At 45.7% G+C, this 57,671-nt stretch carries 56 protein-coding genes and 1 tRNA gene (1 of these 57 running past the window's edge); 45 read left to right on the forward strand and 12 right to left on the reverse strand.

Annotated features, from left to right (window positions below):
• Positions 1 to 330: 330 nt before the first annotated feature.
• From EKO24_RS11945 to EKO24_RS11960, 4 genes are all read left to right on the forward strand, one after another.
• Positions 331 to 714, forward strand: coding sequence for a hypothetical protein (locus EKO24_RS11945; protein ID WP_127029208.1), 384 nt, complete (start codon positions 331 to 333; stop codon positions 712 to 714).
• A gap of 19 nt (positions 715 to 733) precedes the next feature.
• Positions 734 to 1,381, forward strand: a complete 648-nt coding sequence (locus tag EKO24_RS11950) for a DUF2760 domain-containing protein (protein ID WP_127029209.1) — start codon at positions 734 to 736, stop codon at positions 1,379 to 1,381.
• Entirely contained in the window at positions 1,378 to 3,315 is a 1,938-nt protein-coding gene (locus tag EKO24_RS11955; protein WP_127029210.1) for an Hsp70 family protein, read from the forward strand. The genes EKO24_RS11950 and EKO24_RS11955 overlap by 4 nt, the downstream gene beginning before the upstream one ends.
• Before the next feature lie 228 nt (positions 3,316 to 3,543).
• Positions 3,544 to 4,119, forward strand: a complete 576-nt coding sequence (locus EKO24_RS11960) for a UbiX family flavin prenyltransferase (protein ID WP_127029211.1) — start codon at positions 3,544 to 3,546, stop codon at positions 4,117 to 4,119.
• Positions 4,120 to 4,187: 68 nt separating this feature from the next.
• Here EKO24_RS11960 and pqqE read toward each other — a convergent pair whose 3' ends face one another.
• The 6 genes from pqqE to pqqA form a co-directional block, all read right to left on the reverse strand.
• A complete protein-coding gene (gene pqqE / locus EKO24_RS11965) occupies positions 4,188 to 5,315 on the reverse strand; it encodes a pyrroloquinoline quinone biosynthesis protein PqqE (RefSeq protein WP_127029212.1) in 1,128 nt (375 codons plus the stop codon).
• Entirely contained in the window at positions 5,293 to 5,565 is a 273-nt protein-coding gene (gene pqqD, locus EKO24_RS11970) for a pyrroloquinoline quinone biosynthesis peptide chaperone PqqD (protein ID WP_127029213.1), read from the reverse strand. The genes pqqE and pqqD overlap by 23 nt, the downstream gene beginning before the upstream one ends.
• An 82-nt stretch (positions 5,566 to 5,647) precedes the next feature.
• Positions 5,648 to 6,121 carry a Uma2 family endonuclease gene (locus EKO24_RS11975; protein WP_127029214.1) on the reverse strand — a complete coding sequence of 158 codons (474 nt, stop codon included), beginning with the start codon at positions 6,119 to 6,121 and terminating at the stop codon, positions 5,648 to 5,650.
• 20 nt (positions 6,122 to 6,141) lie between these two features.
• Complete coding sequence (gene pqqC, locus EKO24_RS11980) at positions 6,142 to 6,870, reverse strand: pyrroloquinoline-quinone synthase PqqC (protein ID WP_127029215.1); 729 nt, start codon at positions 6,868 to 6,870, stop codon at positions 6,142 to 6,144.
• Between the two features lie 12 nt (positions 6,871 to 6,882).
• Complete coding sequence (pqqB, locus tag EKO24_RS11985) at positions 6,883 to 7,794, reverse strand: pyrroloquinoline quinone biosynthesis protein PqqB (RefSeq protein WP_127029216.1); 912 nt, start codon at positions 7,792 to 7,794, stop codon at positions 6,883 to 6,885.
• Between the two features lie 107 nt (positions 7,795 to 7,901).
• Positions 7,902 to 7,976 (reverse strand): pyrroloquinoline quinone precursor peptide PqqA, encoded by a 75-nt coding sequence (gene pqqA / locus EKO24_RS11990; protein WP_006892363.1) that lies wholly within the window; start codon positions 7,974 to 7,976, stop codon positions 7,902 to 7,904.
• A gap of 293 nt (positions 7,977 to 8,269) precedes the next feature.
• On the opposite strand from pqqA, the gene EKO24_RS11995 reads away from it, so the two are divergent.
• Positions 8,270 to 8,476, forward strand: coding sequence for a hypothetical protein (locus EKO24_RS11995; protein ID WP_127029217.1), 207 nt, complete (start codon positions 8,270 to 8,272; stop codon positions 8,474 to 8,476).
• Positions 8,477 to 8,525: 49 nt separating this feature from the next.
• On the opposite strand, the gene EKO24_RS12000 is transcribed toward EKO24_RS11995, so the two are convergent.
• Complete coding sequence (locus EKO24_RS12000) at positions 8,526 to 9,269, reverse strand: HesA/MoeB/ThiF family protein (protein ID WP_127029218.1); 744 nt, start codon at positions 9,267 to 9,269, stop codon at positions 8,526 to 8,528.
• A gap of 139 nt (positions 9,270 to 9,408) precedes the next feature.
• On the opposite strand from EKO24_RS12000, the gene EKO24_RS12005 reads away from it, so the two are divergent.
• The 16 genes from EKO24_RS12005 (at position 9,409) to greA (ending at position 27,900) form a co-directional block, all read left to right on the forward strand.
• The gene (locus tag EKO24_RS12005; RefSeq protein WP_127029219.1) at positions 9,409 to 9,696 is read left to right on the forward strand and encodes a co-chaperone GroES; all 288 of its coding nucleotides are present in this window, start codon (positions 9,409 to 9,411) and stop codon (positions 9,694 to 9,696) included.
• A 50-nt stretch (positions 9,697 to 9,746) separates the two neighbouring features.
• Entirely contained in the window at positions 9,747 to 11,399 is a 1,653-nt protein-coding gene (gene groL, locus EKO24_RS12010) for a chaperonin GroEL (protein WP_127029220.1), read from the forward strand.
• 247 nt (positions 11,400 to 11,646) lie between these two features.
• Positions 11,647 to 13,353 (forward strand): GspE/PulE family protein, encoded by a 1,707-nt coding sequence (locus tag EKO24_RS12015; RefSeq protein WP_127029221.1) that lies wholly within the window; start codon positions 11,647 to 11,649, stop codon positions 13,351 to 13,353.
• A 33-nt stretch (positions 13,354 to 13,386) separates the two neighbouring features.
• Entirely contained in the window at positions 13,387 to 14,613 is a 1,227-nt protein-coding gene (locus EKO24_RS12020) for a type II secretion system F family protein (RefSeq protein ID WP_127029222.1), read from the forward strand.
• Positions 14,614 to 14,616: 3 nt separating this feature from the next.
• Positions 14,617 to 15,108: a hypothetical protein gene (locus tag EKO24_RS12025; RefSeq protein WP_127029223.1), complete on the forward strand. Its 492-nt coding sequence runs from the start codon at positions 14,617 to 14,619 to the stop codon at positions 15,106 to 15,108.
• 156 nt (positions 15,109 to 15,264) lie between these two features.
• Complete coding sequence (locus EKO24_RS12030) at positions 15,265 to 15,807, forward strand: prepilin-type N-terminal cleavage/methylation domain-containing protein (RefSeq protein WP_127029224.1); 543 nt, start codon at positions 15,265 to 15,267, stop codon at positions 15,805 to 15,807.
• Between the two features lie 204 nt (positions 15,808 to 16,011).
• A complete protein-coding gene (locus EKO24_RS23405; protein ID WP_127029225.1) occupies positions 16,012 to 16,467 on the forward strand; it encodes a type II secretion system protein in 456 nt (151 codons plus the stop codon).
• Positions 16,468 to 16,497: 30 nt separating this feature from the next.
• On the forward strand, positions 16,498 to 17,007 hold the full coding sequence (locus tag EKO24_RS12040; protein ID WP_143733218.1) for a prepilin-type N-terminal cleavage/methylation domain-containing protein: 510 nt from the start codon (positions 16,498 to 16,500) through the stop codon (positions 17,005 to 17,007).
• Entirely contained in the window at positions 16,997 to 17,446 is a 450-nt protein-coding gene (locus EKO24_RS12045; RefSeq protein WP_127029227.1) for a type IV pilus modification PilV family protein, read from the forward strand. The genes EKO24_RS12040 and EKO24_RS12045 overlap by 11 nt, the downstream gene beginning before the upstream one ends.
• 11 nt (positions 17,447 to 17,457) lie before the next feature.
• Positions 17,458 to 18,282 (forward strand): prepilin-type N-terminal cleavage/methylation domain-containing protein, encoded by an 825-nt coding sequence (locus tag EKO24_RS12050; RefSeq protein ID WP_127029228.1) that lies wholly within the window; start codon positions 17,458 to 17,460, stop codon positions 18,280 to 18,282.
• Entirely contained in the window at positions 18,279 to 18,719 is a 441-nt protein-coding gene (locus EKO24_RS12055) for a hypothetical protein (RefSeq protein ID WP_127029229.1), read from the forward strand. The genes EKO24_RS12050 and EKO24_RS12055 overlap by 4 nt, the downstream gene beginning before the upstream one ends.
• Before the next feature lie 89 nt (positions 18,720 to 18,808).
• Entirely contained in the window at positions 18,809 to 21,952 is a 3,144-nt protein-coding gene (locus EKO24_RS12060; protein WP_127029230.1) for a DUF6701 domain-containing protein, read from the forward strand.
• A gap of 298 nt (positions 21,953 to 22,250) precedes the next feature.
• On the forward strand, positions 22,251 to 22,784 hold the full coding sequence (locus EKO24_RS12065; protein ID WP_127029231.1) for a hypothetical protein: 534 nt from the start codon (positions 22,251 to 22,253) through the stop codon (positions 22,782 to 22,784).
• Positions 22,785 to 22,989: 205 nt separating this feature from the next.
• Positions 22,990 to 24,120, forward strand: a complete 1,131-nt coding sequence (gene carA, locus EKO24_RS12070) for a glutamine-hydrolyzing carbamoyl-phosphate synthase small subunit (protein WP_127029232.1) — start codon at positions 22,990 to 22,992, stop codon at positions 24,118 to 24,120.
• 21 nt (positions 24,121 to 24,141) lie between these two features.
• Positions 24,142 to 27,360: a carbamoyl-phosphate synthase large subunit gene (gene carB / locus EKO24_RS12075; protein WP_127029233.1), complete on the forward strand. Its 3,219-nt coding sequence runs from the start codon at positions 24,142 to 24,144 to the stop codon at positions 27,358 to 27,360.
• 63 nt (positions 27,361 to 27,423) lie between these two features.
• On the forward strand, positions 27,424 to 27,900 hold the full coding sequence (gene greA / locus EKO24_RS12080) for a transcription elongation factor GreA (RefSeq protein ID WP_127029261.1): 477 nt from the start codon (positions 27,424 to 27,426) through the stop codon (positions 27,898 to 27,900).
• A 48-nt stretch (positions 27,901 to 27,948) separates the two neighbouring features.
• Here the strand turns inward: greA and yhbY are convergent, their stop codons facing one another.
• Positions 27,949 to 28,215, reverse strand: a complete 267-nt coding sequence (gene yhbY, locus EKO24_RS12085; protein WP_127029234.1) for a ribosome assembly RNA-binding protein YhbY — start codon at positions 28,213 to 28,215, stop codon at positions 27,949 to 27,951.
• A gap of 45 nt (positions 28,216 to 28,260) precedes the next feature.
• Here yhbY and rlmE point away from each other — a divergent pair, with 45 nt between their 5' ends.
• The 19 genes from rlmE (at position 28,261) to EKO24_RS12180 (ending at position 46,327) form a co-directional block, all read left to right on the forward strand.
• The gene (gene rlmE, locus EKO24_RS12090; RefSeq protein WP_277752507.1) at positions 28,261 to 28,881 is read left to right on the forward strand and encodes a 23S rRNA (uridine(2552)-2'-O)-methyltransferase RlmE; all 621 of its coding nucleotides are present in this window, start codon (positions 28,261 to 28,263) and stop codon (positions 28,879 to 28,881) included.
• A gap of 282 nt (positions 28,882 to 29,163) precedes the next feature.
• A complete protein-coding gene (ftsH, locus tag EKO24_RS12095; RefSeq protein ID WP_196240019.1) occupies positions 29,164 to 31,089 on the forward strand; it encodes an ATP-dependent zinc metalloprotease FtsH in 1,926 nt (641 codons plus the stop codon).
• 123 nt (positions 31,090 to 31,212) lie between these two features.
• Positions 31,213 to 32,553: a phosphoglucosamine mutase gene (gene glmM, locus EKO24_RS12100; protein ID WP_127029237.1), complete on the forward strand. Its 1,341-nt coding sequence runs from the start codon at positions 31,213 to 31,215 to the stop codon at positions 32,551 to 32,553.
• A gap of 55 nt (positions 32,554 to 32,608) precedes the next feature.
• Positions 32,609 to 33,355 carry a triose-phosphate isomerase gene (gene tpiA / locus EKO24_RS12105; RefSeq protein ID WP_127029238.1) on the forward strand — a complete coding sequence of 249 codons (747 nt, stop codon included), beginning with the start codon at positions 32,609 to 32,611 and terminating at the stop codon, positions 33,353 to 33,355.
• Between the two features lie 18 nt (positions 33,356 to 33,373).
• A complete protein-coding gene (gene secG, locus EKO24_RS12110) occupies positions 33,374 to 33,772 on the forward strand; it encodes a preprotein translocase subunit SecG (RefSeq protein ID WP_127029239.1) in 399 nt (132 codons plus the stop codon).
• Between the two features lie 88 nt (positions 33,773 to 33,860).
• Positions 33,861 to 33,945 (forward strand) — tRNA-Leu (locus tag EKO24_RS12115).
• A 192-nt stretch (positions 33,946 to 34,137) separates the two neighbouring features.
• Positions 34,138 to 34,500, forward strand: coding sequence for a response regulator (locus tag EKO24_RS12120; RefSeq protein ID WP_127029240.1), 363 nt, complete (start codon positions 34,138 to 34,140; stop codon positions 34,498 to 34,500).
• A gap of 166 nt (positions 34,501 to 34,666) precedes the next feature.
• Entirely contained in the window at positions 34,667 to 36,778 is a 2,112-nt protein-coding gene (locus EKO24_RS12125; protein ID WP_127029241.1) for a chemotaxis protein CheA, read from the forward strand.
• A gap of 34 nt (positions 36,779 to 36,812) precedes the next feature.
• Positions 36,813 to 37,331: a chemotaxis protein CheW gene (locus tag EKO24_RS12130; RefSeq protein WP_127029242.1), complete on the forward strand. Its 519-nt coding sequence runs from the start codon at positions 36,813 to 36,815 to the stop codon at positions 37,329 to 37,331.
• A 63-nt stretch (positions 37,332 to 37,394) separates the two neighbouring features.
• The gene (locus tag EKO24_RS12135; RefSeq protein WP_127029243.1) at positions 37,395 to 39,719 is read left to right on the forward strand and encodes a methyl-accepting chemotaxis protein; all 2,325 of its coding nucleotides are present in this window, start codon (positions 37,395 to 37,397) and stop codon (positions 39,717 to 39,719) included.
• A gap of 46 nt (positions 39,720 to 39,765) precedes the next feature.
• Positions 39,766 to 40,257, forward strand: coding sequence for a chemotaxis protein CheW (locus tag EKO24_RS12140; protein WP_127029244.1), 492 nt, complete (start codon positions 39,766 to 39,768; stop codon positions 40,255 to 40,257).
• Between the two features lie 2 nt (positions 40,258 to 40,259).
• On the forward strand, positions 40,260 to 41,027 hold the full coding sequence (locus EKO24_RS12145) for a ParA family protein (protein ID WP_127029245.1): 768 nt from the start codon (positions 40,260 to 40,262) through the stop codon (positions 41,025 to 41,027).
• On the forward strand, positions 41,014 to 41,565 hold the full coding sequence (locus EKO24_RS12150; RefSeq protein WP_127029246.1) for an STAS domain-containing protein: 552 nt from the start codon (positions 41,014 to 41,016) through the stop codon (positions 41,563 to 41,565). The genes EKO24_RS12145 and EKO24_RS12150 overlap by 14 nt, the downstream gene beginning before the upstream one ends.
• Before the next feature lie 28 nt (positions 41,566 to 41,593).
• Positions 41,594 to 42,433 (forward strand): CheR family methyltransferase, encoded by an 840-nt coding sequence (locus EKO24_RS12155; RefSeq protein ID WP_127029247.1) that lies wholly within the window; start codon positions 41,594 to 41,596, stop codon positions 42,431 to 42,433.
• Positions 42,434 to 42,439: 6 nt separating this feature from the next.
• Complete coding sequence (gene cheD, locus EKO24_RS12160; RefSeq protein ID WP_127029248.1) at positions 42,440 to 43,078, forward strand: chemoreceptor glutamine deamidase CheD; 639 nt, start codon at positions 42,440 to 42,442, stop codon at positions 43,076 to 43,078.
• Between the two features lie 9 nt (positions 43,079 to 43,087).
• On the forward strand, positions 43,088 to 43,507 hold the full coding sequence (locus EKO24_RS12165; RefSeq protein WP_127029249.1) for a response regulator: 420 nt from the start codon (positions 43,088 to 43,090) through the stop codon (positions 43,505 to 43,507).
• Positions 43,508 to 43,690: 183 nt separating this feature from the next.
• Positions 43,691 to 44,812 (forward strand): protein-glutamate methylesterase/protein-glutamine glutaminase, encoded by a 1,122-nt coding sequence (locus EKO24_RS12170; protein WP_127029250.1) that lies wholly within the window; start codon positions 43,691 to 43,693, stop codon positions 44,810 to 44,812.
• Between the two features lie 145 nt (positions 44,813 to 44,957).
• Complete coding sequence (locus EKO24_RS12175; RefSeq protein ID WP_127029251.1) at positions 44,958 to 45,566, forward strand: chemotaxis protein; 609 nt, start codon at positions 44,958 to 44,960, stop codon at positions 45,564 to 45,566.
• Positions 45,567 to 45,598: 32 nt separating this feature from the next.
• The gene (locus tag EKO24_RS12180) at positions 45,599 to 46,327 is read left to right on the forward strand and encodes an oxygen-binding di-iron domain-containing protein (RefSeq protein WP_127029252.1); all 729 of its coding nucleotides are present in this window, start codon (positions 45,599 to 45,601) and stop codon (positions 46,325 to 46,327) included.
• A gap of 721 nt (positions 46,328 to 47,048) precedes the next feature.
• Here the strand turns inward: EKO24_RS12180 and rnhA are convergent.
• On the reverse strand, positions 47,049 to 47,504 hold the full coding sequence (gene rnhA / locus EKO24_RS12185; protein ID WP_127029253.1) for a ribonuclease HI: 456 nt from the start codon (positions 47,502 to 47,504) through the stop codon (positions 47,049 to 47,051).
• Positions 47,497 to 48,216 (reverse strand): class I SAM-dependent methyltransferase, encoded by a 720-nt coding sequence (locus EKO24_RS12190; protein ID WP_127029254.1) that lies wholly within the window; start codon positions 48,214 to 48,216, stop codon positions 47,497 to 47,499. The genes rnhA and EKO24_RS12190 overlap by 8 nt, the downstream gene beginning before the upstream one ends.
• 99 nt (positions 48,217 to 48,315) lie before the next feature.
• Between EKO24_RS12190 and EKO24_RS12195 the strand changes: the two genes are divergently transcribed.
• On the forward strand, positions 48,316 to 49,932 hold the full coding sequence (locus EKO24_RS12195; protein ID WP_127029262.1) for a lytic transglycosylase: 1,617 nt from the start codon (positions 48,316 to 48,318) through the stop codon (positions 49,930 to 49,932).
• A gap of 222 nt (positions 49,933 to 50,154) precedes the next feature.
• On the opposite strand, the gene EKO24_RS12200 is transcribed toward EKO24_RS12195, so the two are convergent.
• Complete coding sequence (locus EKO24_RS12200) at positions 50,155 to 50,745, reverse strand: DUF2780 domain-containing protein (protein ID WP_127029255.1); 591 nt, start codon at positions 50,743 to 50,745, stop codon at positions 50,155 to 50,157.
• A gap of 407 nt (positions 50,746 to 51,152) precedes the next feature.
• On the opposite strand from EKO24_RS12200, the gene creD reads away from it, so the two are divergent.
• The 4 genes from creD (at position 51,153) to EKO24_RS12220 (ending at position 55,512) form a co-directional block, all read left to right on the forward strand.
• Positions 51,153 to 52,523, forward strand: a complete 1,371-nt coding sequence (gene creD, locus EKO24_RS12205) for a cell envelope integrity protein CreD (RefSeq protein WP_127029256.1) — start codon at positions 51,153 to 51,155, stop codon at positions 52,521 to 52,523.
• Between the two features lie 11 nt (positions 52,524 to 52,534).
• The gene (locus tag EKO24_RS12210; protein WP_241674497.1) at positions 52,535 to 53,035 is read left to right on the forward strand and encodes a M23 family metallopeptidase; all 501 of its coding nucleotides are present in this window, start codon (positions 52,535 to 52,537) and stop codon (positions 53,033 to 53,035) included.
• Between the two features lie 177 nt (positions 53,036 to 53,212).
• A complete protein-coding gene (locus tag EKO24_RS12215; protein ID WP_127029258.1) occupies positions 53,213 to 53,905 on the forward strand; it encodes a response regulator transcription factor in 693 nt (230 codons plus the stop codon).
• On the forward strand, positions 53,896 to 55,512 hold the full coding sequence (locus EKO24_RS12220; RefSeq protein WP_127029259.1) for a sensor histidine kinase: 1,617 nt from the start codon (positions 53,896 to 53,898) through the stop codon (positions 55,510 to 55,512). Before EKO24_RS12215 ends, EKO24_RS12220 begins: the two co-directional genes overlap by 10 nt.
• A 248-nt stretch (positions 55,513 to 55,760) precedes the next feature.
• Here the strand turns inward: EKO24_RS12220 and EKO24_RS12225 are convergent, their stop codons facing one another.
• Positions 55,761 to 57,671, reverse strand: partial view of an LTA synthase family protein gene (locus EKO24_RS12225; RefSeq protein WP_127029260.1) — the 3' portion only. The gene runs 384 nt beyond the window's last position; the window shows 1,911 of its 2,295 coding nt (coding positions 385-2,295); its start codon lies beyond the right edge, outside the window — the gene reads right to left on this strand; its stop codon occupies positions 55,761 to 55,763.

The following is a 57,671-nucleotide window of genomic DNA, read 5'->3' on the forward strand; positions in this document are numbered from 1 at the left end:
ATAGTGTGGCCGTTTGCCATGCGAAAGTAGGGAATTGCCAAGCGCCTAAAACCAAAAACCCAAGCTTAATCGCTTGGGTTTTTTTTTGACTACTGTTTTTACGGTGCTCCCCCTGCTTCCGTGCTTACTTGACGTGTTTAGGGACCCAGTTATAAGACGGTGAAGAGTACGGTAATAGAAGCCCCCGCCCCTTGAAACTCAGAAAATTGGCCATATGTTAATAATAACGAAATTTATCAGCATAATCTCGTTAGAGAAATGTCATTTATTTTTGCTTAGTTCGCGTAAAATCAAGTATTCAGAGTTTTATTAACAATTTCGGAAAATACTATGAAGAAGATTCTTTTCTTAACTATTTTGTTGTCGGTAGTAACGGCTTTCGCTGATGATGCTAAAAATGAATGGCACAATACTACTCTCTCTGATGCGACAATTAAGAAAATTCAGGATGCTCAGTATCAATATAAAAAGTGTGTTGCAGGTGAAATGCAAAAGTCCACTTATCAGGATCAGGAGAGTCGTAAGGCGACTGAAGCCATCATGAAACAGTGTGAGTCAGTCTTATCCCAAATGCGTGAAATTTATCTGGCTGAAAAAGTGCCGGATATTATTGCCGACCGCCATTTAAAACAGATGCGTATGCAGACCACTCGTAATGTACTGCAAGGCATGATGTTTAGTGAAGCTGCGCGCAAATCCGGTCAACAACAATAATAACTAAAAGAGCCAAATAATGAATAATTATGCAATCGATTTAACTTTAAAGCCCACTACATTCGATTTGTGGCATGTTTGTCTGGCAGGTACCGTTGCCGTATTGGCATTAATTTTAATTGTGTTATTGCTGTCGATGGTAATAAGTCTGGCACGTAGCAAAAAGAAATCGGACATTCAGCCCGTTGTTCCCACACCTGAACCGATAGTAAAAGTTGTAGAGAAAATTGTCGAGGTTGAAAAACTTGTACATGCACCTGCTCCGGAGCCTGTTATCTTAAAAGAGGCAACCCCGGATGCCGCTTTACAATTGCTGGGTTTGTTGCAAAAAGAAGCACGCTTTATCGATTTTATTAAAGAGGATATTGCGGCCTACGGCGATGCCGACATAGGTGTTGCCGCCCGTGTCGTTCATGAAGGATGTAATAAAGCCATCAACGAGCACTTCACTTTGGCTGCCGTTCGTAGTGAACAGGAAGGTAGCAAAATTACTTTAACTCAGGGTTTTGATGCTGCGGCTGTACGGTTAACCGGTAATATTGTCGGTAACGCGCCTTTTACCGGAACCTTGGTGCATAAAGGCTGGCAAATTACCAATATCAGGCTGCCTAAACTGACAGCTGGGCATAACGCAGCTATTGTTGCTCCTGCTGAGGTTGAGTTATGAAGGATTTATTCAATCTCCAACCGAAAACCGTCCAAGAAAACAATGCTGCGATAGATCCGGAAGTTCAGTCTGACGAAAACTTTGCTGCTGAGCAAGCGCAAAATGGCACACGATTTTCAGTCGGTATCGATTTGGGTACGACTCACTGTGTTCTGTCTTATGCTGAGCTGGAGAATATCGACGATGATGAATTCTCTCCTCAAGTTATGGACATACCGCAGCTGACTTCTCCTGGTTTGGTTGAAGACAAACAACAGTTGCCGTCATTTCTATATCAGGCTCATGAAGTTGAGATTGCAGAAGGCTCTACTTCATTACCTTGGACATCAGACCCCGATTATCTGGTTGGTGAAATTGCCCGTAACTTAGGCAGTAAAACACCGATACGTTTGGTATCCAGTGCTAAGAGTTGGTTATGTCATGCGGGGGTTGATTGCAAAGCTCCCATTCTACCTGCCGAGGCGCCTGATGAAGTTGAGCGTGTCTCACCATTCCAGGCCACTACGGCTTACTTGCAACATATGCGCGATGCTTGGCAAAGTTTGCACCCAAACACGCCATTGGATCAACAGGATGTTGTTATTACCGTGCCGGCATCATTCGATCCTGCAGCACGGGAATTAACGGTTGAAGCGGCGCGTGCGGTGGGCTTGGGGCAAGCCATTTTGCTGGAAGAGCCGCAGGCGGCGTTATACAGCTGGATAGAGAAAAGCCATGGAGACTGGCGCAAACAAGCGGAAGTCGGCGATATTATCTTGGTAGTGGATATCGGCGGTGGTACTACTGACTTGTCATTAATAGCAGTTACGCAACAAGAAGGTAATCTCGAACTGACTCGTGTGGCGGTTGGCGATCATATTCTATTGGGCGGCGATAATATGGATTTGGCCTTGGCTTATACCGTAAAAGCCAAGCTGGAAAAGGATGGCAAACGATTAGAGGCTTGGCAGATTCAGGCTTTGACTCATAGCTGCCGCGATGCCAAAGAAAAAATCTTTAACGATGCCCAGATTGATAATATTCCGCTAGTGGTCGCAAGCAGAGGCTCATCTTTAATCGGCGGCACACTGCGTACTGAGTTAACCAGGGAAGAAGTCAACCGCGTATTGGTTGAAGGTTTCCTGCCTAGGGTCGCGGTCAGCGACAGGCCGATCAGCCGGCCTCGCACAGGTTTAAGGACGGCGGGTTTACCTTATGCCCAGGATGCAGCCATTACTCGTCATTTGGCAGCCTTTCTGTCTAAACAGCAAGGCGCTACAGACGAGCTTCAAGACATCAATCTACCGGAGCATGCAAGCTTCTTGCATCCCACTGCAGTGTTATTTAACGGCGGCGTGTTAAAAGCCGAGACGTTGGCCGAACGGTTAATGGAGGTGTTGAATTCATGGTTGACTGCAGAACAAGCGCCCGAAGCCAGATTATTGGCAGGAGCCGATCTTGATCTGGCGGTTGCCCGTGGTGCTGCTTACTATGGTTATGTTCGCAAAGGTAAAGGTGTTCGTATTAAAGGCGGTACGGCAGCCTCTTATTATGTCGGCATAGAAAGCGCGATGCCGGCAGTACCGGGCATGGCGCCTGAGATCCAGGCTTTATGTATTGCACCGTTCGGCATGGAAGAAGGTACCCAGCAGGAATTGCCGGATGATGAGTTCGGTTTGGTGATCGGAGAACCGGTACGGTTTCGCTTTTTTGCATCCCATACCCGGCGCGAAGATAGAGTTGGAATGCGCCTGGATTATTGGACTGATGAAGAGCTGGACGAGTTGGATGAAATCGAAATTACCTTACCGGAAGAAGGCCGCAGACCCGGCGAAGTTGTACCGGTGCATTTATGCGCAGCAGTAACCGAAGTCGGTACGCTGGAATTACAAGCTGTTTCCCAAAATGACAACGGTCGTTGGAAGATTGAGTTTGATGTCAGGGCAGGAGAGTAGTTCTGTTCCATCGGAGAAATAGCACACGGGTTTGTACTGATTTCAAAGCTTCAATGGCTTTCTTACTTATTGATGTTACGCAGCCATAACTACAAATCAATGACTTACGCACCCAAAAAAGCTTGTAAGTCACTGATAGTTGGTTAACCGTGCGTAACATCAGTTATTTATTGATTTGCTAATCTAATCCGCACTCGATTACAAAATCAGCCTCTTGTTCCACATAAAATGACTCAAAAAAAACGCTTAATCATAGCCATGACAGGCGCTACCGGCGCGGTTTATGGAGTAAGAATGCTGCAAGTTTTGCAGGCACAGCAGCAATGGGAAACGCATTTGGTTATTTCTTCTGCCGGTGTAGTGAACCTAAAGCATGAAATGGGCATGAAACGAGCCGAATTGGCCGAACTGGCCGACGTGACTCACGGAATCGATGATATTGCCGCAAGTATTTCCAGTGGCGGCTTTAAAACGGAAGGGATGATTATTGCGCCGTGTTCAATGAAAACCCTGTCAGCCGTCGCTCACGGCTTTGGCGACAACTTGATTTCACGTTCCGCCGATGTAGTGCTAAAAGAGCGCCGCCGATTGGTCATTATGCCCCGCGAGACGCCGTTAAACTTGGTGCATATTAGAAACATGGCAAGCGTCACCGAAATGGGCGGTATCATCTTTCCGCCGATGCCGGCTTTTTACAATAAATCAAACTCACTGGCGGCAATGGTTGATGAGACCGTCGGCCGTGTTTTGGATATGTTTGGGGTGAATGTCGAAGGTTTGTATACGCCTTGGGAAGGACTGTAGGGATAGATCATTTTTGTTCACCATGAAGGTATTAACGGTCTTCATGGTGAATTTCGTCAAGCGGTACTTTAAGACAGTAAGCGCGAATTTTTACTGTTGCGGAAAATTAACGGTTTTTCATTACCGGCTAAGGTGCTTGCTTTGGCTGAATCTATCGCTTCCTGAATAACATGATGATTAGGCGATTTGCTGCACACCGGGTCGGCGGCATACATGTCGCCAGCTAATAGATAAGCCTGACAACGGCAGCCGCCAAAATCTTTTTCTTTCTCATCGCAACTGCTGCACGGCTCTTTCATCCATTCGAAGCCGCGGAAAAAATTGAAGGTTTTAGATTCGTTCCAGATTTGTTCAATGCTGTAGTCTTTCACGTTGGGGCAGTCCATCCCCGGTAAGTCGCGTGCCGAATGGCAGGGCAGGGCCACGCCGTCCGGCGCAATGGTCAAGAATGTCGTTCCCCAGCCGTTCATGCAGGCTTTGGGACGGTCTTCATAGAAATCAGGCACCACATAATAGATTTTCATCTTTCCGGCGACTTTTTCTTTAAAAGCTTGGGCGATTTGCTCGGCTTGTTCGAATTGTTCTTTTGTTGGCAGCAATAAGTCGCGATTGGCATGCGCCCAACCGTAATATTGGGTGTTTGCTAGTTCCAGGTAGTCTGCTCCCAATTCTTCGGCCATTTCGAGGATTTGCGGCATTTGATGGATGTTTTCGCGGTGTATGACCACACATAAGACCATCGGGTAGCCGTGCTTTTTGACCAAGCGCGCGACTTCCTTTTTGTGTTTGAATGATTCGGTGCCGGCCAGATGATCGTTCAACTCTTGCGTGCTGGCTTGGATGCTGACCTGGATATGATCAAGCCCAGCCTCTTTAAGTTGGACGATTTTTTTTTCGGTCAGTCCATAGCCTGAAGTGATCAGGTTCGAATAATAGCCCAAGTCTCTGGCGTATTTGACGAGTTCGGGCAGGTCCTTGCGTGTTAACGGTTCGCCGCCGGAAAAGCCTAATTGTACTGCTCCCATAAGGCGGGCTTGGCTGAGCACGCGCTTCCAGTCTTCTGTGTCCAACTCGGATTGATATTTTGCATAATCGATCGGATTGGCGCAGTAAGGACACTGTAACGGGCAGGCGTAAGTCAGTTCCGCCAACAACCAGCGCGGCGGAGTGATTTTAATGTTGTTGGATCCAGCCATTTTTTAAAGCAACCTCTAGGAAAGCGGTAATGTCATTAACGAGACCGGTTGTTGCAAATTTTTGTTCCAGCTCGCTGACGATCTGGTCAAGCTTGCGGGTGCCGTCGCATAATTTCAGGATTTCCGCGGAACTTTGGTTAAGTTCCACCATGCCTTCAGGATAAAGAATAACGTTTTTTTGCTGGGCTTCTTCCCATTGCAGGCGATGCAGCGGGGAAAATTTAATGGTTTGGTCTGGGTTTATGGTCATGTTGAAATAAATATTTAAGTAGCAAAGCGGAGCAGCTGATGTTCACTGAGCTTACGGCGTTACCGTAGTGTGTCGCGGGGCTTTATTTTACTGGAATTGTCACATTAATGCCGTAGTTTGACAGTTCTATTTTTCCAGTCTTATCGTAATAATCTACAATGCCATTTTCCCATAAAATCCAGGTTTCTTCTGCACCCGCTTGCAAATAGAGCTGAGCTTTATTATTCATTTCTTCTTTTGAGTTGCAAGGCGAGACAATTTCAATGCAAATTTCAGGAGCGCGAGAATAAGGCGTTTCGTAACCGTATTGTTTAATAAATGCTTTGGAGCACCAAGCGACATCGGCAACTTTTACGCCTTCAGTGGTTTGAATGGAGCATTCGGTCAGCGCTTCGCCTTTTTTGAGTTTGCGTTCAAGCAAAGCGCTGATGTGTGATTGTAATCGACCATGTTTGTTGGAGGCAGGGGTCATTTCAATTTTGCCATAACGATTCAATTCTATTTTAAAAGGTAAGTTTTTAAAATACGGACTATCGATAATTTCTGCCCATTGCATGGCCTAACCTCCTGCTTGCTTTATGCCTTTATATTAAAATAAGGCGGCATCTCGTGAATATAAGCCATGTACATTGCATCCGCCATTGTCCAGAGCACGTCCAGCTTGAATTGCAGTATTTGAATCATGCGCTCTTGTTGCTCGCGGGTTTTATACCAGTCCAGCGTGATCGCCAGGCCGTGTTCGACATCGCGCCGCGCTTCGGTCAGGCGTTTGCGGAAATAGATATAACCTTCCTGTTCGACCCAGGGATAATGTTCCGGCCAGTTGTCCAGACGTTGCTGGTGAATTTTAGGCGCAAACAGCTCGGTTAACGATGAGCTTGCCGCTTCGTGCCATTCCGCTCTGCGGGCAAAATTAACATAGGCATCGACGGCAAAGCGCACGCCCGGCAGCACGAATTTTAACGAGGTAATGTCTTCGCGCGTCAAGCCAACTGCGATGCCCAATTGTATCCATGCCTCAATGCCGCCCGGATCGCCGGGATGTCCGTCGTGATCCATAATACGTTGTATCCATTTTGCGCGGGTTTCACGATCCGGGCAATTCGCCAGAATGTTGGCGTCTTTAATCGGAATGCAGACCTGATAATAAAAGCGGTTGGCGACCCAGCCCTGCAATTGCGCTTTGGTCAGTTTACCTTCGTTCATCAGGGTATGATAAGGGTGATGAATATGGTAGTGGCTTTCCATGCCGCGTAGTTGGGCTTCAAATTGTTCTCTGGTCCAAGGTTGATTATCGCTGCTCATGTTTGCATCCTTTTATAAGTCGATTTCCAAACCGTCGTAGGAAACTTCAATGCCGGCGGCATCCAGTATCTTACGCTGTTCGGAATCTTCGTCTAAGATCGGGTTGGTGTTGTTGATATGAATCAATATCTTGCGAGCTTTGGCAACGCCGTTCAATACTTCTATCATGCCGCCTTCGCCGGATTGAGGCAAGTGGCCGATTTCGCGGGCTTTTTTATGGCTGATATGTTGCGTGCACATTTCGTCATCGGTCCAGAAGGTACCGTCTACCATTATACAATCGACGGCTTGCATCGCAGCCATCACATGCGGTTCTATCTCGCCGAGGCCCGGAGAATAAAATACTTTTTTACCGGTAGAAATTTGTTCGATGATAACGCCGATATTATCGCCGTCATGCGGATCGTGCCGATGCGGAGAATAGGGCGGCGCTTTGCTTTTTAAGGCTTGAGTATAAAAGCGTAAGTCATCGATGCCGGGAATGGTAAAGCTGCTGCCGTCGTGGGGAATCGGGTGGTGATTAACGGTGCAATAATCCGCCAGCATATTAAATAGCGGGAAGCCGGTAGTCAGGTCTTGCTTGACCATTTCCGTGCAGTAAACGTCCAGCGGTTTTCCTTCCCTGAGCATCAATAATCCGGTGGTGTGATCGATCTGGCTGTCGATCAGCATGATGGCTTTAATGCCGGTATCGCGAACGCCTTCTTTGGGTTGGATTGCCGGAAACGCTTCCAGTTGTGCGCGAATGTCGGGAGAGGTGTTAAACAACAGCCAGTTTCTGTTGTCGGTGCTTACTGCAATAGAGGATTGGGTACGGGCTTTGCCGTTCATTTGATTGTGCCGCAAGCGGTGGCAATTATGGCAGTTGCAGTTCCATTGAGGAAAACCGCCGCCGGCACCGGAACCGAGAACTCTGATCTTCATAATTTATAAGGTAACCTAAAAGAGAATAAGGGCCGAATGATACGGGAATAAAATACATCAGGCAAAAAAAGGGGCTCATTAAGAGCCCCTTTTTGGGTCTAAACCGATTAACGGTTGTAGATGTACATTGTTACTTCGAAACCGAAACGCAGGTCAGTATAGCTTGGTGTTTCCCATTTCATCGTAAACCTCCAGAAGTGTTTAAATTATTATGCTAGCTTGATCAAGTAAGCTCGCTTGAAGTATACGATGAACTATTTCTTTACGCAACTTTTGGTGTCGGTCAAAGCGGACAGTATTCTGTTTTTATACTATTTTCCGGCAGGGTGGGTGTAGGAAAATAATGATAAGTAGTTAAATTAAAATATATTTGTATAGTCTATGAAAGATGTTTTTTGATCGAAAGCAGGAAGAGAGTATTATCTGGATTCACCTTAAAAACACTAAATATATTTAATAATAAAGAGGAGGGGTTATGGGTGGAGTTACAGAGTTGTTTATTGTTATGACGCTTATTGCAGCGTTTGCGTTCGCACCGTTGGGCTATTTCATTTACAGGTTTACCAAGGTTAGCGACAAGCCGCTTGGAGATATTGAACCGCATGGCGACAGTCCGTCAGTAGTGAACGAGTTTGCAGAAAAAGCGATTAAATTCGTTCAAGATAAGTTGGCTAAAAAATAAGAGCCGGCAAGCTTCCAGGCGGTGTAATTTGTCTGGAAGCTTTTCTCAATCAAACGTTGCATGTGGGACAGTTAGGATTTTTCCGCAGTTTCATTGTATTCCATTCCATCGTTAAACCATCCAGTAATAATAACCGTCCGGTTAAAGTTTCTCCGATATTCATTATCAGCTTCATCGCTTCCAATGCTTGGATACTGCCGACGACGCCGGTGACAGGCGCTATAACTCCGTTCGTCGCGCAGTTTTGCAACTCCTCGCCATCGCTGCTGTACAGACAGTTGTAGCACGGACTGTCATTTTGCCCCGGCGTAAATACAGTCACTTGCCCTTCAAAGCGAATCGCGGCTCCCGAAACCAGGGGCGTTTGCTGTTTGACGCAAGCGTTGTTAATCGCAAAGCGTGTTGAGAAATTATCGCTACAGTCCAGGACTACGTCCGCTTGAGATACCTCTAGTTCCAGCTGTTCGCCTTCCAGCCTTTGTTTGACAGCTCTTACTTGGATATCGGGATTTAACTGGTTAAGCGTTTGGCGGGTTGAAATTACCTTATCAGCCCCAATATCGGCAGTGTGATGAGCAATCTGTCTTTGTAAATTGGATAAATCCACGACGTCATTATCATAAATAACGATATTACCGACACCGGCCGCAGCAAGATATATCGCAGCAGGAGAGCCAAGTCCTCCTGCGCCTATAATCAGCACATTAGCGGCAAGAAGCTTTTGTTGGCCCTCAATATCAACCTGAGGGAGCATGATTTGACGGCTATAGCGTAGTAGTTGGTTGTCGTTCATAAGTTATGTTAATGCTGTATTGTGAAGCAAGATAATGCCAAAGAACTTGACACTCTGCAAAAGCTCATTATCATTAGCACTCATTACTAGCGAGTGCTAATAACAATTTTACCCTTTAATTAAATGTTAGGAGATATTGATGAAAATACGTCCGTTACACGACAGAGTTATAGTCAAACGCGTCGAAGAAGAAACAACAACCCCTGGTGGCATCGTATTGCCCGGTTCTGCAACCGAGAAACCAAGCCAAGGCGTTATCTTGGCGGTAGGTAACGGTAAGTTGCTGGACAACGGCACAGTGCGCGCGCTGGACGTTAAGGTTGGTGACAAAGTGCTGTTTGGCAAATACGCCGGTAACGAAGTTAAAGTTGATGGTGAAGAACTCATCGTTATGCGTGAAGAAGACATCATGGGCGTTTTAGGTTAATCCTGAATACGTTAATCAAATTCACATATAAAATATTTTAAGGAATAAAAATGGCAGCAAAAGACGTATTATTTGGTGATGACGCTCGTGTCCGTATGGCGCGTGGCGTAAATGTGTTAGCAAACGCGGTAAAGGTGACTTTAGGTCCTAAAGGCCGTAATGCGATTCTGGACAAAAGTTTCGGCGCTCCAACCATCACTAAAGACGGTGTATCGGTTGCAAAAGAAATCGAATTGAAAGACAAATTCGAAAACATGGGCGCGCAAATGGTTAAAGAAGTGGCTTCGCACACTTCCGATGTCGCCGGTGACGGTACTACAACTGCAACCGTATTGGCGCAATCTATCGTCAATGAAGGCTTGAAAGCCGTCGCAGCGGGCATGAACCCAATGGATTTAAAACGCGGCATCGATTTAGCCGTGTCTAAAGCGGTTGATGCGATCGTAGCTTCCGCTACGCCTTGCATCGACAACAAAGCGATTGCTCAAGTAGGCACCATCTCTGCAAACTCTGACGATTCAGTCGGTAAAATTATTGCCGAAGCAATGGAAAAAGTCGGTAAAGAAGGCGTCATCACCGTTGAAGAAGGTTCAGGCTTGGAAAACCAGTTAGACGTTGTTGAAGGTATGCAATTCGACCGCGGTTACTTGTCGCCTTACTTCATCAACAAACAAGAAAACATGAGCGTCGAATTAGACGACCCAATGATTCTTATCTACGACAAGAAAATCTCCAATATTCGCGACATGCTTCCTGTATTGGAAGGCGTTGCCAAATCCGGCCGTCCGTTGTTGATCATTGCTGAAGATGTAGAAGGCGAAGCGTTGGCAACTCTGGTTGTTAACACTATTCGCGGCATCGTTAAAGTGGCAGCTGTTAAAGCGCCTGGTTTCGGCGACCGTCGTAAAGCTATGTTGGAAGACATCGCGGTACTGACAGGCGGCGTGGTTATTTCTGAAGAAGTTGGTTTGAGCTTGGAAAAAGCAGAATTATCGCAACTGGGTACAGCTAAAAAAGTTCAAATCAGCAAAGAAAACACCACCATTATTGATGGTGCAGGTTCCGAAGAACAAATCAAAGCGCGTGTTGCGCAAATCCGCACACAAGCCGACGAAGCGACTTCCGACTACGATAAAGAAAAACTGCAAGAGCGTTTGGCTAAATTAGCCGGCGGTGTTGCTGTGATTAAAGTCGGTGCAGCAACCGAAATCGAAATGAAAGAAAAGAAAGCCCGCGTTGAAGACGCACTGCACTCAACACGCGCTGCGGTTGAAGAAGGCGTTGTTGCCGGCGGCGGTTCTGCATTGGTTCGCGCTTTGTCAGCTTTGGATAAACTGGAAGGTGCAAATCACGACCAAACAGTCGGTATCAACATCCTGCGCCGTGCAATGGAAGAGCCTTTACGTCAAATCGTTGCCAATGCCGGCGAAGAGCCTTCAGTGGTATTCAACGAAGTGAAAAAAGGCACCGGTAACTTCGGTTACAACGCGGCAACCGGCCAATACGGCGACATGATCGAAATGGGTATTTTGGATCCTGCCAAAGTAACGCGTACAGCACTGCAAAACGCAGCGTCTGTTGCCGGCTTGATGCTGACTACCGAAGTGATGATTGCCGATGCGCCTAGCGAAGACAAAGGCGGTCATGCCGGCCACGATATGGGCGGCATGGGCGGAATGGGTGGTATGGGCGGCATGATGTAATCTTGCCGTCTTAAAGCCCCGTTGCTTTAAGCTGAATAAAAGCCCCGGTTGTTCTTGAAACAACCGGGGCTTTTTATTGCATCAAAAATAATATCTGCTTTTGTGCTTCGACCAGAAAATTATTCTGGCTGTGCTAAATTTGAACGGCTAATGACTGTAAAAAACAGTTGCCTGGGCGGCACTGGAACCGCTGTCGAATGGCACTCATTAGATTCAGCAACAATCTCTATAACTAACCAACTATCCCATGGATATAACTAAAAAAATTCGCATTGGCGAGTTGCTGGTACAAAACCGGATTATCACTCAAGAACAACTCATATCGGCGTTGGCCGAACAAAAGAAAACCGGGTGCCAACTAGGCAGGGCTCTGATTAATTTAAATTTTATCAAGGAAGTAGAGCTGCTAAATTTTCTTTCACGGCAATTAAATATCCCGTTCCTGGATATTGCCCAATATCCTCGTAACCCTGAAATTATTAAATTATTGCCTGAATCGGCGGCCCGGCGTTTTAGTGTTTTGTTGTTGGAAAATAATGAATTCGATGTTCTGCTGGCAATGGCCGATCCAACCGACTTAATAGGCCTGGATGAGTTAAGCCGTATTTTAAAAAAAACGATTCGCCCCGCCGTTGTTCGAGAGGGCGATTTATTAATGGCGATAGACCAATCTTATCGCCGTACCGATGAAATCAATAATCTGGCTGAGCAGTTGCGTAGCGATATGTCGGAAGACGACAATCTCGACCTCAACGCAATGCTGGCCTCGGCTGAAGCAGCCGATGCGCCTGTTGTAAAACTACTGAGATCGGTATTCGAAGATGCCGTGCAGGTGCGCGTTTCCGACATTCATATAGAGCCGCAAGAAAATAAACTGTATATCCGTTTTCGTATCGATGGCGTTTTGCATCAACAAACTGAAGCCGACTTAAAAATTGCGGCCGCGTTGGTGTTGCGGCTTAAATTGATGTCCGGCCTGGACATTGGCGAGAAACGCTTGCCGCAAGACGGCCGTTTTCAAATTAAAGTGCGCCGGCAGTCAATCGATGTGCGTTTATCCACGATGCCAACCATTTACGGCGAATCTGTGGTCATGCGTTTATTAATGCAAAATGCCCAGGGCTTTGCGTTGGAAAAATTGGGTATGGCGCCTGAGATGCTGGTTCGCTTTCGTAAATTGCTGCATCGGCCCGACGGCATCATATTGGTTACCGGCCCAACGGGTAGCGGTAAAACCACCACGCTTTATGCTGCCCTTAGCGAGCTTAACTCTTCCGCCAACAAAATTATCACGGTCGAAGATCCGGTTGAATACCGCTTGCCCGGAATTAACCAAGTACAAGTCAACGAAAAGATCGAACTCGATTTTGCGCGAGTCTTGCGCTCGGCTTTGCGTCAAGACCCGGACATCGTGCTGATAGGCGAAATGCGCGATCACGAAACCGCCCAGATTGGTCTGCGTGCCGCGATGACAGGTCATTTAGTGTTATCGACATTGCATACGAACGACGCGATCAGCTCGCCGATTCGCCTGATGGATATGGGCGTTCCTCCGTATATGATTGCCATGTCCTTGTTGGCCGTCATTGCGCAACGATTGGTGCGGGTTGTCTGCGAGAGTTGCATGCAGCCGTATACGCCGGAACCTTTCGAACAAGCGTGGCTCAAACTTGAATTAAATGATACTTTGCAGCAGCATAGTTTTGTTCAGGGTAAAGGTTGTAGTCATTGTAACGGCACCGGCTATCAAGGCCGGATAGGGGTTTATGAGTTATTGGAAATGAATTCCGAACTGGCCGATGCCGCCAATCAACGCGATACGAGTGTGTTTATCAGACGGGCTCGCCAACAGTTGGCAGGTAAAACCTTGCGCAGCAGTGCGTCGGCAATGGCTGCTGCCGGGCGAACTACGGTCTCGGAAGCCATGCGTATTACCAATCAGTTTGAAGATTAGCCGGCTATCCACCTGATCGATTATTAACAACAAATGCCATTTTTTTCATACAAAGGCCGTAATAGCAAAGGCGAGCTGGTAAAGGGGCTGCTGGAAAGTCGCGACATTAATGCGTTGGCGAAACAGTTGCTCAGTACCGGCATTACCCCGATTGAGATTCTACCCGGCCGGGACCCTTCCGCCCCAAACGATTTTTTCAACGGTCTGTTTGAAGAACGTATACAAGCGACAGACATCATGATGTTTAGCCGGCAGATGTACACGCTGCTTAAAGCAGGCATTCCGATGATGACAGCCTTGAACGGATTGGTGCTATCAGCCAGAAACAAAGCATTTGCGAAAGTCATTGCCGATATTCGATTGAGCCTCGATAGCGGTCGCGAATTATCCGCCGCGCTTAGCCAACATCCGAAAGTGTTCAGCAGCTTCTATGTCAGCATGATACGGGTCGGTGAAACGACCGGTATGCTGGATAAGGTATTTTTGCGCTTATTCGATCATCTTGAATTTGAGAAAGTCATGCGCGACCAGATCAAATCAGCGTTGCGTTATCCTTCTTTTGTGATGATAGCGATGAGCGCGGCGGTTGTTATTATTAACCTATTTGTCATTCCGGTATTTGCTAAAGTGTTTGCACAGCTGGGTGCCGAGTTGCCGTTGATGACGCGTGTTTTATTAGGTTTTTCTCATTTTATGGTGAGTTCGTGGCCTTATTTAGTGGCCGGTTTCGGAGGGGCGGCATCTCTATTTCTTGCGTATATCGCCTCAAGCCATGGCCGGCACCGCTGGGATGCTTTTAAATTAACAGCGCCTATTGCCGGTCCGATTATCTATAAGGCAACCTTGGCGCGTTTTGCCAGGAGTTTTGCCTTGTCCAGTAAAAGCGGGGTGCCGATCATCAATGCGTTAAGCTTGGTCGCGCAAACCGTTGATAACGGGTTTGTCGCCGGGAAGGTCGAGCAAATGCGCGCCGGAGTTGAGCGGGGGGAATCGATTCTGCGCACGGCAACCAATACCGGCGTTTTTAATCCGCTGGTGCTGCAAATGATTGCCGTGGGTGAAGAGTCAGGCGAACTGGATGATTTGATGGAGGAAATTGCCGATATGTATCAACGCGATGTTGAATATGAGATCAAAAACCTGAGTGCCAAAATTGAGCCGATATTGCTGGTATTTATGGGAGGACTCATACTTGTGCTGGCGCTGGGCATTTTTCTGCCGATCTGGGATCTTGGGAAGGTGGCGTTACATAAGGGCTAGTTTATGAAGCAAGCAATCCAAATACCGGAAGCCGGTGCGAGTCGTTTCGATTTTGCAATTACCGTCAGTATTATCGCCGTCCTGACGTATCTATTGCTGCTTAGCCTTCACCGCATACAGAGCCAAGCCGAGCAGGCAGCGCTGGAAGCCGACCTGAACAGCATGCGTTGGGGATTACGTGAGCTATGGGCCCATCGTAACGTCAAAGGGCAAGCGCTAGCCAATAGCGAAATAGCTAATGCTAACCCGTTACAATTGCTGAATGAGCGCCCGGAAAATTATAGCGGCGAATTTCCGGAAACACCGCCGGATGCCCGGTCCGTCTGGTATTTCGATACGAAAGCCAAGCGTTTGGTGTACGTTTTCGGCGATGGCCGTCAAGTGCGCTATCGAGTGGCAGGCACCTCCGGGTTGAAGTGGGCGCCGCAAGGATCGATGGGAGGAATCGATTTAGTGCAAGATGATCAAGCTGAACATGTAATAGATGCGAAATGATCTAAGTTTTTCTCGTTGCAAATAAAATTCTCTTACTTTTCTCGAACTCTTGATACAAGCGCTTAACGGAAGCTCAAGCCGGTGCTAGAATCATCGCCCAAGCTGAGACAATGCTAATTCCGGATCAACCAAACCCTACAAATAAGACTAAAAAGCATGAATAAATCCCTAGGTTTCACCTTGGTTGAATTGGTCGTTGTTATCGTTATCCTGGCTATTTTGGCGGCAGTGGCATTGCCTCGCTTGACCAACTTGCAGATCGATGCCCGTATCGCCAAGCTGAATGCGGCACGAGGCAGCGTTGCGGCTGCTTCGACGATGGTTCATGCTACTCTATTCGCGCGCAACGGCAGGCCCGATACGGCCAATTGCCCGGCCGGCGGCGGTACTGCTAATAACAGCAGCGGCGCTACCGGTACTCTCTGCAGCGAGGCCGGTATTATCAATCTGGTTAACGGTTATCCAGCAGTTACCGCGATAGGTACGCCCGGCATATTGACTGCCGCGGGCCTGACTACGGTATTTAATCCAACCCAGATAGAGCTTCAGGCCGAGGGATATGATTACACCACGGCAGGATCGGTCGCGACTTTTCAGGTTCGCGGCGGCAGCTCTTCGAGCACTTGCTCATTTACGTATAGCGAGCCGGTCGCCAATGCAGCTCCGATTATCGGCGCTGTTACCACGACCGGGTGTTGACTGTGCTTTGTCGTGACCGATGAATCCAATTTGATCGATATAAAGCTGAGTTGAGCAGCTCGTCTGCTCAAACGAAACTTATGCCCTTTGGGTATAAGTTCAATCAATGCTATGGTTAATAAATAGCGCTCCTGAAACTATTCATAACTTGGTTTACCCCTTATTCGATCACGTATTATTTTTTAACATTTCAGAGTATTGAAAATGAAACAACAAACTATTGCAAAACAACAAGGCTTTACTTTAATCGAGCTGGTTATGGTCATCGTCATTTTAGGTATCTTGTCGGCGACGGCTTTACCGAAGTTTGTGAATTTGGGTTCGGATGCCAGAAAAGTCGCCATACAAGCCGTCGAGGGATCGATGCGGGCGACCAACAGTATCATCTACGCCAAAGCGGCTCTTGCCAATGCGTTGGGCGCAAGCGGAACGCCCACTGTCAATGGCGTTAGCATCAGCACCGTTTACGGATTTGCCACAAATGTTACCAATCTGGTTGCCGTGATGGATATATCGACCAGCGATTTCGATACCAGCACTACGACCAACGTGATTTTTCATAAAGGCGCAGCCGATGGCGGTACAGCCTGCCGCGTGACTTATGCTCCCGCGACTGCAACCACGGCGCCGACCTATACGACATTGAACACCGGTTGTTAAGCTCAATAGTTAGCCGTTTTTAAATCTGTATTGAATAAGGCCGTGGAACTTTACCGCGGTTTTATTTTGATCAGTCATGCTGCCGAATCGATGAAACCGTCCCAGGGATTCACTTTACTTGAGTTGATCATAGTGCTGACCATTGCGGCCATTTTAGGCGCGGTTATCACGCCTAAATTCTCCGATACCAAAGATTTTGAGGCGCGCGGTTTCTATGACGAAACTTTTTCGTTGCTACGGTATGCGCAAAAATCGGCCATCGCGCAGCGTCGAACTGTCTGTATCGCTTTTACATCGAACAGCGCGACCCTGACGATTGCTTCCGCGGCGTATTCGTCAGCCTGCGATACCGGCTTGGCCGGGCCTGACGGAACGATTCCTTATACCGCGACGGCCAAGGGCGGAGTTAATTATGCGTCCGTACCGGCGGGGTTCAATTTTAATCCGCTAGGCCGGCCGAGCGTGACTACCCAAACCTGGCAAGTCGCCGGCATGACTCAAACCATTACCGTTGAAGCAGAGACCGGCTATGTGCATTAATGGAGTACGGCAGCGCGGTTTTACGCTAATCGAATTGATATTGTTTATTGTGGTCGTAAGCGGCGGATTAGCCGGCATTATTTCCGTGGTGAATCTAAGCGTGCAACGCAGTGCCGATCCTTTGGTGCGCAAACAAGCTGCGGCATTGGCGGATTCGATTCTGGAAGAGATTTTACTGATGGAATATCAAGATCCGGACGGCTTGCCTAACGTGGTGGAAGGTACTCCTAGCCCGGACAGGACACTGCTGGACGATGTAGACGATTATAACGGCCTAAGCATTACCAACTTGCCGGCAGGCTTATCCGATTACGCGATTAATATCGCGGTTAGCGACGGTTCGGCGACACTGGGCGTTACTGCGAAAAAAATCACGGTAACGGTAACGGCCGGTAATGGCGAAAGCCTCGATATGACTGGTTACCGGGCGCAATATTAGTCAGCCGTTTTATGAAACGCATTCGGAATCGGATAAAAGGCTTTTCGCTGCTTGAACTCGTTATCGTGATTGTGATAACCGCGATTTTGGCAGCGATCATTGCAACGTTTATCAGGCAGCCTATAGATGCTTATATTGACAGCGTTCGCCGTGCGGCGCTGACCGATCAGGCGGATACGGTTATACGGCGCATGGCGCGGGACATTCGCAAGGCGCTGCCGAACAGCGTCCGTATATCGGCCGACCGTCAGTGTATCGAATTTATTCCTACCAAGACCGGCGGAAGGTACCGGGCGCAGAAAAACAATTCGGGGCAGGGCGATCCTTTGGATTTCACTACGGCTGACGGCAGTTTTGACATGTACGGCCTCAACAGCGCGCTTCCTGCCGACCGGCAAATCCAGGCCGGCGATCAGATTGCGGTCTATAACTTGGGTATTGCGGGTGCGAACGCTTATAACGGCGACAATACCTCGACAGTCGCCGGCGTAGGAACGGGCGATTTGCCTAACGAAACTAAGATTATCCTAGCCGCCCCGAAACAGTTCCCGTTGACCTCAGCAAGTAAGCGTTTCCAGGTCATTCCGGGTAATGAAAATATTGTTTCTTTTGTCTGTAACGGCGGCACGCTTTACCGCAACAGTAATTATGGTTATGCAATTTCCTGTCCGGCGGCGGGAGGCGCAATACTGGCACAACATGTCAGTTCCTGTGATTTTGCCTACGATCATTCCAACCCGCGCAATGCCTTGGTGCAGATGGCTATCAATATGACCACCGACGGCGGAGAGACTGTCAGGCTGTACCACGAAGCGCATATCGGCAATTCGCCATGATGCAGACAAAACATTATCAACAAGGCTATCTGTTGGTGGCTGCTATCTTTTTGCTGATCGGATTGGCTGCGTTAGGGGCTTTTATGGTCAAACTTTCCGATACGCAACATTTGACATCGGCCCAGGATATACAAGGGTCGAGAGCCTATTGGGCGGCGCGGTCGGGATTGGAATGGGCTGCTGCGACCATTGACGCATCGGATGCCGCTCGTTCGACGTGTCATTCGGCAACTATCGATATTGATGGTTTTTCCGTGCAGGTAAGCGAAGAGGATTGCTCTGCAAGCCTACCGCCCAGCTACAGTGAGGGGGGTATCAGTTATCTTCATCGCATAGTGTCAACGGCCGGCAGCGGTGGCGCAGTCGGCAGTCTGGGCTATATTGAACGGAGTCTTACCGCAACAATGGAATTTTGTACGCCCAAAGCGACTTGTTAAGGATAATTGAGTTGTTGTGACTGGCTTGAGCGAACGGACTTTGCCTAATGCCGGGAACGCAGGCTGGCTGGGCTTTATCACGGAAATGGATGATGAAATTAATTGTTAGAGCTATTTTTTTGACGACGGTTTTGTTCGGATGGGCAACTGGGGCCAGAGGAACGTGTGTGTCGGTGCCGACCACTATCAATTCCGGCGGCGCAGCCGTGGCCGCGCCTGTGGTTGCAAATATCGACAGTCTTTCCGTCGGTAATAATAGTTATGTTACCAGTTCTTCCGGAACGCTAACGACTAGCGGTAATGGCGCGTCGATGACAACTACCTTGGGCGTGAGTCCGCTTGGTCAGTCGACTTTGCCGGGTTTTTCGCCGGCTGTATTTCCAGCCGTAGGCGGGGCGGATAACACTCTAAGCGACGGGACGCTGGCGGCCGGGTCCTACGGCAAGGTTACGGTTAATGGCAGTAGCACTTTCTCGGGCGGAAGCTACTATATTTCGGAGCTGTTATCGGCCGGAAACGGGGATACGCTGATCATGTCGGCCGGCGATTATTTTGTCGATAAATGGAATGTAGGAAATAATTTTGTTTTGAATGTCAGTTCGGGGCCGGTGCGGATTTTTATCAATACGTCATTCCAAGCCGGAAACCAAAGTTTTTTTAATTCTCCTGGTACCACAGCCAATCTACAGGTTTACGCGTACAGCAATGCTCAACTGACGTTCGGCAACGCCAATAACGGTGATTCCGACGTTGATTTTAACGGGCTTATTTACGCTCCCGGTAGCAACACCAAAATCGAATTCGGTAACAACAATATTATCCAAGGTGCGGTATTAAGCGGCGGCGCCGTACAGTTAGGCAACAATACGGGAATTATTTTTGATGCCGCAACACAGTCGGCTATTGCTTCTATTTCTCTTCCCGGCAGCGGTTCTTGTAATGTGTTCGATCATCTTCAAATCGAGCATGATGGAGAAGGAGCGACCTGCGCTGCCGAGAACCTGACTATCAAAGCCTGTGCCGATATCGCATGCAGTTCGTTGGCGACGGTAGGGGGGATTACGGCGACCTTGCAGCCTTTCGGCATCGCTATCAGCATAGGAGGGACTGGATTACTGAATCAATCGGTAACGTCTTTGGGCGTCGGCACTAATACGCTCAACGCAACGTCGATTTCTCCGGCGCCGGCGAATGCAATCCCGGTCAGCTGTTTGAATACGGTGACCCATTCCGCGAGCTGCGATATGCTGATTTCGGCTTGCCCGGGAGGGGCTAACTTCGATTGCGTCGAAACCGCTATCGCGCCCTATGGCGGCGGAAGCGCGAGACTCTATACCAAGCTGGCAGGAACGCCTTTCAGCTTTGATGTGGTAGCGTTGAATGCTTCGGGCGCAGTTGAAAGCAATTATGTGGTTGCCGGCGGAACGCCTAAGAATGTCACTGTGGAATTGGTGGACGGTTCAGGGGCAACCGCTTGCGCCAGCCGCGCCGCCATTAGTCCGGCCGTTGCCCAGATGCTTACCGTTGGTTCCGCCGATTCGGGACGCAAGCCGGCCGTCGCGATGACAGTCAGTCAGGCTTATCCCGACGTGCGCTGCCGTGTGACAGATGCGAACCAGACGCCTAGTATTGTGGGATGTTCGTCGGATAATTTCGCGGTGCGGCCCGGCGCGGCGATATTGATGACGACCGCCAGTGCAGCCGCGCCTTCGGCAATCTCTGCTCCTGTCATTAAAGCGGGTACGGCTTTTACGATCGGCGCCACGACTACAACCGGCGCTGCCGATGCTTATACAGGCACGCTGGCGCTGGATTCCGGCAAGCTGAGTGCGCAATTACCCACTAATTCCTTAAGTTTGCAAAGCGGTGGAGCTGTGGGAAGTCTTACAGTGAGTCCGGCAGTACAGGCAAATGCATCGCCTTCGCAAAGTAATAACGCTGTTTGGGATGAGGCCGGCTATCTGTATGCCGGTGCCGGAGCATTCCGCGACGATGGTTTTACGTTGGTTGACCGGGGAGCCGGCGATTGTGTTCTTTCTACCGTTAATGATGCCTATCTGGCCGATACGTTCGATGCCAATAACAAAATCGGCTGTTCTATCGCCAATAAAACAGCCGTTTCGTTTGGGCGCTTTATTCCCGATCATTTCGGCATTAGCGGATCGGTTGTGACGCGCAGCGATCTGCAAACCACGGAACTTCAAACCACCCCTTTTACTTACATGGATGAGCCGATGAAGTTTGTGCTGGCGGTTACGGCCTATAATCATGGTAACGGGATTACGCAAAATTATGCAGCAAGTTTCGCGAAACTCGATGTTGTGAATTTAGGTTCGACAAATTTGTCCAATTGGATTTGCACCAGCGGCAATCAATGCATGGGGTTGTCCGCAATAAGCGGCGCGACTTCGCTGACTAGCCGCTTGGCTCTCGATACCACGAGCGCTAACAGCACGGCGCCAAGTAACACAACCACGGCAGGCGGCGGTATTCCGGGATGGAGCGGCGGCAGGAGTTATTTCACGCTATACGCCGCCGTTGGCCGCAACATCAGTCCGGATGGACCCTATGATGCTCCCGGCTTGAAGTTTGGGGCTAAACCGCTGGATTCCGACGGGGTTACATTGCCGCCGAAATCGTCAACCGACACGGCCCATTGCGTCGATCTCAATGTCGCAACTGGCGTTGAGAATGCGGGCTGCGTGTTTGCCGCTGCCGTCCCTGAATCAGACTTACGGCGCAAGATTTTTGAAACCAGCGTGCGCTATGGGCGACTGAGCCTCTCCAATGCGTTTGGTTCCGAATTGTTGGACCTGCCTATGCCGTTGATCGCTGAATATTGGAACAACAATAGTTGGATAAAGAATGTCGATGACCAAAGCACGACCGGTATTTCCTTGGTAGCCACAGATCCGATCGCGGATGATGGCTTAGTGCCTGCCGAGTTATTCGTTTGGGATACCGGTATCGGGAACGGCAATAGCGGCTTGGGTTATTCGGTAGCAGGCACGAGCGCTAATAAGTTTCGCGAGCCGCCGTTGGCAGGGGATTTTAATTTAAACTTTCGCGCGCCCGGTAGCGGCAATAGCGGTACATTGGATATTACGGCGACAGTTCCCAATTATCTTAGGTTTAACTGGAAAGGTGTCGGCGACGTCAATCCGGCCGCCCGGGCTACTTTTGGTATTTATAAGGGGAGCAGTAAGTTTATTTATATTCGTGAGCTTTATTAACTTGAGGCGTGAGTTTAAATAGTTAAAACAGCCTTTTAGTGCGCTCAGGGAGTTTCTTTACACATGAAATAGAGCCTGTAGCAGGTCGAAATTTTGATGTTTGCTGTTACATAAAAGCTCAATTAAACTAGCTCGTACGGAGAATAATAAATAGACAAATGGGCGTGAGCCGGCAATTCCGGCACAAAGAACATGCGACTTCTTGCGGATTGTGTATCTCAATCCAGTGTATCAAGTTCGCGTATTAAATATTTTTCATAAGGTGTGTTTTTAAAGCATCACCATAAGGAGAATAACCATGACACAAGAAAAACATTATCTAAACGATCAGTTCGGTAATGCCGTTTCTACGATTGTGAAGGGCATAGACCGCGATGTGGAACGAGGTGAAGACGCTCTGATGCTGGGATTTTGCATCGTTATGTTGTCTTCCTCTTTCGCTCCTGTATTACCGCCGAGTATTCTGCTGCCTTTGGTGGCCCTTGTTTTTGCAATCTCGGCCGGTTTTGCCCGGATTAATTATCACAATATGGAGAGAAAACTCACTGAATCCCTTGCCCAGTTGGAAGGTCACGAGAAAGCCATCCTGAATCCGATTGCTGCGGTATTTACCAATTGTTCGATGCCTTCTTTGGCGGAATCGTTTAATCCTTTAAAGAATCTGAAACGGACATGGAAAAGTGCGCTAGGCGGAATTTTAATTAATCCGTTATGGATGCCTATCTTCTACGTGATGGGGATGCAAATCGTCGAAGAGAAAAATCTTGGTGTTCTGAATCGGGCTATTATCGGCGTTGAGCAAAAAATCTCATCTTTGTCTTCTATGATTTAGCCAGGGTTTGGTGTTGGCGTTCATCTAATTTACTCGCTGTGGCATAAGCAAAATAGACTTCGATAATAGGCAGGATGTGTTCGGGTTTAAAAAATTGTTAATGACCCAAACAGCATAATCTCGTAAAATTACCTCAGTTTTGTTTTTTTACAACGGGATGAGCCCTTAAGGGCTCATCCCGTTTTGCACATTTGAGGTGACGTGTTTGACTAGGTCTGCTTTATTGGTTCTGGAAGATGGAACGGTTTTTAACGGTGTAGCCATAGGTGCAGATGGATGTTCCGTGGGTGAGGTCGTTTTTAATACGGCTATGACAGGGTATCAGGAAATTCTTAGCGATCCTTCCTATGCCCGGCAAATTGTGACATTAACTTATCCCCATATTGGTAATGTTGGGACGACTAGCGAAGATGAGGAATCTACCGGTGTTTTTGCCAGCGGTTTAGTCATCAGGGATTTACCATTGCTGGCCAGTAACTGGCGTAGCGAAAAAACGCTGCAACAATATTTAATCGATAATAACGTCGTCGCTATTGCCGATGTCGATACCCGTAAATTAACCCGGATTTTGCGCGACAAAGGTGCGCAACGCGGTTGTATTGTTGCAGGTGAATCGGTCGATGTGGACGTAGCGAAAAAAGCGATTGAAGGATTTCCCGGTTTAAAAGGAATGGATCTGGCAAAGGAAGTCACTGTCGATCAGCCTTACGAATGGACTGAGAATATCTGGCATTTGCAAAACGGACATACGCAAGCCGAAAATCTGACTAAACATGTTGTGGCGTACGATTTTGGCGTTAAACGCAACATTCTTCGCTTATTAGCCAACCGCGGTTGCCGCATCACTGTTGTTCCTGCAACGACGCCGGCTGAGAAAGTGTTGGCAATGAATCCTGACGGGGTTTTCCTGTCCAATGGCCCCGGCGACCCTGAGCCTTGCACTTATGCGATAGAGTCGATTAAAACCATACTGGAAAAGAAAATTCCGGTATTCGGGATTTGTTTAGGGCATCAGCTGTTAGCTTTGGCCAGCGGCGCGAAAACCGAGAAAATGAAATTCGGCCATCATGGCGCCAATCATCCGGTTCAGGAAATTGCGACGGGCCGGGTCATGATCAGTAGTCAAAATCACGGTTTTGCAGCTAACGAGGACAGTCTTCCCGACAATCTGGTAGCGACTTACCGTTCATTGTTCGACGGCAGTTTGCAGGGTATCAAGCGGACCGATTGTCCGGCGATGAGTTTTCAAGGTCACCCTGAAGCAAGTCCGGGACCTCATGATGTGGAGTCTTTATTCGATGATTTCATCGCGATGATGAAACAAGTAAACAAGTAATCAGCAGAGCAAATCAACAACATGCCAAAAAGAACCGACATAAAATCGATTTTATTACTGGGGGCGGGCCCCATTGTTATTGGTCAAGCCTGTGAGTTTGATTATTCCGGAACGCAAGCTTGTAAGGCGTTAAAAGAAGAGGGCTATCGCGTTATTCTGGTTAATTCCAATCCGGCCACGATTATGACCGATCCGGAGATGGCCGATGCGACTTACATCGAGCCTATCGATTGGAAGACCGTTGAAAAAATCATCGCTAAAGAACGTCCCGATGCGATATTGCCGACGATGGGCGGGCAGACTGCACTGAATTGCGCGCTGGATCTTGATGCTAACGGTGTTCTGGAAAAATACGGCGTTGAAATGATCGGCGCTACCAAAGAAGCGATTAACAAAGCCGAAGACCGTGAGCTGTTCAATCAGGCGATGCGGAAAATCGGTTATGAAGTGGCAAAATCAAAAACGGCGCATTCTATGGAAGAAGCGCTGGCCGCACAGCAGGAAGTGGGCTATCCGACCGTTATCCGTCCTTCATTCACGATGGGCGGCAGCGGCGGCGGTATTGCTTATAACAAGGAAGAGTTTGTTGAAATTTGCGAACGCGGCCTGTATTTGTCGCCAACCAACGAGTTATTGATCGAAGAATCGGTGCTGGGTTGGAAAGAATACGAAATGGAAGTGGTGCGCGATTCCAAGGATAACTGCATCATTGTTTGCTCGATTGAAAACTTCGATCCTATGGGGGTGCATACCGGCGATTCGATCACGGTAGCTCCTGCGCAAACGTTAACCGACAAGGAATATCAGATTCTGCGTAATGTCGCGTTGGATGTACTGCGCGAGATTGGCGTCGATACCGGCGGTTCCAACGTGCAGGTTGCGATTAATCCGAAAGACGGCCGCTTGATCGTTATCGAGATGAATCCGCGCGTATCGCGCTCGTCTGCGTTGGCTTCCAAGGCGACCGGTTTCCCAATTGCGAAAGTCGCTGCAAAGCTGGCGGTAGGTTACACGCTGGATGAATTGAAAAACGAGATTACCGGCGGCGCAACGCCGGCGTCGTTTGAGCCGACGATCGATTACGTGGTTACTAAAGTGCCGCGCTTTACTTTTGAAAAATTTCCGCAGGCCGACGATCGTTTGACCACACAGATGAAGTCTGTAGGCGAGGTTATGGCTATTGGCCGCACTTTCCAGGAATCGCTGCAAAAAGCTTTGCGCGGCTTGGAAATCGGCATCAGCGGTCTTAATGAAATTATCGACTTAAACCGGGAAGACGCCCGCGAAAAAATACAGCGGGAAATGCGTCATCCGGGGCCGGACCGTTTGCTGTATGTCGGCGATGCATTCCGTAGCGGCATGAGCTTGGAAGAAGTGCATGAGGCCAGCAAAATCGATCCGTGGTTTCTGGCGCAAGTTGAAGATTTAATTCTAACTGAAAAAACCTTATCGACTAAAACGTTGTCGACCTTGAAAGAAGGCGAGTTGTATAAGTTAAAGCGTAAAGGCTTTTCCGATGCTAGATTGGCAAAGCTTCTGGATACGTCCGAGTCCGAAGTCCGTAACGTGCGCCATAAGCAGAATATCCGTCCGGTTTATAAACGCATTGACTCCTGCGCGGCTGAATTTTCATCCGACACGGCTTATTTGTATTCGACTTACGAGCAAGAATGCGAAGCCCGGGTTTCCGATAAAGAGAAGATTATTATTCTCGGCGGCGGGCCAAATCGTATCGGGCAAGGCATTGAATTCGATTACTGTTGTGTTCATGCTGCATTGGCGTTACGCGAAGATGGCTATGAAACCATCATGATCAATTGCAACCCTGAAACGGTTTCTACCGATTTCGATACTTCGGATCGTTTGTATTTTGAGTCGCTAACACTGGAAGACGTGCTGGAAATCGTGCATCTTGAACAGCCTAAAGGCGTGATTGTGCAGTACGGCGGTCAAACGCCTTTAAAGCTGGCGCGTGCATTGGAAGCAGCGGGTGCTCCTATTATCGGTACATCGCCGGATTCGATTGATTTGGCTGAAGATCGCGAACGGTTTCAAAAGCTTTTGGAAAGACTGGATCTAAGACAGCCTCCCAATGCGACTGCCCGCTCTGTCGATCAGGCGATTAATGCGGCAAAAGAGCTGGGTTATCCTTTAGTTGTGCGCCCCTCATATGTGTTGGGCGGCCGGGCTATGGAGATCGTCTTCAATGAAGAAGGTTTGCAGCGTTATATGAAAGAGGCCGTCAGTGTTTCCAATGATTCGCCGGTATTGCTGGATAGATTCCTTGACGATGCTGTTGAAATGGATGTTGATGCGATATATGACGGTCAACAGATATTGATCGGCGGCCTGATGGAGCATATCGAACAGGCCGGCGTGCATTCGGGCGATTCCGCATGCTCGTTGCCTCCGTATGAGTTGGCGCAGGATATTCAAGATAAGTTGCGCGAACAAGTGACTAAGATGGCCGAAGCTCTGGGTGTTGTTGGTTTAATGAATACCCAGTTTGCTATTCAGGGAGAGGATATTTATGTATTGGAAGTGAATCCAAGAGCTTCGCGCACGGCACCTTTTGTATCGAAAGCAACCGGCTATCCATTGGCTAAAATTGCGGCGCGCTGTATGGTCGGGCAAACGCTGGCGGAACAAGGTATTACCGAAGAGCGTATTCCCGGTTATTATTCGGTTAAAGAAGCCGTATTCCCGTTTGTTAAATTTCCAGGCGTTGATCCTCTGTTGGGGCCTGAAATGAAATCAACCGGCGAGGTGATGGGGGTGGGTAAAACCTTCGGCGAGGCTTTTGCTAAATCTCAGCGTGCTGCCGGCGTCAACTTGAATCACAGCGGTAAAGTATTAATCAGTATCCGTGACGCGGATAAGGCCAAGGCGCCTGATATTGCCAGAATGCTGGTAGACAAAAAATATGAAATCGTTGCTACCGGCGGCACCGCAAGGTTCCTTAAAGAAGCAGGTATTCCTTGCGAAGTTGTGTATAAGGTTAATGAAGGGCGTCCTAATACGGTTGATATGATTAAAAACGACCAGATTCAACTGATTATTAATACAACGGAAGGTAAAAAAGCAATTTCTGACTCGTTCACTATGCGGAGGGAAGCTTTGCAGCATCGCGTTACTTATTACACGACAATGGCCGGCGCAAAAGCGGCCTGTTACGCGTTAGGTGAATTAGACGCCGGTGATGTGAATTGCTTACAGGATCTGCATAAGAGTCTAACTTAATAAAAAATGCTGTGAATGCGCATTTATTTGCGCAGCAAACGAAAAAATTGGAGTTTTGAAAAAATGAATAAAGTGCCTCTCACCGTCAAAGGTGCAGAAAAGTTACGTGCGGAATTGGAAGAGTTAAAGTCGGTTGTACGTCCGCGTATTATTGCGTCAATTGCAACCGCTAGAGCGCACGGCGACTTAAAAGAAAATGCCGAATATCATGCTGCAAAAGAGCAGCAAAGTTTTACCGAAGGTCGTATTTCTGAAATTGAAGCAAAACTCTCCAATGCCCAAGTTATTGATGTCACCAAGGTCGATGCTAATGGAAAGGTGGTGTTCGGTGCGACAGTGGAAATAGAGGATATTGAATCCGAGAGAAAAGTGACTTATCAGATTGTTGGCGAGGATGAGGCTAACATTAAAGAAGGTCGTATTTCAGTCGGTTCGCCAATTGCCAGGGCATTAATCGGCAAAGAGGTTGAAGACGTTGTTACAGTTAAAGCGCCGGGCGGCGACGTCGAATACGAAATTATCTCGATTGAATATATTTAATCGAGCTTGAATGGATAGGGGTAGCTTAACGGCATACCCCTGTTTCGATTATTTATCAGGGTTTAATCTGTAAATAACTATAATTTGTCCAATACTCTGAATGAGCTCTGCTCCAGTGTCAGTACAGATTTTCTCGCTGATCAATTTACGATCTTCCCTTTCGGCGCGTATTCGCACTTTAATCAGCTCGTGACTGTCAAGCGCCAATTCAATCTCTGCCAGTACGGCGGCTGTCAGTCCTGATTGGCCAATCATAATGACAGGCTTTAAGCTGTGCGCTTGAGCCCGGAATTTTTTCTTATCTGCAGGGTTCACTCTTTAATTCCTAAATCAAAATCCTAAATTCTACACTAAAATACAATTATGGGACGAAGTAAAAGCAGTAGTCGGTGGATGCAAGAACATTTTGATGACGAATACGTCAAAATGGCACAAGCTTTGGGTTATCGCTCGCGTGCGGTTTTTAAACTGAAAGAAATTCAGGATAAAGACCAGCTTATCAAGCCGGGGATGAATATTATTGATTTGGGAGCCGCTCCGGGAGGATGGTCTCAGTTTGCCCGGCAGCTTATCGGGAAAAAAGACAAAATTATTGCGTTGGATATTTTAGCAATGGAGCCAATCGAAGGTGTTGACTTCATTCAGGGGGATTTTCGTGAGCAAGCCGTTTTAGAACAGCTGTATGCTGTTCTTGCGGGGGCTCCGATTAATCTGGTAATGTCGGATATGGCGCCGAATATGAGCGGCAATAAAGAAATAGACCAGCCTCGTTCGCTTTATTTGGGCGAGCTGGCTCTTGAAACAGCTAAGACCGTGTTGGCAAAAAATGGAGTTTTTCTAGTTAAGCTGTTTCATGGGGCGGGTTTTGAGGATTTTTATAAGGAAGTGCAGCAATCTTTTACAAAGGTGGTTATTAGAAAGCCAAAAGCGTCAAGGCCGCGAAGTAATGAGGTTTATATTTTAGCTAAAGGCTTTAAATAATTTCATATAGTCCTAATATTAGTAAAAACGCATGCGCACCAAGCGGGATAAAGTTGAGTTGAGCGGCTTGTCCGCTCAGACGAAACTTATGCCCTTTGGGTATAAAGCTGAGTTGAGCGGCTGGTCTGCTCAAACGAAACTTATGCCCTTTGGGTATAAGTCGTATTGTCATGGGTGATTGGTGCAGGCAAATAACGACAGTCAGGGAAATTAATTCCTGATATAATCACTGAGTTTCTAAATCAAGAGCCGTTCAGGCCCAGGGTGTGTAAATTGAACGATATGATGAAAAATATAATCCTATGGGTCGTCATTGCAGTTGTATTGATGTCCGTTTTTAATAATTTCGGTCCACAAAGTGATAGGGCCGATTCGTCGTTGTCTTACTCGCAGTTTATTGAGTCTGTAAAAGCAGGCCAAGTTCAGCAGGTAATGATTGAAGACAATATTATTAAAGGCAAGATGCAGGGTGGTCAGATATTTAAGACTTACGCACCTTCGGACCCTCATTTAGTGGATGATTTGCTGGCAAATGGCGTCGAAATCAAGGCTGTCCCACCCGAGCAGCCATCCATGCTGATGCAGTTGCTGGTTTCTTTTGGTCCTATGTTGTTGCTTATTGCAGTATGGGTTTTCTTTATGCGGCAAATGCAAGGAGGTGCCGGCGGCGGACGGGGGGCGATGAACTTTGGTAAAAGCAAAGCCCGAATGCTTGAAGAAGACCAGATTAAAGTGACTTTTGCAGATGTGGCTGGTTGTGATGAAGCTAAAGAAGAAGTTGTTGAAATGGTCGACTTTCTTAAAGATCCGGCTAAATATCAGAAGCTAGGCGGTAAAATTCCCCGTGGTGCATTGATGATCGGTCCGCCGGGAACAGGTAAGACCTTGTTGGCCAGAGCTATTGCCGGCGAGGCCAGAGTGCCGTTTTTTACTATTTCCGGTTCTGATTTTGTTGAAATGTTTGTTGGTGTTGGTGCATCTCGCGTACGTGATATGTTCGAACAAGCCAAGAAACATGCTCCCTGCATTATTTTTATTGATGAAATTGATGCGGTTGGCCGTCAGCGCGGAGCCGGTTTGGGCGGTGGTAACGACGAGCGTGAACAAACACTAAATCAATTATTAGTTGAAATGGATGGTTTTGAGGGTAACGAAGGTATTATCGTTATTGCGGCAACAAACCGTCCCGATGTGTTGGATAAAGCATTATTGCGGCCGGGCCGGTTTGATCGTCAAGTAACTGTGGGGCTGCCCGATGTTCGGGGGCGCGAACAGATTCTTGCTGTACATGTTAAAAAAGTGCCTATTGCCGATGATGTTGAGGTTAAATATATAGCTCAAGGTACTCCAGGCTTCTCTGGAGCGGATCTGGCTAATTTAATCAATGAAGCTGCTTTGTTTGCTGCTCGAATGAATAAGCGGGTGGTCAATATGGCTGATTTGGAAAAAGCTAAGGACAAATTGATTATGGGGGTTGAAAAAACCTCTATGGTCATGAATGAGAAAGAAAAGAAAATGACCGCTTATCATGAAGCGGGACATGCCATTGTCGGTAGATTGGTTCCTGAGCATGATCCTGTATACAAGGTCAGCATTATGCCTAGAGGCCGTGCGCTGGGTATTACCATGTTTTTGCCTGAGAGAGATCAATATAGCGCCAGCAAGCAAAAACTCGATAGTATGATTTCCAGTTTATACGGCGGACGGATTGCGGAGGAAGTGGTTTTTGGTCGGGAGCAAGTCAGCACCGGCGCATCTAATGATATTGAGCGGGCAACTGAGCTGGCTAGGAACATGGTGACTAAATGGGGATTTTCTCAGCGTTTGGGGCCGTTATCATACAGTGAAGAAGAAGGCGAGGTCTTTTTGGGGCGGTCGGTAACTCAGCACAAAACAGTGGCGGAGGAGACCTCGCATACTATTGATGAGGAGATTCGCTCTTTTATTGACCGGAATTATGAGCGTGCCGAAACAATTTTGAATGAAAATATTGATATTCTTCATGCCATGGCTGACGCTTTGATGAAATATGAAACCATCGATAAATATCAAATTGAGGATTTGATGGCTCGTAAGCCGGTAAGAGCTCCTCAAGGCTGGGATGATAAACCGCCTTCATCTCACGGTGATATTATAACAGGCGATATTAAAAGCAAAAATGATATAAAAAATGAGAAATCAATTGGCGGAACAGCAGAGCAAAGCTGAGGATTTTCGGAATTGACACAAAAAAGGAGAGGCATAATACCTCTCCTTTTTTTGTGTGCGGTCTATACAAACTGAAGTGTAGATAGCAAACTGTTTTTTACCCTGTTTTTAGGTTTTGGGATTATGACAAGAAAATATTTTGGGACTGATGGCATTAGAGGAAAGGTGGGGGAATACCCGATAACGGCGGATTTCTTCTTGAAGCTAGGTTGGGCCGCTGGGCGAGTGTTTGCAACTGAAGGGCATGGTTTTGTTCTGGTTGGTAAAGATACTCGTATTTCTGGTTATATGTTTGAATCTGCATTAGAGGCGGGCTTAACTGCTGCCGGAGTCGATACGCGTCTGTTGGGGCCGATGCCAACTCCGGGGGTGGCTTATTTAACGCGCACCTTAAGAGCGCAAGCGGGTATTGTTATCAGTGCTTCGCATAATCCTTATTATGATAATGGAATAAAGTTTTTCTCGGTTCAAGGAACGAAGTTGCCTGATGAGATAGAACAAAGAATAGAAGAATATATGGATTCGCCGATGACAACAGTAGAGTCGTCAAAGTTGGGCAAGGCAAAACGGTTGGTTGATGCTCCTGGTCGCTACATAGAATTTTGCAAGGCCAGCGTGCCTACAAAACTGGATTTTACAGGTATGCGAATCATAATTGATTGCGCGCACGGGGCGACTTACCATATAGCACCGCATGTGTTTAGCGAAGTGGGTGCTGAGGTTGTTACTATTGGAGCTGAACCGGATGGTCTTAATATTAATGATGAATGCGGTGCAACTAAGCCGGAGAAGTTGGCGGCAACAGTGTTGTCTTATCGTGCCGACTTAGGTATTGCTTTGGATGGTGATGGCGATCGATTGGTTATGGTGGATCATAAAGGCGAAATTGTTGATGGTGACGAGCTTATTTATATTATTGCTAAAGCAAGGTTAGATATAGGGTTAATGTCGGGGCCTATAGTAGGTACTTTAATGACAAATCTTGGCATGGAGCACGGTTTGAAGAAATTGGGGCTTGAACTGCTTAGGGCTAATGTCGGTGATAGATATGTCATGGAGATGCTAACAGAGCATAAAGGGATTTTAGGGGGGGAAAATTCTGGGCATATTATCTGCTTGGATAAAACAACAACAGGTGACGGTATTATCGCTGCTTTGCAAATATTGGCGGAAATGCAAACCAGCGGCAAAAGTTTGCATGAATTGAAGTCCGGAATGCAAAAATATCCACAAGTTCTGGTAAACGTAAGAACTGACAAGAAAATAAATCCAGCTGAGAATGAGATTATTCAAAAAGCAGTGAAGGCTGTTGAGAAAAAGTTAGGAGATAGTGGTCGGGTTTTACTGAGGGCTTCGGGAACAGAGCCGCTAATTCGTGTGATGGTAGAAGGTCAACAAGCCGATTTAGTTGGAAATTATGCGCATCAAATAGCTGATGATGTTAAGAAAGCAATGGAGGCTTGAATTGTAGGCTATTAATATATATTATAGACGGTTTGATTCTATGTGAGGAGTGGTAATGCGTCGGTCTCTAGTTGTGGGAAATTGGAAGATGAATGGAACTCTTGCCAGTGCCGAGTTACTTGTGAAAGGTATCATTGCCGGGTTAGGAGATAATAAAGCCGATATTGCGGTATGCGTGCCTTATGTGCATCTGCCCAAGGTGAGTGAATTAGTCGAAAATACTGCATTGGCCGTTGGTGCTCAGAATGTTGCTGATAAGTTATCAGGCGCTTTTACTGGGGAAGTTTCTGCGGCAATGCTAACTGAATTCAATTGTAAGTATGCTCTAGTAGGGCATTCCGAAAGACGCAGTTATTATGGCGATACTGATGAAACAGTGGCCGCTCGTTTTTGCCAAGCGCAAGAACAAAATATTACCCCTGTATTATGTGTGGGGGAAACGCTGGAACAACGCGAGCAAGACGAGACCTTTTCAATAATTGATGCCCAACTTAATGCAGTTATTAATTTAGCTGGTATAGCTGCTTTTGGTGCTGCAGTCATTGCTTATGAGCCGGTTTGGGCTATAGGAACAGGAAAAACAGCAACTGATGAACAGGCTCAAGAAGTTCACCAGTATATTAGAAAATATATTGCTGCTAAAGATCAGGCAATTGCTGACAAGATACAAATCTTATACGGCGGCAGCGCGAAGCCCGACAATGCAAAAGGCTTGTTTGCCATGCCGGATATTGACGGCGGCTTAATTGGTGGGGCTTCGTTGGATGCGGAATCCTTTTTGAAGATTTATCATTCAATTTAGAGTAATTTAAACTTTATTATGTATCAGGTAATTATTGTTATTCATGTGCTATTAGGCTTAGGGGTTGTTGGATTAGTATTAATGCAACAAGGCAAAGGGGCTGATGCAGGTGCTGCTTTTGGAACAGGATCTTCAGGTTCTGTTTTCGGTGCTCAAGGTGCGGCATCATTTTTGTCTAGAGCTACAGCTATCTTGGCGACTTTGTTTTTTATGACCAGCTTGGGTCTTGCAGTAATGAACAGCAAGCAAGGCGCTGCTTATGACTTAATGAATTCTCCTAAGGCTGAGCAGGATACGCTCGGTATTCCTGAAGCGGGTAGTGCAAAAGAAACTGGTAATCCTTCTCCTAAATCTGAAGAAGTGCCGGTTGTTGCTCCGGCAGAGACCGGAATTGAGCAGTCAGTTGAAAAAAAGTAATAAATATTGTTACGATACAGTAAAAAGCACTACGGAAAAAGCGATTAAGATAGTGTTTATTACGTAGTATCTTCGCAATCATGTTTTAGCCGATGTGGTGAAATTGGTAGACACGCCATCTTGAGGGGGTGGTAACGAAAGTTGTGCCGGTTCAAATCCGGCCATCGGCACCAAATATACCTCACTAGGGATTTTCTCTAGTGGGGTGTTTTTTTGTTTGCTACAATGAAAATGCAGAAGTTAAGATTCTGGATTAGAAATATGATGCAACAAAATAATTAGACTATACTTAAATAACCAAACCTAGGTGTTGTATCTTCACATAAGATTTTTGCTTTAGAAATTAAATATTAATGGAGAAAACAATGGCAAGTATTCTTGCAGTTGACGATTCAGCTTCAATGAGGAAAATGGTTTCATTTACTCTAAGAGCTGCTGGATACGATGTCGAAGAGGCAGTGGATGGAGTAGATGCTTTAGAAAAAGCACAAACAAGGAAGTTTGATTGCGTGGTAACTGATGTCAATATGCCAAACAAAGACGGCATTACTTTAATTAGAGATTTGCGAGCGCTCCCCGATTATAAATTTATTCCAATGCTGATGCTGACGACTGAGTCAGGAATCGAAAAAAAGCAAGAAGGCAAAGCTGCCGGTGCAACGGGATGGATGGTTAAGCCCTTCAATCCTGATCAATTATTAAAAACGTTATTGAAAGTTTTAGGTTAACTAAATGCATCGTGCCTAAGAGTGTTAAGCGCATGCTGGAAGTTTTTGCGGCTTTATTCTGAACATTTAGGATAAGTTAAACGTTTATCCCAATAAGGCAATTAAAGAGAATTTTTGAGTTACGTTAATCTTGTTTAAATGAATCTAGGCGCACACAGGTAAGTCTATGTCTATTGATATGTCGCAGTTCCATCAAGTCTTCTTTGAAGAATGTTTTGAAGGCTTGGAAGCAATGGAGTCAGGATTGTTGACTCTCGATATGGGAGATATTGATTCGGAAATAATCAATACCATTTTCAGAGGAGCGCATTCGATAAAGGGTGGCAGTGGAACTTTTGGTTTTACCGTTGTCGCAGATTACACTCACATTATGGAAACGTTGCTTGATGAAATGAGGGATGGACGCAGGAAAGTAACTCAGCCTGCGGTAGACGTTTTGCTCGGTTCGGTTGATTGTCTTAGAGAGATGTTAACTGCTATACAGAATGAACAGGATGTCAACAATTCAAGTGTAGCAAAGCATAAGGCAGCTTTGGAAGCTGTGCTTAATGGCAGCTCCGTGGCGGAGGCACCAGTATTGCCGATTGAACATGAGGCAGTGAATGAAAAAACAATCATCGACAATATTCCCCATGTTGATGAAGAAGAGTCCTTTGAATTAGACGAACAGGGGTGGAAGATAGCTTTTTGCCCATATTTGGATTTGCTGAAAACCGGTAATGATCCTGTAAGATTATTTCGAGAATTAAACGAATTAGGTGAATTAACTACTATTGTTAATGTACAGGATGTTCCAGGTTTTTATGAATTAGATCCAGAGGAATGCAATATTTCTTGGGATTTAAAAGTTGTTGGGAATGATATTTCCGGTGACGATATTAAAGAAATATTTAATTGGGTTGAAGGGGATTGTGAGATGGATATTCAACCCCTTGCTAAAACTTCAAAACCATCTCCCACTGTCAACAATGTAATCCCTGAGCCTGTCGCAATAGCTGTTTCTAACAGTCCCGCCCCAAAACCCGTTGAGGTTAAATCTAAGCCGAATGCAGAAGCTAAAAAGGCTGAGTCTCAAGATTCAGATAACGAAACAGCAAAAAATATGGCGAAAGCCAGCTCTATTCGCGTAGATACTGACAAGATCGATACTTTGATCAATATGGTCGGCGAAGTTGTCATTACCCAGTCTATGTTGGGTCTAGTGGGAGAAAACTTCAGCATGGATAAGGTTGGTCAGCTTAAAAGAGGACTGGCGCAATTAGAACGGCACACTCGGGATTTACAACAAAGCGTCATGAATATCCGGATGTTGCCTATTAGTTTTGTTTTTAGCCGTTTTCCACGCTTAGTGCACGACATCAGCAGTAAATTAGATAAGAAAATCGTACTAAAACTTGTCGGAGAAAACACCGAAGTTGATAAAGCTGTCGTCGAGTTGATTAATGATCCTTTAGTCCACTTGATCAGAAATAGTTTGGACCACGGTATAGAAATGCCAGCAGACCGAGTTGCGGCGGGTAAGTCGGAAACGGGAACTATAGAACTGAAGGCGTATCATCGTGGTGGACACATCGTTATAGAAATTATCGATGACGGTCGTGGATTAGATAAAGATAAACTTCTATCTAAGGCCATAGAAAAAGGGTTAATTGAAGAAAATAACCTTCTTACCGAAAAACAGATATTTGAACTGATTTTTATGCCGGGGTTTTCTACAGCTGAGCAGATTACCGACATTTCCGGGCGTGGCGTGGGAATGGATGTTGTGAGAAGAAATATCCAGTCGTTAGGCGGCAATATTGAGATTGTCTCTGAATTGGGTAAGGGAACAACAATCGCGATCCATTTGCCGCTGACGTTAGCAATTCTTGATGGTCAATCTGTTGCCGTCGGCGATGAGACTTACATTGTGCCGTTAGTTTCTATTATTGAATCAATTAACATTACGGAAAGAATGTTAAATAAAGTTGCGGGCAAAGGAGAAACTTTTCGTTTGCGCAATGAATACCTACCTGTTATTAGAATGCGCAAAATTTTTAATGTTCATTCAGGTAATCCGACGAAGTCGAAAGAAGGGGTCCTGGTGGTCGTTGAGGGGCAAGGAGAGCTTTGTTGTTTGCTTGTAGACGAGTTATTGGGGCAACAACAGGTTGTTATTAAATCATTGGAAGCAAATTACCGACGAGTGGAAGGCGTTTCAGGTGCAACTATTTTGGGTGATGGGTCTGTTGCGCTGATTCTTGATGTTCCTGGTTTGGTGCGTTTTTCAACTCGCTAATACATAGATAAAAGCACAACATATAGAAGCATATATGGAACAAGAAGCCGAAAATAAAGATATAGATCAATATCACTACAGTAGAAACTTGGACAACGCCGTTCAATATCTGAGTTTTGCCTTGGGTAAGGAAGAATATGGGGTTGATATTCTGCGGGTACAAGAAATCCGAAGTTGGGAACCTGTATCCAGAATTCCAAATGTTCCTTGCTACGAGAAAGGTGTTGTTAATTTACGCGGCTCAATTGTGCCGATTCTAGACTTGAGAGAAAGGTTTAATCTGAGTAAAGCCGAATATACGGCATTGACGGTGGTTGTCGTGTTGCAAACCGGAGACAGTAATAAAACACGCATAATGGGGGTTGTTGTTGACTCTGTCTCTGACGTAATCAGCGTGGATAAGACTGAAATTCAAAGCGCTCCGGATTTTGGAACTAAAGTAAGTAACGAATTTATTAACGGACTGGTATCGGTTAATGAGCGCATGGTAATGCTCCTTGATGTGGATAAATTACTGAAACTGGAAGAATTGGTTGATCAGGATGAAAGCTAATGATTTCCAAGTGTCCAGTATGGGTAAATGTATTTCGCATGGTTTGTTGAGAGGTAACATAGCGTGAAGATTAATATGCCGATAACTAATAATGAGATCATTCTGAAAAAGGGCACCATCCTGGTATCAAGAACTGATTTGATGGGTCGTATTACTTACGTTAATGATGCATTTGTTGAAACCAGCGGTTTCACCCGTGATGAGCTAATTGGCGCAGAGCATAATATTGTGCGCCATCCTGATATGCCGGCGGCGGCTTATGAGGATTTATGGATGACTTTAAAACAACTTAGACCTTGGCAAGGCTTGGTTAAAAACAGGTGTAAAAATGGAGACCATTACTGGGTTGAAGCGAATGCCATGCCGTTATTTAAAGATGGAAAGGTTTATGAGTATCTCTCTGTTCGTCATCCTCCAAAACGCGATGCGATTCCTGCCGCTGAGCTTTTATATAAGAAAATAAATGCCGGCGAAGTCAAAATAAGACCAGCGGGTCTAGCCGCTATGTTTAAATCTATCGGCGAAATTGCAATCGTAAAAAAGAATGCTTTCATAGTATCGGCTTTTTTACTGCCTATCTTTTTCTTGATGTATCGATTGTTCTTGACTCAAGAATATGCCTTATTAGCTGGCGTTACGTTGTTGGCTACAATGGCATCGGTACTCAGTATTAATATGACAAAGGTAATAACTGATACATTGGAAACAGCAGTTACTATTTGCTATCGGTTGAGTAGTGGAAGCTTCGGAAACAAAGTGAACTTAAAGCGGGAAGACCAACTGGGCGATTTTTTACGTGGTTTGTATTGTATGGAGGTCAAGTTGGGTGTGGATTTGGCCGATTACAAACAAGGTCTAGCAGATTCTAAACGGATTACTCAGGCGTTGGATAATGTTCAATCACCCGTTATGGTAGCGAATAAGAATTTTGAAATTATCTATATGAACGATAGTGTTCAAAGAATGTTCAAGACAGCAGAAAGTGATATCCGAACTCAATTACCTAATTTTTCCGCTGATAAATTACTAGGGTCAAATGTCAATCAATATCACGCTACTATTAAAAGTGGGGCTCTGGAGAAATCACAAGAACCACTTAGGGCTCAGCTCGTTATTGGGGGGCGTCATATGAATATTATCGTTAGCCCCGTTAACGGCGAAGGCGGGGAGCGCATTGGCTACGTTGCTGAATGGCAAGATAGAACTCATGAAGTTTTAATTGAGCAGGAAATCGATCAATTGGTACAAGGTGTTAAAGCCGGTGATTTAAGTGCACGTATAAATTTAGCTGACAAACAGGGATTTACCAAAGTTCTTTCCGCTGGTATTAATGAATTAACGGATGTTATTGAAAGTGTATTTGATGATGTTAACACAGTAATGGAAAATATGGCCGAAGGGGATTTAACCTCAGCCATTACGAATGAATATGAAGGTGTCTATGCGGAATGTAAAAATAATATTAATAGCACCTTGGCTAAGCTTAGCGAATTTATAATTCAGATCAGAGATGCCGCTGATTTTATAGACAGTTCCTCGCAAGAAATGGCTAGTGGCAACAATAATTTATCTCATCGTGCTGAACAGCAGGCTGCCAGTCTTGAAGAAACTGCCGCGAGTATGGAAGAACTCGCCAGTACAGTTAAAAATAATGCGCAGAATACGGTTCAGGCGACTGAAGTGGTTAATTTAGCAAGCCAATTAGCTCAAAAAGGTGGCGGGGTAGTTCAGTCAGCCATTGCTGCAATGCAGGAAATTAATGAAAGCAGTAATAAAATTGCTGAAATTATCGGTGTAATTGATGAAATTGCGTTTCAAACCAATTTGTTAGCCTTGAATGCATCTGTAGAAGCTGCCAGAGCCGGCGAGCAGGGGCGCGGATTTTCAGTTGTTGCGACAGAGGTTCGTAATCTGGCCCAACGAAGCGCAACTGCCGCACAGCAAAGCAATGAGCTAATCCAGAACAGCGTACAGAAAGTCCGTGCTGGAACCGCATTCGTTAATGAAACAGGTGCAGCATTAACTGAAATTGTCGAAAGCGTTGCAAAAGTTGGTGATATTGTGGCTCATATTGCCAGTGCCAGTTCAGAACAGTCAGCAGGTATTGAGCAAGTAAATCAAGCGGTCTCTCAAATGGATGACATTACTCAGCAAAATGCAGCCTTAGCAGAGCAGGCCGCAGCCGGCAGTATTGCCATGAGTGAGCAGTCTACTAATATGACACAGTTGCTTAGCTTTTTTAGAGTTAATTCAAAGAGCGCTTCTACCGCCAGGCCAGTTGCACGTAACAAGGCGTCCCAAGCCCAAGTAAGAAAAGTCGCAGCTTCTCCGATATTATTATCAAATAAGTCAAAAAGCGACAGCAGTGATGAGTGGGAGGAGTTTTAATAATGTTAAAGGCTGTAAACTATATAACTGATAGGAAGCTATAACAATGACAACAGATGTGCAGTCAAATAATAGCAGGGTAGAGCAATTTCTCACCTTTCAACTCGCAGATGAAGCGTATGGAGTTGAGATTTTGAAAGTACAAGAAATTCGTGGTTGGGAAGCAGTTCGTATAATACCGAACACACCTGCTTTTGTTAAAGGTGTGTTGAATTTACGTGGCTCCGTTGTTCCTATTATAGACTTAAGGGAGCGGTTTTCTCTTGAGCATTGTGAATACTCTCCGAAAACGGTAGTTATTGTGCTCTGTGTCGAACACGGCCCAAACCAGTTTGTTATGGGTATCGTGGCTGATGCGGTTTCCGATGTGCTAGATATTAACTTGGCAGACATCAAAAAATCGCCAAACTTTGGCTCAAAAATCGATACGCGTTACATGCGTGGTATGCATGTGTACAAGAAAAAAATGATTATGCTGTTAGACGTTGACAAATTGCTCAATCCCGACGAGGTTGAGGGTATTGAAAGTTTGGTGTGACAGTGAGAATTGTTGCAATAATCAATCAGAAAGGTGGTGTTGGCAAAACGACTACTACTGCAAATTTATGTCATGCTATTGCAGAATTGGGGGCAAAAGTTACCGCCATAGACCTTGATCCTCAAGGCCATTTAGCGGTTTCTTTAGGTGTTACAGAACGAGGGATTGGCGGTATTGACGAGGCAATGTTGAAAATGAAAAAAGCCTGTCAGCAGCTTATTCCAGTTAGAGACAATTTACAATTAATCACTTCAGGGTCAAAACTTAAGGATATTGAGCAGCTAACTGCCAGCAGTTCGCCTCGTGGTGTGCTATTAAAGGACGCTTTGCAGGGGAATCTTGACGATCAGGATTTTATCTTTATTGATTGCCCACCATCTTCGGGATTGTTAGTTGCTAATGCATTGATTGCAGCTGACGAAATTTTAATTCCTATGGCCAGTGACTTCCTTGCTTTGCAAGGGTTATCGCATCTGATGGCTACAATTAAGAGGTTTGAAAAAGCTTTACAGCGTAAATATAAAACTTTATTGGTAATGTCGCGATATTCACCTAATAGAAGAATATCGAGTCAGGTACTAAATGTTTTACTTACACATTTCCCTGAGCAAATATTAGCAACGGTCGTTAGAGAAACAGCATTGCTCGCAGAGTGTCCTAGCTTTGGCAAAACAATTTTAGAATATAGTCCGAAAAGTCGTTCGGCAAGGGATTTTCGTAGCCTTGCTCATGATTTTCTTGAAGGCAAGGTGATGTATGGCAACAAGTGAAGAAAATAGTTTAATCGGATACGATCCTTTAGCGTGGATGGATGATGACACTGAAAAGAATGAAGATCATTTCTTAGCGGATGATTTGGCAGATAATATTGATGAAATCGTAAGCCCGAATATTAGTGAAGAGGATGAGTTGGGTACGATTGAAGCTGAAAATTCTGGTTATGATGGGCTAGTAGAAGAAGCAAGCCCCTCTATTGATTCACACGATATCGAAGAAGAAGCAGATGACGAAGGTTGGGCGTCAGAAGAGGAAAGTTCACAGATTGATTTAGACGCTACGTTGTCTATTCAAAATGTCGTCAAGTTACACGAAAAACTGAAGAATTTATTGGCAGTGCATGATGAAATCGAAATAAATGCCTCCGATGTTTCGTCAATAGATACTGCTACGTTGCAACTTCTTGTTTCATTGAAAAAAGATTCAGTTAAGTTACAAAAGAAAGTTACCATTATTTATCCATCTCCACGTTTTGTTGAGTCTACTCGGCTGTTGGGTTTATTGGACGTGCTTGAAGTGCAAGATATGTAACTTTTGATGGACAGGAAATAGCTTAAAGATGGCCATTGTTGAAAAGGATCGCGAATTTAAATTCACTGCTGATGACTTTAATTTTTTAAGGAAATTATCCAATGAGCATTCAGGCATTCAAGTTCCTGATGAAAGATTTGATATGTTTTATTCCAGATTGTCCAAACGGGTGAGAAAACTTGGACTAACAAATTTTAAGGAATATTGTCAATATCTTAAAGATCATCCAGAGCATGAGTTTACCGAATTTATTAACGCGATAACGACTAATCTAACCGCGTTTTTTAGGGAAATGCACCATTTTGATTATATTCGTGATGTTGTTATTCCAGAAATTCTAGTTAGAAACAAAGCTTCCAAGCAAATTAGGGTATGGTCTGCGGGGTGTTCCACAGGCGAAGAACCTTATTCTATAGCAATTACCTTACTGGAGAACGTTCCTAGTGATTGGGATATTAAGATATTGGCAACTGATCTAGACACTAACGTTTTGCAGACCGCTTCTGAAGGTATTTATACGGAAGATCGTGTTAGTGAGTTACCTGAGAGTGTGCTTAAGCAGTGGTTTATGCGTGGTAAAGCATCCCAATCCGGTCAAGTAAAAGTAAGGCCGCAATTACAACAAATTATTCAGTTTAAGAAATTGAATTTGATACAAGATTGGCCGATGAAATGTCATTTTGATTTTATCTTTTGTCGCAATGTTCTGATCTATTTTGATCGCGAGACTAAGACAGCGCTTGCCAAAAGATATGCTCAAATGTTATCTAGTCGATCATGGCTATTTATTGGACACTCGGAATCATTAAATCAACTTTCAAATGAGTTTGAGTTGGTGGCATGTACCAGTTACAGGAAAAATACATAAATACTAATGAGCGTTAGCAATGATATTGGTTTACCCTCCATTGATGGTTTTGAGCACATTAATAGGTACTTGGATAAAGAGCGCGGCCTGATTGCCGCAAAGATTCTGCCAGGTGAATATTATGTAACTCACGATGATGAATTGATTACTACTGTATTGGGATCTTGTATATCGGCTTGTATCAGAGATAAAGTCATAGGCCTAGGAGGAATGAATCATTTTATGTTGCCGGAAACTACGGCCGATAAACTCAAGCAGGGCAATGAAGCAGTAGTCGGTAATGCGACCCGTTACGGAAATTATGCCATGGAACATTTAATCAATACTATTTTGATGAATGGCGGCAAAAGAAAGAATTTAGAGGTTAAGGTATTCGGCGGAGGTAAAATTATTCCAACACTAACTGATGTTGGACTTAAAAATATTGAGTTTATATTAGACTATATCGACACAGAAGGATTGCTATTATTATCTCAGGACTTGGGCGATATCTATCCCAGAAAAATAATTTACTTCCCTAGAACAGGAAAAGTAGGGATGAAAAAGATCGAGCATTTGCATAACGATACAATTGTAAGAAGGGAGAGACAGTATTTTAACAATATTAAAAATGCGCCTGTTGAAGGTGATGTTGAGCTTTTTTAAGAGTATGCAATGAATAAAATACGTGTATTGATTGTTGATGATTCATTGTTAATCAGAGAGGTTTTAACTGAAATATTGAGCTCATCAGAAGATATTGAGGTAGTTGGGGCCGCAGAAGACCCTTATGTTGCCAGAGAAATGATTAAGGCACTGAATCCGGATGTATTGACGCTGGATATTGAAATGCCGCGTATGGATGGGATAACTTTTTTACGTAACTTGATGCGGCTCCGGCCTATGCCTGTGGTGATGATTTCCGCTCTCACAGAAAGTAATGCCGAAGTTACTTTAACAGCGCTGGAGTTGGGTGCGGTGGACTTTATCGCTAAACCAGTTATCGATGTAGAAAATGCATTAAACGAGTATGCTGAGGATATAATTGCCAAGGTAAAAATGGCCTCAAAAGCTAATATTAGAAGACTCCAATAATCAAGCCTAAAATAAGGAATTCTGGTGCAGACGCGACAGAAGTTAGATAGAGAGTAAGTATCAGTATGAAAAGATTTATAAATTTTTGCCAATGATGTAATTACTTAAACAGTAAGGTAGTGTTAACAATATTGAAAATACACCTAGTTTATGGTGGCGATGGATTTCTTTTAGAGTGGATTTATGGGTAAGATACGAGTATTGGTTATTGATGATTCGGCGTTAATTAGGAAAATCCTGACTGAGGTTTTAAGTTCGTCACCCGATATTGAGGTTGTTGGCGCAGCAGCTGATCCTCTTATTGCCAGGGAAATGATTAAACAATTGAATCCGGATGTGTTGACGCTGGATATTGAAATGCCACACATGGATGGAATAACCTTCTTAAGCAACTTGATGCGTTTAAGACCGACTCCGGTTGTGATGATTTCAACGCTAACTGAACATGGGGCGGAAGCTACTTTAAACGCTTTATCATTGGGTGCTGTCGATTTTATTGCCAAACCGAAAGTTGACGTTGTCAATACATTAAATGAATATGCTGACGAAATTATTTCCAAGGTTATTGTTGCGGCACAAGCAAAGGTAGGCAACGTTTACAATAGAGTAGCTAAACCTAAAACTCCGGCAGCTCCACCAGTAACCGAAATTTCAGAAAAGCACTCGGTCGATGTGATTCTGAAAGCGGCTCCAGTAAAAACTCATATTAGTCCAACCAATAAAATAATTGCTTTAGGCGCTTCAACCGGTGGAACAGAAGCGATTAAAACAGTTGTTAAAGGCTTTCCAGCAGATACCCCGCCTATCTTAATAACGCAGCATTTACCTGCTGCATTTAGTGAGTCATTCGTAAGACATATCGACCTTGCCACAGAAATGTCAGCTTGTATTCCCAAACATGGGCAGACGGTTGAATCAGGTCACATCTATCTGTCACCGGGAGATAAGCATATGCTGGTGATTAGGGAAGGCGGTAAATATATTATTCAATTGAGTGACGGCTTACCTGTCAATCGCCATAAGCCGGCTGTCGATGTGTTGTTCCGTTCAGTCGCTCAGTGCGCAGGAGGAAATGCCGTTGGCGTATTATTAACAGGTATGGGGGCTGATGGGGCAATGGGCATGAAAGAAATGCATGATGCCGGTGCTAAAACAGTTATTCAGGATGAGCAATCCAGTGTGGTTTGGGGAATGCCGGGAGCAGCATTCAAGTTAGGATGCACTGATTATGTGGTATCGTTAGACGAGGTTTCACATAAAGTTTTAAGCTTGGTTAAGCCGGGCAGTACTAGTAAGGTAATTTAATATCTTAGCAGTCTTTTTCGAATGTAATTGGCAGCGTTTCTTATGCGGGTATTACATATAACAGCTTATCATCTAGGATAAGTGCCGCGTATTATGCCAGATGCAGAATTTTAAAAACGTTACATTTCATGCCGTGTAATTCAATATGACCAATCAGACTAAATCACAATTTATTGCAGTAGCTTCAATTACCTCGGAGTTAAGCGCAGTCATGGTGGTGGCTAAGGAAATATCATTAGCTGCAGCCAATGCAAAGGCTATTGCATTTAGAGCTGGGGATAAAGCAAAAGGATTTCAGCCAATTACTGACTTTATTAATGAGCTGGCCAAAGAAACCATTGAGCTGGTTACTAATATCAACATTTACGCGTTAGTGTTATATCGATTAACAGTCGATGAGTTCCAAAAAACAGCCGCCTATAATAAGTTTGAGTTAGCCACAAAAATGGCTGGAGATGCTACTTATGCCAAATCCATGCAGGAGCCTGTGAATCAAGCAAAACTTTCAATGCAAGATTGCCAAAGGCAGTTTAAGCGGGATGTTTCGCAGTTATTGGGTCAACTGGAAGCGGTAATGCATCATGCACGCGCCGCACGAGTTATCGCTGCAAACTCAAGAATTGAAGCATCACAGGCAGGTGAATATTTGCAAAGCCTGCAGGCAGTTGCCGAAAGTGTGGATAAAGCTGCACATACTATTCATGATAATGTGCAACGTTGCAGGATCGCATTATCCATTTATCGCAATAGCTGAATAGCTGCTAACCTTAGGAGGCTAGTTTTTTCATGAAAATGACCAAAATATACGAAGGATCGCATCAATGGATTATGTTTGGAAGGGATGAAGGTAAACCTAATAATATAATCGACACTAATCAATATGTAGTACGCACACCGAATCGCTGTTTGCTTTTGGATCCAGGCGGTGCCGAGCTGTTTGCTCCAATGATGGCCGCAGTGTTGCACCATGCCCCGGTGGATCAAATAACCGATTTATTTGCTTCGCATCAGGATCCGGATGTGATTTCGTCATTAGGTTTATGGGATCAGGCTTTAACTAATGCCAAGCTTCATGCGCCGGCTATTTGGGAAGGTTTCTTGCGGCATTACAGTTGTGAATCCATAGAATATGTACCCATTCCGGATAATGGTGGAACGATTAAGTTAGAATCTGTAGAGCTACAGCTTATTCCTGCCCATTATTTACACTCGTCAGGAAACTTTCATGTCTATGATCCTCAAGCTAAAATTCTGATGACAGGTGATGTCGGTGCCGCTATCGAAGGGCCTGATACCCCAGTGTTTGTAGACAATTTCGCCGCACATGTTGAAAAAATGCGTTTTTGGCATCAACGGTGGATGCCCTCAAATCAAGCGAAACGAGTCTGGATTGAGCGTGTAAGAAATCTAGATATTGATATTTTGGCTCCACAGCATGGGCGAATGTTTAAAGGCGATGACGTCAAACGGTTTTTAGATTGGTTTGATGCCTTACAAGTAGGTATCGCTGTTTAGTCTATTTTAAAGACGTGACCAGTTATATTTTACATTTAAAGAAGACGTGATATTTATAGACGTTCTTAATTTTGTATTAAAAACTGGTTACGGCATAAATTGAGTAAAGTTTTGAGGTGATATCTTTATATATGCAAATTAAGTACCTTGCCAAGGGAGTATTTTTATTGCGGTTGGCATGATACAAATCATCAATTCAAGGTCGAAGTTGACTTCTTAAAAGCAAAATTTCTTGCCTTATTTCTTCCTGCTATCTTGGAAATAACGGCAAAATTCCAATCGTAATCGAGATCATTTAGCCGCAAAATTTAGTAAGTCACCGATATAAATGTGTTTTGCCTGGTTTGTTGGGCTTAGGTGAGGTTAAAAGCTGAATTAAGCCGAATTAAGTTAAACACTTTATGGCTTTCTGAATGTTATTATTTATACACAGATTGGCTTAATTGTGATAAACGATGAGTCCCAGTTTGAGAAGATTATCCTATTAGTCTCTTGTAACGGTAACGCGCTGATATTAATGAAATAAGGACTTGTATAAAAATACTCCAATTTGACTGAGAGACAAGTTTTATCGAGTCTAAATGATGTTATAGATAGCTTATGCACAGAGTTATGCACAGGAACTGTGGAGAAATTGCAAGTGCTTGATTGTCGAATTAGAGTCCGGGTCTAGCCAAAAAACCAAGACGGCAGTCTAAAAATAACCAACAGTTTTTAACCGCTAGGTCACTCGTTGTTCGTTCTTTAATGAGTCAATGCCGAGATTAGCCAATTCATCGGCCCTATCATTGTTTATATCGCCTGAATGGCCTTTTATCCATGTCCATTCGATAGTGTGTCGTTGAATCGCAGTGTCCAGCCGGCGCCATAAGTCTTCATTTTTAACCGGCATTTTGGAAGCTGTTTTCCAACCGCGTTTTTTCCAGTTAATCATCCATTCGGTAATGCCTTGCAGTACGTATTTTGAATCGACGTTCATCCGCACAGAGCAAGGTTTGGTTAAGGCTTCCAATGCTTGAATGGCTGCCATCAATTCCATGCGGTTGTTGGTTGTCTCTAGATCACCGCCGTATAGTTCCTTAACATTGCCTTTATAGCTCAGTATCGCTCCCCAGCCGCCTGGTCCGGGGTTGCCTCTGCAGGCGCCATCGGTATAAATAATAACGGCATCATTCATGTTCGTTTAGCTGTGTAGTGGGTGAGTTAAGCGAGTTTGTCAGAATCAATCGAGGATTCAGTGCGTTTACCGGTGTCAACGGAATCAGATTATAACGGCGCTTGATCGCTTTAATGGCATAAGCTGTCGATGTAAACGATTGACCACGGGTTATGAATTTTCCATGAGTCGATTTTACTGTATCCAGATAAAACTCCGACGATGTGGTTACTTCAAAATTTAATAACTTTAGCCAATCTAAAATCCTTGAGCGGGAAATAAAGTGGCCTCCCCATGAATCGGCCATTTTTTTATCCCAGAAGTATTGGTATCTAACCCATAAACTCCAAGGATTAAAGTTCAGCACAACAAATACGCCTTCCGGTTTTAGAACACGTTCCACTTCTCGCATAGTTTGAAAGCGAAAGGCGTCAAACTCCAATAAATGCGGAATTATAATCATATCTACAGAGTTGCTTTGTAACGGTAAGCTGTATGCTTTAGCTTGTATTTTTCTTGCATTGGGGCAACCCAAGCTTTTTGCATCAAGAATAGTAAAGTTTTTATATAAAGAGCAATCGATAAATTCACTTTCCCAGCCTAAGCCACCGACTTGCAAAATAGTCTGTTTGCAACTGACGGTAATAGAGCGTTGCAAATAGTCGGCCTCAAGCTGTTGCAGCAGCTTGCCTCTAGGTGTTTGATACCAGGCAAATAGGAAATTACGCTTCATATCCGGATTCTACACAATCTTATTGTAATGATTTTCAATAAAAACAAGCTATAATGATAACATCTTAATAATAAACTTCATTCTTAAAAGGCTTAGATGATGGATGTTAACTTTAACAGATCAATTAAATTTTTATTAGTATTGATCTTTTTAATCGCAACAGGCTGCTCTACAACCTCAAAAGACTCTTTTAACGATAGACCACCCGCCAGCTCAGAAACGGATAACAGCTATGTGAGACATGCTCTTCATCCGTTCGGTAAACAAAAATATACTGTATCGACAAAATACAAGAATACGGTTTGGGAACGGTTAATATCTTTATATTCGTTACCTGAAATTGAAAATGAACGAATTAACCGCGAACTGAACTGGTATTTACGTCATCCGGGCTATCTTGCCAGAGTTCAGCAACGCGCAGAACCTTACTTGCATCTTATCTTAGACGAAATCGAAGCCAAAAATATTCCGGGCGAACTGGCATTATTACCTATTGTTGAGAGCGCTTTTCTGCCCGAAGCCTATTCAAAAAGCGATGCCTCAGGACTTTGGCAATTTATACCGGCTACCGGCCGTTTGTATGGTCTTCAACAGAACGAGTGGTACGATGGCCGCCGTGATGTTTATACCTCAACCAAAGCAGCAACTTCATTTCTGAAACATCTGGGAGAGACTTTCGACGGAGATTGGCATCTTGCCTTGGCCTCCTATAATTACGGCAAAGGTAATGTAAGGAAAGCTATCGAAAAAAATGAAAATCTCAATCTGCCAACCGACTACTGGTCGTTAGACCTTCCTAAAGAAACGGCCGACTATGTGCCGCGCTTGCTGGCAGTTGCTAGAATATTTGCCAACGCTGACAAATACAATATTGATTTACAATATATTCCCAACAAACCTTATTGCGAACTTGTTGACGCAAAATCCCAACTCGATTTAAACAAAGCTGCCGAGTTAGCTAATACCCCGCTTAACGAATTTTTAAAATTAAATCCCGGCTTTAATCACTCAAGTACCGCGCCGCAAGGGCCGCATCACTTGTTGATCCCTGTCGACAAGGCGCAAACGTTCAAAGAAAACTTGGCACAATTGCCTTATGATGAGCGGGTTGATTTCAAGCGTTATCAAGCCGAAATCATGGAGCATATGCGCCATGACGAGATCCAGACCGCACGTGCCAACCAACATAAAGTTAAGGCTGGCGAGAGTCTCGCATCTATTGCGGAGAAGAATAATACAACTCCGCAATCAATCCGTCAGGCTAATCATTTAACCAGTAATTCCATCCATTCGGGCATGCTGTTAAAAATGCCTGCTGCAGCACAAAAATCGCCGGATGTTCAATTGACGGCCAAAGTTGCCAACAAACCTGGAAATGCGCAAGTTTACGTCGTAAAACAGGGCGACACATTCTGGAATGTCGCGCAAAAATTTTCGGTTAGCGTTAATGACATCCGAACTTGGAACAAAATTCCTGCCCAAGCGGCATTGGTTTTAGGCCAGAAGTTGACGATTAAAGCAGCCAATCAACAGGCCGCAGCTTCATCAACAACCGGGATCCGCTCGATTAGTTATACGGTTAAGCAAGGCGACTCACTTGCGCAAATTTCCCGTAAGTTTAATGTCTCAATCGCCGATCTGCGTAAATGGAATTCGCCCGCAGTCAGCAATTCGCTTACGCCAGGTAAAAAACTGAAAGTTATTCTTAACACTTGATTGGGGCTGAACAATAACATGATGCCTACTAGGAAAACTCTTAAGTTTATAAAGCTGAGTTGAGCGGCTCGTGCTCAAACGAAACTTATGCCCTTTGGGTATAAGAAGACATAAGGACGTGTCGGGCAAGTAATTTTCTTGTTACTAAAGTGTTTGTATAACTGTCATCCCGGCGAGCGTTATCGGGATGACAGTACGGGATCAGCTTAGAAAAATACTCTCTCAACGTCCGATTAATGCCGTGCTCAACGTATTGACCAATGCGTCGTTACCTTGAGCTCTAACATAATCAATTACCACCGGAACAAATTGTTGAATCATCGCTGGCGACATGCCTTGCTGTTCGAAAGCGGAAGCTGCCGAAATCAAGTTTCCCACGGTTCCGCCCGAAGCGCCGGCTATTGATGACAAACGGCCTGCCAAACCACCGGTCGGTTGCGATAGTACCGGCGCAGCTCCAAGCATCCCTTGCATACCAGGCACCGACCGTTCCAGTTGGGCAAACGCATCGGCCTGCATTTTTGTTTTCGCGATTTGAAATAGAGCGCCAGCGCCTCCCATTGCCTGGGCTTGCGTCACACCTGTTCGCTGCATTAATAAGTCAGTCAGGCTACCGGCTTGCAGTGGCTGGGCCTTATTAACAGTTTGCTGGCCTTGCTGCAGCAAAGCTTGGCCGGTGTTATTCGGCTGACCATTAACACTGCTATTCACAGCATTAAGCACCTCTTTCCAATTTGCGGCATCGGCATCGTTGATAAGCGTTGCTGAAATGGCCAGCGACGCACAGAGCGTTAAAATCGTTTTTTGCTGCATGTTTTTTTCTCTCCGTTGAGTTAGCATTGTTTTAAAGTTGATAGTATCGAGCAAAGCTTATATTCCGATTAAGCATTATCGTGAACGGCCGCTCATCGAACCGAGGCATAACTGCCGGACACAGTATTTTAGATAAAATGATTTACCGGAGCTGATTCTCACGTGACCGAAACACGCTCGTACAAGACATTAAAATACTTCCACATCCTATAAAAACGGTCGTCATGGCTGCCGACCACCTTGTCTCTAACCGGCATTAAAGCTATTAGGGTAATTCACGTCAAGTCATAGAGCTAGTGCACTAAATCTGCACATCCGCCGTCGTTATTTTTCATATTCCCTTTGCCATATCTGCATAATAGCTGCGTACAGTATACCGTGACCATAAACCAAGGGAGTCACGTATCATGAAACAAAGTTTTTATATCAAGCTGGGCATTATTTTTTTCCTGATTTTATGTTTGATGCTGCCGCAGTCTTTTATGCTGGGTTTGGTAAGCGAACGTGTAAGTTGGCGGCAGCAAGCCTACCAAAGTATCGAACAAAGCTGGCCGGGTAGCCAAACTGTTGCCGGGCCGGTGCTTTCGATTCCTTATTATTTTACTTACAACGCCAAAGAAAAAATTATCGGCACAGACAAAAAAGAAACGGAAATTATCAAGGAAATGACGGTACGTGACGTTTTGTACATCATTCCGAAGCAATTGAACATCAATAGCAAACTGGAAAGCTCACTGCGCTACCGCGGGATTTACGGCGTACCGGTTTATACCAATACAGTGCAGATGAGCGGCGAGTTCAGCACGCAGCCCTTGCTCGATCTGATCGCCAAGAATAAGGACTATAAAATCCGCTGGGAAAAACCGCAAATATCGGTATTGGTATGCGATCAACGCGGCATAGCAACGCCGCCAATCCTGACCTGGAGCGGAGAAAAACTCACTTTTCAACCGGGCGGCAATTTACCGGGAACGGTTGCCGGAATGCACGTCGCCGTACCGGACTTATCGCAGCAACACGAAAGCAAAATACCGTTTTCTTTCGATATGGAATTACATGGTATGCGTTCGATAAACTTTGCATTGTTGTCGAATAATACCGATGTTCGGTTGGCGGCTAACTGGCCTCATCCGAGCTTTACCGGCGACTTGCTTCCCGAACAGCGCAACATCACCGATCAGGGCTTTACTGCGGAGTGGCGGGCCTCGTCGTTTTCTTATGACGTGAGCAATGCGATGGAACGCTGCCATAAGGGCGAGTGTTCCAGTCTAATGGAACGCACTGTCGGTTTTGAGTTGATCCAGCCGGTGGATGTTTACCAGCAGTCCGAACGCAGCATCAAATACGCCGAGCTGTTCATTATTTTGACTTTTGTAGCGTTAATTCTGTTTGAATTACTGAAAAAAGTGCGCGTTCATCCGATTCAGTACACGCTTGTCGGCATGGCACTGTTGGTATTTTATCTGTTGCTGATTTCACTTTCGGAACATATTCAATTTCTGTTGGCTTACGGAGTTGCAGCGTTTTGCAGCACGGCTTTGCTGACATTTTATTTCGGCGCGATTTTGTGCAGTCGCAAGTTGGGATTGATTCTTGGAGCCGGTTTATCGATATTGTATGTATCGTTGTACGTTATTCTTCAAGCTGAAGAAAGCGCGCTACTAATGGGCAGTTTATTGTTATTTATCGTACTTGCCGGATTGATGCTGGCGACACGCCATTTTGACTGGTATGAGCTGACAGGGCAGGGAGATATGTCGGCGGAAGTGCAAAAATGAAAGTCAAAGTTATGAAAAAATTAGTATTTCTCTTATTAGTCGTTAGCGTTGGATATTTGATTCCGGCGAATCATACCATTCCGGTTGCAGGTGCAAGCGCCGCCGATTGGAATCCGGCGTCTTTTTGGTACTCGCCCTGGGGACGTTCCGGGACACACAAAGGTATCGATATTTTCGCCAAGGAAGGCGCGGACGTTTTGGCGGCAACGAATGGCCTGGTGGTTTATGCCCGTTTTAACGACATGGGCGGTAACAGCGTAGTGGTGTTGGGGCCGAAATGGCGTTTTTATTATTATGCGCATTTGCAAAGGATAGATACCCGCGTTTTACGGCAGGTCAGCATGGGTGATATTATCGGGACGGTCGGCAACACCGGCAATGCCAAAGGGAAGCCGCCGCATCTGCACTTTTCCGTTCGCAGTTTGTTGCCGTTGTTTTGGCAATACGATGCCGGCAAAGCTCAGGCCTGGAATAAAATCTTTTATCTTGATCCCGGTGCGCTGTTAACCTGATAGTTACACCCAGAGGGCATAAGTTTCGTTTGAGCGGACGAGCCACTCAACAGCTTTATCCGTCCGCCTGTTGAGAGCATTGCGGGCTAGACCTTCCAGGTTTCTGAAACCTGGAAGGTCTCTGCGTGACATTTGTAAGTAACAAAAATAATTGCAGCACCAAATAATCACTAAACCATGAGCAAACATATCCTGATAGTCGATGACGACGCCCACATTCGCGAGGTCATCAACTTCGCATTGGAAAAAGCGGGAATGATAGTCACACTGGCAGAAGACGGGCGCCAGGCTTTGCAACAATTTAACGCAGCGGCTGTAGACCTGATCGTGTTGGACATCAACATGCCGGAGTTTGACGGCTTGGAAGTGTGCCGGGAAATCCGCAAAACCTCCGAGGTGCCGATTTTGTTCCTGTCTTCGCGCGACGATGAAATCGACCGGATATTGGGACTGGAAATCGGCGGCGATGATTACGTCACCAAGCCTTTCAGTCCGCGTGAACTGGTCGCTCGGATCAACGTCATACTCAAGCGCACCCATGCCCCGCTAAAACCGATTATCGAAACCGGCAGTTTGCGGCACGGCAAACTGCTTATCCAGGTTGAACAACACCTTATCAGCTGGGACGATCAGCTTATCAATCTTACAGCCACAGAGTTCGCGATGTTGCTACTGATGATGCGCCAACCCAACCGGGTTTTTAGTCGCGATACGATTATGAACAGCGCCTACGCAAATCATGTCTACGTTAGCGATCGCACCATCGACAGCCATATCCGCCACATCCGCCAGAAACTCAATGATGCAGGTTGCGAGGCGGTAATAGAAACCGTTCACGGCGTCGGTTACAAGCTCGCCTCATGCCAATAAACGCCCAGTTGCCGGTTTTGAACCGCCGCCTGTTCCGGCTCAGGAATATTTTGCTGATTGTGATGCTGATGGTATTGGGTTTGCCGCTCGGAGGCCTGTATTTCTTCCGGATTTATGAAAACGAACTGGTGCAGCAAACCGAGCGGGAATTAATCTCGCAATCCGCGGTGCTGTCCGCGAGTTTTCGCCAACATGTGCGCAACTTTGATCATCAAAATAACACCTACGGCAAGATGCTGCCCTCGTTGCCGTTGCCGGAATCCAGTAGTTACGAACCCGTCATGCCGGTATTGAACTTGATCAACCAGCTTGAGCCGCCGCGTCCGGAGGCTCAAGCTGCGCAGATTCCGGCCGACGAGGTGGCTCAACAAGTCGGCGCATTGATGCATCAAGTGATGTTGGATAGCCAACACGTCACGCTGTCCGGTATCCGTCTGCTGGATATGAACGGCACGGTCATCGCCGGGCGCAATGAAGTGGGTTTGTCGTTGGCGGGTATCCCGGAAGTCCGGCGCGCCTTGGAAGGTCATTATGCGGGGGCGATTCGGCAGCGTATTTCCGATGAGCCGCCGCCCCCTCTGTATTCAATGAGCCGGGGAACCAATATTCGCGTTTTTGTCGCTTTTCCGGTGCTTGAAAACCGGCACCTGCAAGGCGTTATTTATCTTTCGCGCACGCCGGATAATATTCTCAAGCATTTGTTTGCAGTCAGGAAAAAAGTCTTCGTTGCTTTTATCTGCCTGCTGGGTTTGGTTGTGGCGCTGGTGCTGTTGGTGTCGGCCACAATTTCGCGCCCGATCCGCGAACTGATCGAGCAAACGGAACGCGTCAAGCAAGGCGAGCAAAAATTGCTTGAACCGCTGAGCAACCCAGTTACCTATGAAATCGCCCAGCTTTCGGAAAGTTTCGCCGGCATGTCGCAAGCTTTAGCCGAACGTAGCGATTATATCCGGCGTTTTGCCGGCCATGTTTCGCATGAGTTCAAAACTCCGCTCACCTCGATGCAGGGCGCTCTGGAATTGTTGCAGGATCATTTGGACACCATGCCCGTCGAGCAGCGCCAGCGCTTTATCGGGAATATCCTGGCCGATACCCAACGTCTCAGGCAATTGGTTAATCGGCTGCTGGAACTGGCCCGTGCCGATGCGTTGGAGCCCAGCCGCCTGCACAGCGATCTGCATGCTGTGCTTGATGGGTTAGCAAATCGTTATTTAGAACGCGGCTTGCAACTGCATTTCACTGGTCTACCCGATACAACGTTGGCGATTGCGCCGGATGCGCTGGAAATGGTGCTTATCAACCTGTTCGAAAACAGCTTGCAACATGCGGCAACTCAACTCGAAATTAGCGCCGGTTTTTACGAAAACACTTTGCAGCTTAACTTACATGACAATGGCGCCGGGGTTTCTGCCGCTAATCGTAACAAAATATTCACCCCATTTTTTACCACGCGCAGAAATGCCGGCGGTACAGGTTTGGGCTTGGAAATTACGCTGTCATTATTAAAAGCCTACGGCGGCAAAATTGAACTGGCGGAAAGCCGGCAGGGTGCTTTGTTCGTGTTGAGTTTGCCGCTCAGCCGCTTAAAAAATCAATCAACAGCTTGAAAAAACCAAGGATGAGCCGCTTAAGTTTTTCGACATGCTCAGGATGAAGGGTTAGTTACCGATTCCATTCATGGCGAGCTGTGAGCCTGTCGAACAGCCGAGCCATGAGCGGAATCGAGTTGTGCAGCGCCTGCAAAGGTATTGGGGTATTAGATAATGCCTCCCCCGTAGTCACCCGTAAAAAATAATGATCAGCGATAGCTAAACTCATTGAATATAATGACTTGCGGTTGGTAGAGATGAGCTCTTTACGGCGAACCGGTCATTGATACCCTGGTAGCCCCATACCACATCAGCATCTGATTTTTGACCGAATGAGCTTCCTCTTCGCTGATTTCGCCGCCAAGATCATGTTGTTCAAGTGGGTCTTGTTCCAAATCAAAAACCTCCATAGGCGCCGAATCAAAATTATATACGTACTTTCGCGAGCCTTTGCGCATCCCGATGCTTACCTCGTCCAGAGCGCTGCCGTAGTAAATTTCACGGTCTTTCGGATTATCCCTGAGTAGCGAGATTCCGGGCAGGGAGTGATCTCTTATTGAAAATCCAAGCATGTCCGCAATCGTCGGCAGAATATCGACCTGTTGCCGTGGGCCAACTATCGATTCTCCATCGCTGAATAGAGACGGGGCGAAAATTATCATCGGAATATGCAACGCTTCTTCATACATCGACAGCGCGCGTAACTTGGTGCCGTGCTCGCCAAATGAGTCGCCATGATCGCCCAAAATAAAAAATATCGTATTTTGGAATAAGCCGCGGCGTTGAAACTCATTAAATAGCCTCTTAAGAAAATCATCTATATAAGCAATGCAATTTAGATAATTGCTGTACTCCTCATTATTACTGTCGGTAAATTTCTGCCGGTTCCATGTTGATGGAATCTTGTAGTTTTGGTGACCAACGTTGGTCATCACAGTCAGCAGGAATGGGCTATTAGCCTCTTGTTGGCTATCAACCCAAGACAAAATGGGGTTGATCATAGCTCTATCTTCAAAACCCCACTCACTGACATGTTCGTAGAGCGTGCCGTTGTAGTTTTTTTCAGAGGCAATTTTGTCGAAGCCTATGTTGGAGAGCAACTGCGCCTCGTTTTCGTAGGCGAGATGTGTCGGAGTAAAAAACGCCGATTGATACCCAGACTTACGCAGCAACCGAGGAAGGCTCGCAAAAGTGGGGTGTTTAGACTCCTGATTGGACCAATACATCAGTGCGGAGTTGGTTCCGGGATAGGCGCCATTCAAGACACTGACCCATGCCGAAGATGTCCTTGGCGTAACGGCATACATTTGGTCGGCAACCAAGGATTTTTTACTTAAGTCATTCATGAACGGGGTATTTCGAAGCGATGGATTATAAACGCTCGTTGCATTGGCGCGCACAGACTCCAGCATCACGATCACAACATTCAAGCGCCGCGTATTGGCAGTCGGAATAAACTCAAGGTTTATTGCAGCTTGTCTTAGAGCTTCCCCTTTTTCAAACGTACCAATTGGGTCGGTAGGCCGAAACAGCAGGTCCAGACCAATGTTAAGGTTTATGTTTCCCCTAAGGCGGGCATATTCCTGAGAGATAGTCTTCTGTTGATCGATGCGGTGAGGTACGAGAATAAGTAAGAGTAATATCGGCCAAACCAGTTTTCCCGCATCGAATAATGTCAGGTCTTGTTGCCTGCTGATCCAAACATCTTTCACGGTCAAGCGAACGAAAACCGGACTCAGCACTATTAAAGAAGGCGGGATAGCAATAACGGCAATAGTTTTCCAATTGAATTCGCTGCCCATCATGGACCACATATCGCCCGCGTTCTTGATAAAATACAATAACATCGAAGCAGTGCCGTTCAGGCCTGTCTTTAAATAGTGGGCAAGCTCCAAGCCTGCAACTGCCAAAATAATTACACTTAAACCAATAAACAGCGAGTGCATTAACCGTCGCCAGCGATTAGGTGTGATACTAACCGCAAGCGTAGCAAACAGCGCATATCCGATCAGGAAAGAAATGTCGTCCCGGTACATCACAAACAGGAATTGTATGTTTGTTAGCGCATCCCAATATACATGGACCACTTGGTGCGTCCAGGTCGATTCAATTCCCGTTAATTGCTCCCTGTCCATGCCGAGCCAAAACCAAAGTCCTTTAAACAAAGGTAAAGCAAT

This window comes from Candidatus Methylobacter oryzae (assembly GCF_003994235.2).
GTDB lineage: Bacteria > Pseudomonadota > Gammaproteobacteria > Methylococcales > Methylomonadaceae > Methylobacter_A > Methylobacter_A oryzae.

What these genes read in the sequence shown, in the direction of transcription:
- EKO24_RS11945 (WP_127029208.1), top strand. Translation starts at nt 331, where the DNA reads ATGAAGAAGATTCTTTTCTTAACTATTTTGTTGTCGGTAGTAACGGCT.
- EKO24_RS11950 (WP_127029209.1), top strand. Translation starts at nt 734, where the DNA reads ATGAATAATTATGCAATCGATTTAACTTTAAAGCCCACTACATTCGAT.
- EKO24_RS11955 (WP_127029210.1), top strand. Translation starts at nt 1,378, where the DNA reads ATGAAGGATTTATTCAATCTCCAACCGAAAACCGTCCAAGAAAACAAT.
- EKO24_RS11960 (WP_127029211.1), top strand. Translation starts at nt 3,544, where the DNA reads ATGACTCAAAAAAAACGCTTAATCATAGCCATGACAGGCGCTACCGGC.
- pqqE (WP_127029212.1), bottom strand. Translation starts at nt 5,315, where the DNA reads ATGGCTGGATCCAACAACATTAAAATCACTCCGCCGCGCTGGTTGTTG.
- pqqD (WP_127029213.1), bottom strand. Translation starts at nt 5,565, where the DNA reads ATGACCATAAACCCAGACCAAACCATTAAATTTTCCCCGCTGCATCGC.
- EKO24_RS11975 (WP_127029214.1), bottom strand. Translation starts at nt 6,121, where the DNA reads ATGCAATGGGCAGAAATTATCGATAGTCCGTATTTTAAAAACTTACCT.
- pqqC (WP_127029215.1), bottom strand. Translation starts at nt 6,870, where the DNA reads ATGAGCAGCGATAATCAACCTTGGACCAGAGAACAATTTGAAGCCCAA.
- pqqB (WP_127029216.1), bottom strand. Translation starts at nt 7,794, where the DNA reads ATGAAGATCAGAGTTCTCGGTTCCGGTGCCGGCGGCGGTTTTCCTCAA.
- EKO24_RS11995 (WP_127029217.1), top strand. Translation starts at nt 8,270, where the DNA reads ATGGGTGGAGTTACAGAGTTGTTTATTGTTATGACGCTTATTGCAGCG.
- EKO24_RS12000 (WP_127029218.1), bottom strand. Translation starts at nt 9,269, where the DNA reads ATGAACGACAACCAACTACTACGCTATAGCCGTCAAATCATGCTCCCT.
- EKO24_RS12005 (WP_127029219.1), top strand. Translation starts at nt 9,409, where the DNA reads ATGAAAATACGTCCGTTACACGACAGAGTTATAGTCAAACGCGTCGAA.
- groL (WP_127029220.1), top strand. Translation starts at nt 9,747, where the DNA reads ATGGCAGCAAAAGACGTATTATTTGGTGATGACGCTCGTGTCCGTATG.
- EKO24_RS12015 (WP_127029221.1), top strand. Translation starts at nt 11,647, where the DNA reads ATGGATATAACTAAAAAAATTCGCATTGGCGAGTTGCTGGTACAAAAC.
- EKO24_RS12020 (WP_127029222.1), top strand. Translation starts at nt 13,387, where the DNA reads ATGCCATTTTTTTCATACAAAGGCCGTAATAGCAAAGGCGAGCTGGTA.
- EKO24_RS12025 (WP_127029223.1), top strand. Translation starts at nt 14,617, where the DNA reads ATGAAGCAAGCAATCCAAATACCGGAAGCCGGTGCGAGTCGTTTCGAT.
- EKO24_RS12030 (WP_127029224.1), top strand. Translation starts at nt 15,265, where the DNA reads ATGAATAAATCCCTAGGTTTCACCTTGGTTGAATTGGTCGTTGTTATC.
- EKO24_RS23405 (WP_127029225.1), top strand. Translation starts at nt 16,012, where the DNA reads ATGAAACAACAAACTATTGCAAAACAACAAGGCTTTACTTTAATCGAG.
- EKO24_RS12045 (WP_127029227.1), top strand. Translation starts at nt 16,997, where the DNA reads ATGTGCATTAATGGAGTACGGCAGCGCGGTTTTACGCTAATCGAATTG.
- EKO24_RS12050 (WP_127029228.1), top strand. Translation starts at nt 17,458, where the DNA reads ATGAAACGCATTCGGAATCGGATAAAAGGCTTTTCGCTGCTTGAACTC.
- EKO24_RS12055 (WP_127029229.1), top strand. Translation starts at nt 18,279, where the DNA reads ATGATGCAGACAAAACATTATCAACAAGGCTATCTGTTGGTGGCTGCT.
- EKO24_RS12060 (WP_127029230.1), top strand. Translation starts at nt 18,809, where the DNA reads ATGATGAAATTAATTGTTAGAGCTATTTTTTTGACGACGGTTTTGTTC.
- EKO24_RS12065 (WP_127029231.1), top strand. Translation starts at nt 22,251, where the DNA reads ATGACACAAGAAAAACATTATCTAAACGATCAGTTCGGTAATGCCGTT.
- carB (WP_127029233.1), top strand. Translation starts at nt 24,142, where the DNA reads ATGCCAAAAAGAACCGACATAAAATCGATTTTATTACTGGGGGCGGGC.
- greA (WP_127029261.1), top strand. Translation starts at nt 27,424, where the DNA reads ATGAATAAAGTGCCTCTCACCGTCAAAGGTGCAGAAAAGTTACGTGCG.
- ftsH (WP_196240019.1), top strand. Translation starts at nt 29,164, where the DNA reads ATGATGAAAAATATAATCCTATGGGTCGTCATTGCAGTTGTATTGATG.
- glmM (WP_127029237.1), top strand. Translation starts at nt 31,213, where the DNA reads ATGACAAGAAAATATTTTGGGACTGATGGCATTAGAGGAAAGGTGGGG.
- tpiA (WP_127029238.1), top strand. Translation starts at nt 32,609, where the DNA reads ATGCGTCGGTCTCTAGTTGTGGGAAATTGGAAGATGAATGGAACTCTT.
- secG (WP_127029239.1), top strand. Translation starts at nt 33,374, where the DNA reads ATGTATCAGGTAATTATTGTTATTCATGTGCTATTAGGCTTAGGGGTT.
- EKO24_RS12120 (WP_127029240.1), top strand. Translation starts at nt 34,138, where the DNA reads ATGGCAAGTATTCTTGCAGTTGACGATTCAGCTTCAATGAGGAAAATG.
- EKO24_RS12125 (WP_127029241.1), top strand. Translation starts at nt 34,667, where the DNA reads ATGTCTATTGATATGTCGCAGTTCCATCAAGTCTTCTTTGAAGAATGT.
- EKO24_RS12130 (WP_127029242.1), top strand. Translation starts at nt 36,813, where the DNA reads ATGGAACAAGAAGCCGAAAATAAAGATATAGATCAATATCACTACAGT.
- EKO24_RS12140 (WP_127029244.1), top strand. Translation starts at nt 39,766, where the DNA reads ATGACAACAGATGTGCAGTCAAATAATAGCAGGGTAGAGCAATTTCTC.
- EKO24_RS12150 (WP_127029246.1), top strand. Translation starts at nt 41,014, where the DNA reads ATGGCAACAAGTGAAGAAAATAGTTTAATCGGATACGATCCTTTAGCG.
- EKO24_RS12155 (WP_127029247.1), top strand. Translation starts at nt 41,594, where the DNA reads ATGGCCATTGTTGAAAAGGATCGCGAATTTAAATTCACTGCTGATGAC.
- cheD (WP_127029248.1), top strand. Translation starts at nt 42,440, where the DNA reads ATGAGCGTTAGCAATGATATTGGTTTACCCTCCATTGATGGTTTTGAG.
- EKO24_RS12165 (WP_127029249.1), top strand. Translation starts at nt 43,088, where the DNA reads ATGAATAAAATACGTGTATTGATTGTTGATGATTCATTGTTAATCAGA.
- EKO24_RS12170 (WP_127029250.1), top strand. Translation starts at nt 43,691, where the DNA reads ATGGGTAAGATACGAGTATTGGTTATTGATGATTCGGCGTTAATTAGG.
- EKO24_RS12175 (WP_127029251.1), top strand. Translation starts at nt 44,958, where the DNA reads ATGACCAATCAGACTAAATCACAATTTATTGCAGTAGCTTCAATTACC.
- EKO24_RS12180 (WP_127029252.1), top strand. Translation starts at nt 45,599, where the DNA reads ATGAAAATGACCAAAATATACGAAGGATCGCATCAATGGATTATGTTT.
- rnhA (WP_127029253.1), bottom strand. Translation starts at nt 47,504, where the DNA reads ATGAATGATGCCGTTATTATTTATACCGATGGCGCCTGCAGAGGCAAC.
- EKO24_RS12190 (WP_127029254.1), bottom strand. Translation starts at nt 48,216, where the DNA reads ATGAAGCGTAATTTCCTATTTGCCTGGTATCAAACACCTAGAGGCAAG.
- EKO24_RS12195 (WP_127029262.1), top strand. Translation starts at nt 48,316, where the DNA reads ATGGATGTTAACTTTAACAGATCAATTAAATTTTTATTAGTATTGATC.
- EKO24_RS12200 (WP_127029255.1), bottom strand. Translation starts at nt 50,745, where the DNA reads ATGCAGCAAAAAACGATTTTAACGCTCTGTGCGTCGCTGGCCATTTCA.
- creD (WP_127029256.1), top strand. Translation starts at nt 51,153, where the DNA reads ATGAAACAAAGTTTTTATATCAAGCTGGGCATTATTTTTTTCCTGATT.
- EKO24_RS12210 (WP_241674497.1), top strand. Translation starts at nt 52,535, where the DNA reads ATGAAAAAATTAGTATTTCTCTTATTAGTCGTTAGCGTTGGATATTTG.
- EKO24_RS12215 (WP_127029258.1), top strand. Translation starts at nt 53,213, where the DNA reads ATGAGCAAACATATCCTGATAGTCGATGACGACGCCCACATTCGCGAG.
- EKO24_RS12220 (WP_127029259.1), top strand. Translation starts at nt 53,896, where the DNA reads ATGCCAATAAACGCCCAGTTGCCGGTTTTGAACCGCCGCCTGTTCCGG.